Annotated in this window: 72 protein-coding genes and 3 pseudogenes (2 of these 75 only partly in view); 53 read left to right on the top strand and 22 right to left on the bottom strand. The window is 35.7% G+C overall.

Annotation, left to right across the window (positions count from 1 at the left end):
- The 3 genes from ACQKNR_RS03910 to ACQKNR_RS03900 form a co-directional block, all read right to left on the bottom strand.
- Positions 1 to 1,174: the 5' portion of an L-cystine transporter gene (locus ACQKNR_RS03910; protein WP_427315506.1), read on the bottom strand. 221 nt of this gene lie to the left of the window's left edge; only the first 1,174 of its 1,395 coding nucleotides appear in the window; its start codon is at positions 1,172 to 1,174; the stop codon falls past the left edge of the window.
- 107 nt (positions 1,175 to 1,281) lie between these two features.
- On the bottom strand, positions 1,282 to 1,524 hold the full coding sequence (locus ACQKNR_RS03905; protein WP_427315504.1) for a DUF2626 domain-containing protein: 243 nt from the start codon (positions 1,522 to 1,524) through the stop codon (positions 1,282 to 1,284).
- Between the two features lie 123 nt (positions 1,525 to 1,647).
- On the bottom strand, positions 1,648 to 2,343 hold the full coding sequence (locus tag ACQKNR_RS03900; RefSeq protein ID WP_427315503.1) for a helix-turn-helix transcriptional regulator: 696 nt from the start codon (positions 2,341 to 2,343) through the stop codon (positions 1,648 to 1,650).
- 206 nt (positions 2,344 to 2,549) lie between these two features.
- Here ACQKNR_RS03900 and comGA point away from each other — a divergent pair, with 206 nt between their 5' ends.
- The 10 genes from comGA (at position 2,550) to ACQKNR_RS03850 (ending at position 8,165) form a co-directional block, all read left to right on the top strand.
- Entirely contained in the window at positions 2,550 to 3,593 is a 1,044-nt protein-coding gene (gene comGA / locus ACQKNR_RS03895; RefSeq protein ID WP_427315501.1) for a competence type IV pilus ATPase ComGA, read from the top strand.
- Positions 3,586 to 4,617, top strand: coding sequence for a competence type IV pilus assembly protein ComGB (gene comGB / locus ACQKNR_RS03890; protein WP_427315499.1), 1,032 nt, complete (start codon positions 3,586 to 3,588; stop codon positions 4,615 to 4,617). The genes comGA and comGB overlap by 8 nt, the downstream gene beginning before the upstream one ends.
- Positions 4,618 to 4,628: 11 nt before the next feature.
- Complete coding sequence (comGC, locus tag ACQKNR_RS03885) at positions 4,629 to 4,928, top strand: competence type IV pilus major pilin ComGC (protein WP_427315497.1); 300 nt, start codon at positions 4,629 to 4,631, stop codon at positions 4,926 to 4,928.
- On the top strand, positions 4,925 to 5,380 hold the full coding sequence (gene comGD, locus ACQKNR_RS03880; RefSeq protein WP_427315495.1) for a competence type IV pilus minor pilin ComGD: 456 nt from the start codon (positions 4,925 to 4,927) through the stop codon (positions 5,378 to 5,380). The genes comGC and comGD overlap by 4 nt, the downstream gene beginning before the upstream one ends.
- A complete protein-coding gene (gene comGE / locus ACQKNR_RS03875) occupies positions 5,373 to 5,675 on the top strand; it encodes a competence type IV pilus minor pilin ComGE (protein ID WP_427315813.1) in 303 nt (100 codons plus the stop codon). Before comGD ends, comGE begins: the two co-directional genes overlap by 8 nt.
- Positions 5,645 to 6,115 (top strand): competence type IV pilus minor pilin ComGF, encoded by a 471-nt coding sequence (gene comGF / locus ACQKNR_RS03870; RefSeq protein ID WP_427315811.1) that lies wholly within the window; start codon positions 5,645 to 5,647, stop codon positions 6,113 to 6,115. Before comGE ends, comGF begins: the two co-directional genes overlap by 31 nt.
- Positions 6,112 to 6,483, top strand: coding sequence for a competence type IV pilus minor pilin ComGG (gene comGG, locus ACQKNR_RS03865; RefSeq protein ID WP_427315494.1), 372 nt, complete (start codon positions 6,112 to 6,114; stop codon positions 6,481 to 6,483). The genes comGF and comGG overlap by 4 nt, the downstream gene beginning before the upstream one ends.
- 174 nt (positions 6,484 to 6,657) lie before the next feature.
- Positions 6,658 to 7,308 (top strand): 2OG-Fe(II) oxygenase, encoded by a 651-nt coding sequence (locus ACQKNR_RS03860; RefSeq protein WP_427315493.1) that lies wholly within the window; start codon positions 6,658 to 6,660, stop codon positions 7,306 to 7,308.
- A gap of 120 nt (positions 7,309 to 7,428) precedes the next feature.
- Complete coding sequence (locus tag ACQKNR_RS03855) at positions 7,429 to 7,926, top strand: shikimate kinase (protein ID WP_427315491.1); 498 nt, start codon at positions 7,429 to 7,431, stop codon at positions 7,924 to 7,926.
- Between the two features lie 38 nt (positions 7,927 to 7,964).
- Positions 7,965 to 8,165: a YqzE family protein gene (locus ACQKNR_RS03850; protein ID WP_071747116.1), complete on the top strand. Its 201-nt coding sequence runs from the start codon at positions 7,965 to 7,967 to the stop codon at positions 8,163 to 8,165.
- A 65-nt stretch (positions 8,166 to 8,230) separates the two neighbouring features.
- Here ACQKNR_RS03850 and ACQKNR_RS03845 read toward each other — a convergent pair whose 3' ends face one another.
- Complete coding sequence (locus tag ACQKNR_RS03845) at positions 8,231 to 8,863, bottom strand: VC0807 family protein (protein WP_427315489.1); 633 nt, start codon at positions 8,861 to 8,863, stop codon at positions 8,231 to 8,233.
- A gap of 127 nt (positions 8,864 to 8,990) precedes the next feature.
- Positions 8,991 to 9,109: pseudogene (locus ACQKNR_RS03840) on the bottom strand (GTP pyrophosphokinase).
- 72 nt (positions 9,110 to 9,181) lie between these two features.
- Here ACQKNR_RS03840 and ACQKNR_RS03835 point away from each other — a divergent pair.
- The gene (locus tag ACQKNR_RS03835) at positions 9,182 to 9,409 is read left to right on the top strand and encodes a hypothetical protein (protein ID WP_000032698.1); all 228 of its coding nucleotides are present in this window, start codon (positions 9,182 to 9,184) and stop codon (positions 9,407 to 9,409) included.
- Between the two features lie 246 nt (positions 9,410 to 9,655).
- Positions 9,656 to 9,787 carry a hypothetical protein gene (locus ACQKNR_RS03830; protein WP_427315487.1) on the top strand — a complete coding sequence of 44 codons (132 nt, stop codon included), beginning with the start codon at positions 9,656 to 9,658 and terminating at the stop codon, positions 9,785 to 9,787.
- 50 nt (positions 9,788 to 9,837) lie between these two features.
- Here ACQKNR_RS03830 and ACQKNR_RS03825 read toward each other — a convergent pair whose 3' ends face one another.
- A complete protein-coding gene (locus ACQKNR_RS03825; protein WP_427315485.1) occupies positions 9,838 to 10,632 on the bottom strand; it encodes a YqhG family protein in 795 nt (264 codons plus the stop codon).
- Positions 10,619 to 12,301 (bottom strand): DEAD/DEAH box helicase, encoded by a 1,683-nt coding sequence (locus tag ACQKNR_RS03820; RefSeq protein WP_427315483.1) that lies wholly within the window; start codon positions 12,299 to 12,301, stop codon positions 10,619 to 10,621. Before ACQKNR_RS03820 ends, ACQKNR_RS03825 begins: the two co-directional genes overlap by 14 nt.
- Positions 12,302 to 12,690: 389 nt before the next feature.
- Here ACQKNR_RS03820 and gcvT point away from each other — a divergent pair, with 389 nt between their 5' ends.
- The 11 genes and pseudogenes from gcvT (at position 12,691) to ACQKNR_RS03765 (ending at position 20,872) form a co-directional block, all read left to right on the top strand.
- Positions 12,691 to 13,791 carry a glycine cleavage system aminomethyltransferase GcvT gene (gcvT, locus tag ACQKNR_RS03815; protein WP_193410322.1) on the top strand — a complete coding sequence of 367 codons (1,101 nt, stop codon included), beginning with the start codon at positions 12,691 to 12,693 and terminating at the stop codon, positions 13,789 to 13,791.
- A 20-nt stretch (positions 13,792 to 13,811) separates the two neighbouring features.
- Entirely contained in the window at positions 13,812 to 15,155 is a 1,344-nt protein-coding gene (gene gcvPA / locus ACQKNR_RS03810) for an aminomethyl-transferring glycine dehydrogenase subunit 1 (protein ID WP_427315481.1), read from the top strand.
- Positions 15,152 to 16,627, top strand: coding sequence for an aminomethyl-transferring glycine dehydrogenase subunit 2 (gene gcvPB / locus ACQKNR_RS03805; protein WP_427315479.1), 1,476 nt, complete (start codon positions 15,152 to 15,154; stop codon positions 16,625 to 16,627). The genes gcvPA and gcvPB overlap by 4 nt, the downstream gene beginning before the upstream one ends.
- A 276-nt stretch (positions 16,628 to 16,903) precedes the next feature.
- Positions 16,904 to 17,107, top strand: coding sequence for a DUF3929 family protein (locus ACQKNR_RS03800; protein ID WP_427315809.1), 204 nt, complete (start codon positions 16,904 to 16,906; stop codon positions 17,105 to 17,107).
- 70 nt (positions 17,108 to 17,177) lie between these two features.
- A complete protein-coding gene (locus tag ACQKNR_RS03795) occupies positions 17,178 to 17,369 on the top strand; it encodes a hypothetical protein (RefSeq protein ID WP_000535934.1) in 192 nt (63 codons plus the stop codon).
- Between the two features lie 116 nt (positions 17,370 to 17,485).
- Positions 17,486 to 17,860, top strand: a complete 375-nt coding sequence (locus tag ACQKNR_RS03790) for a GntR family transcriptional regulator (RefSeq protein ID WP_427315477.1) — start codon at positions 17,486 to 17,488, stop codon at positions 17,858 to 17,860.
- Positions 17,861 to 17,865: 5 nt separating this feature from the next.
- Positions 17,866 to 18,738 carry an ABC transporter ATP-binding protein gene (locus tag ACQKNR_RS03785; RefSeq protein ID WP_427315475.1) on the top strand — a complete coding sequence of 291 codons (873 nt, stop codon included), beginning with the start codon at positions 17,866 to 17,868 and terminating at the stop codon, positions 18,736 to 18,738.
- Positions 18,719 to 19,387 carry an ABC-2 transporter permease gene (locus ACQKNR_RS03780; RefSeq protein WP_427315473.1) on the top strand — a complete coding sequence of 223 codons (669 nt, stop codon included), beginning with the start codon at positions 18,719 to 18,721 and terminating at the stop codon, positions 19,385 to 19,387. The genes ACQKNR_RS03785 and ACQKNR_RS03780 overlap by 20 nt, the downstream gene beginning before the upstream one ends.
- A 14-nt stretch (positions 19,388 to 19,401) precedes the next feature.
- On the top strand, positions 19,402 to 20,034 hold the full coding sequence (locus ACQKNR_RS03775) for an ABC-2 transporter permease (protein WP_427315471.1): 633 nt from the start codon (positions 19,402 to 19,404) through the stop codon (positions 20,032 to 20,034).
- Positions 20,035 to 20,057: 23 nt separating this feature from the next.
- Positions 20,058 to 20,435: pseudogene (locus tag ACQKNR_RS03770) on the top strand (ABC-2 transporter permease); the annotation flags it as partial.
- A 251-nt stretch (positions 20,436 to 20,686) separates the two neighbouring features.
- The gene (locus tag ACQKNR_RS03765; RefSeq protein ID WP_427315470.1) at positions 20,687 to 20,872 is read left to right on the top strand and encodes a hypothetical protein; all 186 of its coding nucleotides are present in this window, start codon (positions 20,687 to 20,689) and stop codon (positions 20,870 to 20,872) included.
- A gap of 169 nt (positions 20,873 to 21,041) precedes the next feature.
- On the opposite strand, the gene ACQKNR_RS03760 is transcribed toward ACQKNR_RS03765, so the two are convergent.
- From ACQKNR_RS03760 to ACQKNR_RS03740, 5 genes are all read right to left on the bottom strand, one after another.
- The gene (locus ACQKNR_RS03760) at positions 21,042 to 21,299 is read right to left on the bottom strand and encodes a DUF3975 family protein (RefSeq protein WP_427315468.1); all 258 of its coding nucleotides are present in this window, start codon (positions 21,297 to 21,299) and stop codon (positions 21,042 to 21,044) included.
- A 15-nt stretch (positions 21,300 to 21,314) separates the two neighbouring features.
- On the bottom strand, positions 21,315 to 21,629 hold the full coding sequence (locus ACQKNR_RS03755) for a DMT family transporter (RefSeq protein ID WP_000312623.1): 315 nt from the start codon (positions 21,627 to 21,629) through the stop codon (positions 21,315 to 21,317).
- 1 nt (position 21,630) lies between these two features.
- Positions 21,631 to 21,963, bottom strand: coding sequence for a DMT family transporter (locus tag ACQKNR_RS03750; protein WP_193410310.1), 333 nt, complete (start codon positions 21,961 to 21,963; stop codon positions 21,631 to 21,633).
- A 71-nt stretch (positions 21,964 to 22,034) separates the two neighbouring features.
- Positions 22,035 to 22,616, bottom strand: coding sequence for a TetR/AcrR family transcriptional regulator (locus tag ACQKNR_RS03745; protein WP_427315466.1), 582 nt, complete (start codon positions 22,614 to 22,616; stop codon positions 22,035 to 22,037).
- A gap of 96 nt (positions 22,617 to 22,712) precedes the next feature.
- Positions 22,713 to 23,690: a LacI family DNA-binding transcriptional regulator gene (locus ACQKNR_RS03740; protein ID WP_427315464.1), complete on the bottom strand. Its 978-nt coding sequence runs from the start codon at positions 23,688 to 23,690 to the stop codon at positions 22,713 to 22,715.
- A gap of 293 nt (positions 23,691 to 23,983) precedes the next feature.
- On the opposite strand from ACQKNR_RS03740, the gene ACQKNR_RS03735 reads away from it, so the two are divergent.
- The gene (locus ACQKNR_RS03735; RefSeq protein ID WP_427315462.1) at positions 23,984 to 24,544 is read left to right on the top strand and encodes a DNA polymerase III subunit delta; all 561 of its coding nucleotides are present in this window, start codon (positions 23,984 to 23,986) and stop codon (positions 24,542 to 24,544) included.
- 37 nt (positions 24,545 to 24,581) lie between these two features.
- On the opposite strand, the gene ACQKNR_RS03730 is transcribed toward ACQKNR_RS03735, so the two are convergent.
- On the bottom strand, positions 24,582 to 24,965 hold the full coding sequence (locus ACQKNR_RS03730; protein WP_427315460.1) for a rhodanese-like domain-containing protein: 384 nt from the start codon (positions 24,963 to 24,965) through the stop codon (positions 24,582 to 24,584).
- A 170-nt stretch (positions 24,966 to 25,135) separates the two neighbouring features.
- On the opposite strand from ACQKNR_RS03730, the gene ACQKNR_RS03725 reads away from it, so the two are divergent.
- Complete coding sequence (locus tag ACQKNR_RS03725) at positions 25,136 to 25,972, top strand: lipoate--protein ligase family protein (RefSeq protein WP_427315458.1); 837 nt, start codon at positions 25,136 to 25,138, stop codon at positions 25,970 to 25,972.
- 28 nt (positions 25,973 to 26,000) lie between these two features.
- Here the strand turns inward: ACQKNR_RS03725 and ACQKNR_RS03720 are convergent, their stop codons facing one another.
- The 4 genes from ACQKNR_RS03720 to ACQKNR_RS03705 all read right to left on the bottom strand — a co-directional run bounded on the left by ACQKNR_RS03720 (position 26,001) and on the right by ACQKNR_RS03705 (position 28,729).
- Positions 26,001 to 26,843, bottom strand: a complete 843-nt coding sequence (locus ACQKNR_RS03720; protein ID WP_427315456.1) for a hypothetical protein — start codon at positions 26,841 to 26,843, stop codon at positions 26,001 to 26,003.
- A gap of 200 nt (positions 26,844 to 27,043) precedes the next feature.
- Entirely contained in the window at positions 27,044 to 27,712 is a 669-nt protein-coding gene (locus ACQKNR_RS03715) for a DUF1048 domain-containing protein (protein WP_427315454.1), read from the bottom strand.
- A 7-nt stretch (positions 27,713 to 27,719) separates the two neighbouring features.
- On the bottom strand, positions 27,720 to 28,406 hold the full coding sequence (locus tag ACQKNR_RS03710; protein WP_427315452.1) for a DUF1129 family protein: 687 nt from the start codon (positions 28,404 to 28,406) through the stop codon (positions 27,720 to 27,722).
- A 5-nt stretch (positions 28,407 to 28,411) separates the two neighbouring features.
- Entirely contained in the window at positions 28,412 to 28,729 is a 318-nt protein-coding gene (locus ACQKNR_RS03705) for a PadR family transcriptional regulator (RefSeq protein ID WP_427315450.1), read from the bottom strand.
- A 148-nt stretch (positions 28,730 to 28,877) separates the two neighbouring features.
- Here ACQKNR_RS03705 and ACQKNR_RS03700 point away from each other — a divergent pair.
- From ACQKNR_RS03700 to ACQKNR_RS03690, 3 genes and pseudogenes are all read left to right on the top strand, one after another.
- Positions 28,878 to 29,171: pseudogene (locus ACQKNR_RS03700) on the top strand (spore photoproduct lyase family protein); the annotation flags it as partial.
- Between the two features lie 145 nt (positions 29,172 to 29,316).
- On the top strand, positions 29,317 to 29,745 hold the full coding sequence (mntR, locus tag ACQKNR_RS03695; RefSeq protein ID WP_427315448.1) for a transcriptional regulator MntR: 429 nt from the start codon (positions 29,317 to 29,319) through the stop codon (positions 29,743 to 29,745).
- Positions 29,746 to 29,798: 53 nt separating this feature from the next.
- Positions 29,799 to 30,461, top strand: a complete 663-nt coding sequence (locus ACQKNR_RS03690; RefSeq protein ID WP_427315447.1) for an HAD family hydrolase — start codon at positions 29,799 to 29,801, stop codon at positions 30,459 to 30,461.
- Here ACQKNR_RS03690 and ACQKNR_RS03685 read toward each other — a convergent pair.
- Together ACQKNR_RS03685 and ACQKNR_RS03680 are read right to left on the bottom strand one after the other, a co-directional pair.
- On the bottom strand, positions 30,458 to 30,859 hold the full coding sequence (locus ACQKNR_RS03685) for an SA1362 family protein (protein WP_427315445.1): 402 nt from the start codon (positions 30,857 to 30,859) through the stop codon (positions 30,458 to 30,460). The two genes, ACQKNR_RS03690 and ACQKNR_RS03685, sit on opposite strands and share 4 nt — an antisense overlap.
- A 79-nt stretch (positions 30,860 to 30,938) precedes the next feature.
- The gene (locus tag ACQKNR_RS03680) at positions 30,939 to 31,859 is read right to left on the bottom strand and encodes a DUF1385 domain-containing protein (protein WP_427315443.1); all 921 of its coding nucleotides are present in this window, start codon (positions 31,857 to 31,859) and stop codon (positions 30,939 to 30,941) included.
- Between the two features lie 244 nt (positions 31,860 to 32,103).
- On the opposite strand from ACQKNR_RS03680, the gene ACQKNR_RS03675 reads away from it, so the two are divergent.
- Genes ACQKNR_RS03675 through efp form a run of 4 tightly spaced genes read left to right on the top strand, consistent with a single transcriptional unit; the run spans position 32,104 to position 34,730 of the window.
- Positions 32,104 to 32,592 (top strand): YqhR family membrane protein, encoded by a 489-nt coding sequence (locus tag ACQKNR_RS03675; protein WP_427315441.1) that lies wholly within the window; start codon positions 32,104 to 32,106, stop codon positions 32,590 to 32,592.
- 52 nt (positions 32,593 to 32,644) lie between these two features.
- Entirely contained in the window at positions 32,645 to 33,085 is a 441-nt protein-coding gene (gene aroQ, locus ACQKNR_RS03670; protein WP_427315439.1) for a type II 3-dehydroquinate dehydratase, read from the top strand.
- Between the two features lie 4 nt (positions 33,086 to 33,089).
- Positions 33,090 to 34,151: a Xaa-Pro dipeptidase gene (gene pepQ, locus ACQKNR_RS03665; RefSeq protein ID WP_427315437.1), complete on the top strand. Its 1,062-nt coding sequence runs from the start codon at positions 33,090 to 33,092 to the stop codon at positions 34,149 to 34,151.
- Between the two features lie 21 nt (positions 34,152 to 34,172).
- Positions 34,173 to 34,730 (top strand): elongation factor P, encoded by a 558-nt coding sequence (gene efp, locus ACQKNR_RS03660; RefSeq protein ID WP_427315435.1) that lies wholly within the window; start codon positions 34,173 to 34,175, stop codon positions 34,728 to 34,730.
- Positions 34,731 to 34,765: 35 nt separating this feature from the next.
- On the opposite strand, the gene ACQKNR_RS03655 is transcribed toward efp, so the two are convergent.
- Entirely contained in the window at positions 34,766 to 35,086 is a 321-nt protein-coding gene (locus tag ACQKNR_RS03655) for a hypothetical protein (RefSeq protein WP_427315433.1), read from the bottom strand.
- Positions 35,067 to 35,645, bottom strand: a complete 579-nt coding sequence (locus ACQKNR_RS03650; protein ID WP_427315431.1) for a GNAT family N-acetyltransferase — start codon at positions 35,643 to 35,645, stop codon at positions 35,067 to 35,069. The genes ACQKNR_RS03655 and ACQKNR_RS03650 overlap by 20 nt, the downstream gene beginning before the upstream one ends.
- A gap of 191 nt (positions 35,646 to 35,836) precedes the next feature.
- On the opposite strand from ACQKNR_RS03650, the gene ACQKNR_RS03645 reads away from it, so the two are divergent.
- Genes ACQKNR_RS03645 through ACQKNR_RS03605 form a run of 9 tightly spaced genes read left to right on the top strand, consistent with a single transcriptional unit; the run spans position 35,837 to position 41,361 of the window.
- Positions 35,837 to 36,118 carry a YqhV family protein gene (locus ACQKNR_RS03645; RefSeq protein WP_029443283.1) on the top strand — a complete coding sequence of 94 codons (282 nt, stop codon included), beginning with the start codon at positions 35,837 to 35,839 and terminating at the stop codon, positions 36,116 to 36,118.
- A gap of 27 nt (positions 36,119 to 36,145) precedes the next feature.
- The gene (spoIIIAA, locus tag ACQKNR_RS03640) at positions 36,146 to 37,072 is read left to right on the top strand and encodes a stage III sporulation protein AA (protein WP_427315428.1); all 927 of its coding nucleotides are present in this window, start codon (positions 36,146 to 36,148) and stop codon (positions 37,070 to 37,072) included.
- On the top strand, positions 37,066 to 37,581 hold the full coding sequence (gene spoIIIAB / locus ACQKNR_RS03635; protein WP_427315426.1) for a stage III sporulation protein SpoIIIAB: 516 nt from the start codon (positions 37,066 to 37,068) through the stop codon (positions 37,579 to 37,581). The genes spoIIIAA and spoIIIAB overlap by 7 nt, the downstream gene beginning before the upstream one ends.
- 14 nt (positions 37,582 to 37,595) lie before the next feature.
- Positions 37,596 to 37,799 (top strand): stage III sporulation protein AC, encoded by a 204-nt coding sequence (gene spoIIIAC, locus ACQKNR_RS03630; protein WP_000020914.1) that lies wholly within the window; start codon positions 37,596 to 37,598, stop codon positions 37,797 to 37,799.
- Between the two features lie 23 nt (positions 37,800 to 37,822).
- A complete protein-coding gene (gene spoIIIAD / locus ACQKNR_RS03625) occupies positions 37,823 to 38,206 on the top strand; it encodes a stage III sporulation protein AD (RefSeq protein ID WP_080743374.1) in 384 nt (127 codons plus the stop codon).
- A gap of 10 nt (positions 38,207 to 38,216) precedes the next feature.
- Positions 38,217 to 39,389, top strand: a complete 1,173-nt coding sequence (gene spoIIIAE / locus ACQKNR_RS03620) for a stage III sporulation protein AE (protein WP_427315425.1) — start codon at positions 38,217 to 38,219, stop codon at positions 39,387 to 39,389.
- 12 nt (positions 39,390 to 39,401) lie between these two features.
- Positions 39,402 to 40,034, top strand: coding sequence for a stage III sporulation protein AF (gene spoIIIAF / locus ACQKNR_RS03615; protein ID WP_427315424.1), 633 nt, complete (start codon positions 39,402 to 39,404; stop codon positions 40,032 to 40,034).
- Positions 40,024 to 40,686, top strand: coding sequence for a stage III sporulation protein AG (spoIIIAG, locus tag ACQKNR_RS03610; RefSeq protein ID WP_427315422.1), 663 nt, complete (start codon positions 40,024 to 40,026; stop codon positions 40,684 to 40,686). Before spoIIIAF ends, spoIIIAG begins: the two co-directional genes overlap by 11 nt.
- Positions 40,687 to 40,701: 15 nt before the next feature.
- The gene (locus ACQKNR_RS03605; RefSeq protein WP_427315420.1) at positions 40,702 to 41,361 is read left to right on the top strand and encodes a SpoIIIAH-like family protein; all 660 of its coding nucleotides are present in this window, start codon (positions 40,702 to 40,704) and stop codon (positions 41,359 to 41,361) included.
- A gap of 111 nt (positions 41,362 to 41,472) precedes the next feature.
- Here ACQKNR_RS03605 and ACQKNR_RS03600 read toward each other — a convergent pair whose 3' ends face one another.
- Entirely contained in the window at positions 41,473 to 41,670 is a 198-nt protein-coding gene (locus tag ACQKNR_RS03600) for a DNA recombination protein RecO (protein WP_427315419.1), read from the bottom strand.
- A gap of 470 nt (positions 41,671 to 42,140) precedes the next feature.
- Here ACQKNR_RS03600 and accB point away from each other — a divergent pair, with 470 nt between their 5' ends.
- The 12 genes from accB to recN all read left to right on the top strand — a co-directional run.
- Positions 42,141 to 42,629, top strand: a complete 489-nt coding sequence (gene accB, locus ACQKNR_RS03595; protein ID WP_427315417.1) for an acetyl-CoA carboxylase biotin carboxyl carrier protein — start codon at positions 42,141 to 42,143, stop codon at positions 42,627 to 42,629.
- Positions 42,630 to 42,645: 16 nt separating this feature from the next.
- Positions 42,646 to 43,998, top strand: a complete 1,353-nt coding sequence (gene accC, locus ACQKNR_RS03590) for an acetyl-CoA carboxylase biotin carboxylase subunit (protein ID WP_427315416.1) — start codon at positions 42,646 to 42,648, stop codon at positions 43,996 to 43,998.
- A 22-nt stretch (positions 43,999 to 44,020) separates the two neighbouring features.
- Positions 44,021 to 44,413 (top strand): Asp23/Gls24 family envelope stress response protein, encoded by a 393-nt coding sequence (locus ACQKNR_RS03585; protein WP_098341809.1) that lies wholly within the window; start codon positions 44,021 to 44,023, stop codon positions 44,411 to 44,413.
- Positions 44,414 to 44,760: 347 nt separating this feature from the next.
- Positions 44,761 to 45,153 (top strand): N utilization substance protein NusB, encoded by a 393-nt coding sequence (gene nusB / locus ACQKNR_RS03580; RefSeq protein WP_000830247.1) that lies wholly within the window; start codon positions 44,761 to 44,763, stop codon positions 45,151 to 45,153.
- Between the two features lie 23 nt (positions 45,154 to 45,176).
- Entirely contained in the window at positions 45,177 to 46,037 is an 861-nt protein-coding gene (gene folD / locus ACQKNR_RS03575) for a bifunctional methylenetetrahydrofolate dehydrogenase/methenyltetrahydrofolate cyclohydrolase FolD (protein WP_427315413.1), read from the top strand.
- Positions 46,038 to 46,063: 26 nt separating this feature from the next.
- The gene (xseA, locus tag ACQKNR_RS03570) at positions 46,064 to 47,422 is read left to right on the top strand and encodes an exodeoxyribonuclease VII large subunit (RefSeq protein WP_427315412.1); all 1,359 of its coding nucleotides are present in this window, start codon (positions 46,064 to 46,066) and stop codon (positions 47,420 to 47,422) included.
- Entirely contained in the window at positions 47,412 to 47,642 is a 231-nt protein-coding gene (gene xseB, locus ACQKNR_RS03565) for an exodeoxyribonuclease VII small subunit (protein WP_000428423.1), read from the top strand. Before xseA ends, xseB begins: the two co-directional genes overlap by 11 nt.
- Entirely contained in the window at positions 47,642 to 48,532 is an 891-nt protein-coding gene (gene ispA / locus ACQKNR_RS03560) for a (2E,6E)-farnesyl diphosphate synthase (protein WP_427315410.1), read from the top strand. The genes xseB and ispA overlap by 1 nt, the downstream gene beginning before the upstream one ends.
- A gap of 301 nt (positions 48,533 to 48,833) precedes the next feature.
- Positions 48,834 to 50,726 (top strand): 1-deoxy-D-xylulose-5-phosphate synthase, encoded by a 1,893-nt coding sequence (gene dxs, locus ACQKNR_RS03555; protein WP_427315408.1) that lies wholly within the window; start codon positions 48,834 to 48,836, stop codon positions 50,724 to 50,726.
- A 3-nt stretch (positions 50,727 to 50,729) separates the two neighbouring features.
- Positions 50,730 to 51,569, top strand: coding sequence for a TlyA family RNA methyltransferase (locus ACQKNR_RS03550; RefSeq protein WP_427315406.1), 840 nt, complete (start codon positions 50,730 to 50,732; stop codon positions 51,567 to 51,569).
- A 142-nt stretch (positions 51,570 to 51,711) separates the two neighbouring features.
- Positions 51,712 to 52,161, top strand: coding sequence for an arginine repressor ArgR (gene argR / locus ACQKNR_RS03545; protein ID WP_001032581.1), 450 nt, complete (start codon positions 51,712 to 51,714; stop codon positions 52,159 to 52,161).
- 264 nt (positions 52,162 to 52,425) lie between these two features.
- On the top strand, positions 52,426 to 54,055 hold the 5' portion of the coding sequence (recN, locus tag ACQKNR_RS03540) for a DNA repair protein RecN (RefSeq protein WP_427315404.1). Its footprint extends 110 nt past the window's final position; the window shows 1,630 of its 1,740 coding nt (coding positions 1-1,630); its start codon is at positions 52,426 to 52,428; the stop codon falls past the right edge of the window.

Below are 54,055 nucleotides of genomic sequence, written 5' to 3'. Positions count from 1 at the left end.
CGCCACCAACACCGGCAACACCGAATGAGCTAATAGCAACAACAGCGATTAAAGTTAAAATAAATTGTGGTTGTAATGGATCAATTCCTACAGTTGGAGCGACCATCATTGCAAGCATCGCTGGATAAATACCTGCGCAACCGTTTTGACCGATAGATACCCCGAATGAAGCTGCGAAGTTTGCAATCCCTTCAGAAATACCAAGTTTTTCTTTTTGGGCTTCAATATTTAATGGCATTGCACCAGCACTAGAACGAGATGTGAACGCAAATGTTAATACAGGGAACACCTTTTTTACATATTGAATTGGATTTAAACCAGAAAGTGCGATTAGTAATAAGTGAATAATAAACATTACGATAAGTGCAACGTAAGACGCTAACACGAAGTTACCAAGTTTTAAAATCGCGTTAATATCGCTACCAGCAACCGTTTTTGCCATAAGAGCTAATACACCGTATGGAGTAAGGCGTAAAATTAATGTTACCATACGCATTACGATTGCATATACAGCATCAAGCATCTTCTTAAATAGCTCTGCTTGTTCTGGATATTTTCGTTTTACACCTATAAAGGCAATACCGATAAAGGCTGCAAATATTACAACAGAAATTGTTGATGTTGGACGAGCACCTGTTAAATCAAGAAACGGATTTGTAGGCAGTAGTTCTAATAATTTGTCTGGAATTGTTGTCTTTTCAATAGAAGTAAATCTTTCTTCAACTAGCTTCAGACGAGCAGATTCTGCATCACCTTGTTGTAAGCCTGCTGCTGATACATCAAATCCTGCACTTGCAGCGATACCGACAGCTGCAGCAATTCCTGTAGTAAGAATTAAAATTCCGATGATAAGACCACTAATTTTACCAAGATTTTTTGTTAACTGTAATTTTGTAAATGCTGAAATAATAGATACTAAAATAAGTGGCATAACGATCATTTGAAGCAATTTCACATAACCGTTACCAATTAAGCCAAACCAGTTATTTGATTCAATAATTATCTTAGAAGTAGGCTCGTAAATAAATTGTAATATAAGACCAAATATAATTCCGACTCCTAAAGCAGTAAATACACGTTTATTAAAAGATACATGCTTACGTTGCATATAATATAATACGCTAACTAAAATGAGCATGACTGCAACGTTAATGCCGACAAGCAGTGTATTCATGTTGATTCCCCCTAATTCCAATCTGTTATATAGAATATAAGGTAATAAAACCTATAAGTCAACTAGGAAATTGCGGAATTAAAAAAAAGATGGCAAATTGCCATCTTTTAATGTCCAGCTCCAGGGACAAGTAAAAACGTCGTGTAGTATGTAAATCCTATGAAGAAAACAGTTAAGTACGCCCCGAATACGTATATATACATACGCTCTGTTAATTTTAAATAGCCTAAAAGTACGAAGAAACCTGTTTGTCCTAAAAATAGTAGTGCAGTCGAATGCATATCCCCTACGTAAAACATAACCGAGAAAATTCCAGTCCAAAAGCCGAGAACGCGAAACATGCGCTCCATGCCATCTCCCTCCTTTTCTAGAAAAAGTAAACCTCTCCTCATTATAGTGTATTTTTCTTACTATTGTAAATATTCGTTCATATAAAAGAAGCCAATTATAATTGGCTTCTTTTATAAGGGAAATTAAATTGTTAGTTTATAATTACAAGATTTACATCCATCTAGTAGACTATCATTTCGTGTTAATTCCATGTTAGGGAATAGGATTTCAAAAATCCCTTTCATCATATCTCCATGCATATTACAAATTTCAGTTGGGTGATGAACAGCAACTTCTTTAAATGGACAATTGTGTACATCATAGAAAATTTTTGTTCCATCTGCACTTAATTCAAATGCAGGTGATAAACCAGCTGTTGAGAATGCTTCTTTTGCAATTTGAACTTTTTGTTCTACTGTTAAATCATCTTTACTCACATTTAAGCGCTGCATATGCTGTTGCATTAATTCTGTTCCAAATTGTTTTCCTGTTTCATATAGCGCTTTTTCACCAGCAGCTCCAAGGCTAAGGAGAGAATTAAACGCTATTTTTGCTAATAATTGATAATCGCGAAATGGAAATTGCAATTGGATAACATCTTCAGATAATACATATAATCTGCTTGGTCTTCCGCCTTTTCCAGTTTTTTTTGTTTCTGATTTTAGCATATGAACATCTTCTAATTTAGATAAATGTAAACGTGCTACGTTTGGATGAATGTCAAACTCATCTGCAATTTCTTGTACAGTTACGTAACTATGTTTTTGAGAAATATATTTATAAATGTAATAACGAGTTGGATCAGATAATACACCTGTAATTTTTAAAGCTTGTTCCATGAGGATCTCCACCTTTATCACTTTATCCAAGATAATAACATTATAATACAGATAAACATACATATAGGTAATTTCAGACAATAATTCAGAAATTGTTCATAATTTCACAAACATATTTTTCCTTTTCTCTCTAATGAAAATACAAAAGTTCCAATTTTCCTTGCTTGTTTTTTCATGCTATATACATAGTGAGGAGGGAAAAAGTGATGAATGGGATCGAAAATTTTGCAAATACGATTTTGAAAGAAGCATGTAGGGTACAAGCGTCGGACTTACATATTGTGCCCCGGCAGAAGGACGTAGTGGTTCAACTGCGTATAGGAAAAGATTTAATTACGAGACAGTGTATTGAAAAGGAATTTGGAGAAAAGCTTGTTTCGCACTTTAAATTTTTAGCTTCAATGGATATAGGGGAGAAAAGGAAGCCGCAAAACGGTTCGTTATATTTACAAATTGATGGACAAGAAGCTTATTTACGCCTTTCAACACTTCCAACAGTATATCGAGAAAGTCTCGTTATTCGCCTTCATTTACAAGCATCTGTTCAACCATTATCTCATCTTTCGTTATTTCCAAGTACAGCGGAAAAACTACTCTCTTTTTTATACCATTCTCATGGATTACTTGTATTTACTGGGCCAACAGGTTCCGGTAAGACAACAACAATGTATGCATTATTAGAGGTAATTAGAAAAAGGAAAACACGCCGCATTGTTACACTTGAAGATCCAGTTGAAAAAAGAAAGGACGATTTATTACAAATTCAAATAAATGAAAAAGCAGGTATCACCTATGAGACGGGGTTAAAGGCTATTTTACGTCATGATCCAGATATTATTTTAGTCGGTGAAATCCGTGATGAAGAAACAGCAAAAATAGCTGTAAGAGCAAGTTTGACTGGACATTTAGTAATGACAACGCTGCATACTAATGATGCGAAAGGAGCAATCATACGATTTATGGATTATGGCGTAACGAGGCAAGAAATTGAACAGTCTTTACTGGCTGTAGCCGCACAGCGACTTGTTGAATTGAAATGTCCATTTTGCAGAGGGAAGTGCTCAACTTTATGCAAATCAATGAGGCAAGTAAGGCAAGCGAGCATTTATGAGTTGTTATATGGATATGAGTTAAAACAAGCGATTAAAGAAGCGAACGGAGAATGTGTTACTTATAAACATGAAACTTTAGAATCTTCAATACGAAAAGGATACGCTTTAGGATTTTTAGAAGAAGATGTTTATGTTTAAGAAAACATGGAGTTTAAGTGATCAAGTAGTATTGTTGAAACGATTAGGGGACCTATTAGAAAAAGGATACTCCCTCTTACAAGCATTAGAATTTTTGCGTTTTCAATTACCGTTAGAAAAGAAAGTACAATTGCAGCACATGATTGAAGGATTAAAAGATGGAAAAAGTCTACACGATTCTTTTCATCAATTAATGTTTCACCAGGAGATGTTAAGTTATTTATTTTATGCGGAGCGACACGGCGATATTTCTTTTGCGTTACAACGAGGGAGCGCACTTCTATATAAGAAAGATAAGTATAGGAAAGACATGATGAAAATAATGCAGTATCCTGTGTTTTTGGCATTCTTTTTAATGATTATGCTTACTGTTTTCAACCTCATCTTATTACCACAGGTTGAAATGGTGTATAGTTCGTTCGGTTCTACAGCCCCGCTACTTACAGAACAAATTTTAAGTGCAATTAAACGAATACCTTACATTATTTTTACCATTATTCTTATCGTTATTATTGGGTGTAGTTTATATATGTTTTATTTTCGGAAACTCCCACATATTCAACGGGTAAAAATCATACTTCGTATCCCCCTCATAAGAACATTTCTTCTTTTAAAGCATTCGCATTATTTTTCCACTCAATTGAGTGGTTTATTAAACGGCGGACTATCAGTATTTGAGGCCTTAACAATAATGATGGAGCAAAAATACCATCCGTTCTTTCAGTATGAAGCGGGCCGGATTGAACGACAATTAATTGCAGGAGAACCGTTACAATCTATCATTGCTAAAAGTGGTTATTATGAGAAAGAACTTTCTTATATTATTACGCATGGACAAGCAAACGGTAATTTAGCGATTGAGTTGGGTGACTATAGCGATCTTATTATGGAAAAGATGGAACAAAAAATTAAAAATATGTTAGTTATTATTCAACCGATTTTATTTACATGTATTGGAGGAATAGTTGTTCTTATGTATTTAGCGATGATTATGCCGATGTTTCAAATGATGAATTCTGTTTAGGAGGCACTTACATGCAGAATGAGGAAGGATTTACTCTTTTAGAAATGCTATTAGTTATGGTTGTCATAACTGTATTATTATTATTAATTATTCCAAATGTAGTCACACAGCGCTCATCGGTCCAAGGAAAAGGGTGTGCAGCATATGTGAAATCTGTAGAAGCGCAAATACAAGTATACCAATTACAACATAATAAAATCCCGTCATTAAAAGAACTAATAGATGAAAAATATATTGTAGCTGATAAGTGTCCGAATGGTGAAGCAATTTATATTTCAGATAATGGCACAGTATCAGTCGGGACACTGTGAAACAAAAAGGATTTACTCTTTTAGAAATGTTGCTCGTTCTATTTGCAATTTCTGTATTGAGTATGGTTACGTATTTTAACGTTCATTCATTATATGAAAAGCAAAAAGTTGAACAATTTTTGAGACAGTTTTCCAATGATATTTTGTATATGCAGCAATTAGCGATAAACCGTCAAACACATTATACGTTACGATGGTATAAAGAGAAGAATGTATACTACATTGGGGAATCAGGTACGAATCATTCTATTGTGAAGAGAGACTATGATAACGATATACAAATTGATTTGTATACTTTTCCAAATCCGATGACATATAATCCGAGCGGAAATATTAATAGAGGTGGCACGATTTTACTTTCGTATCGAAGTTATAAATATGAGATTGTATTTCAGCTTGGAAGAGGGAGATTTATGTATCGTGAAATGCCAAAAAGGGTCAGTAATGGCTGAAATGCTTGTGGCACTAAGTTTACTAATGATGGTGGTATCGTTACTACTGCCACAAACAGTATTGGTTATGCAAGAAAGAAAAAATATACAAATCCGCTATAAGGCATTCGTATTATTAAAAAAAGAAGCAGCCCTATATATGTATGAGAATGAGGAACAACGAGTGAAAGAAAAAGTCATAAACGGAATTGTGTATTACACATATTGGGGAGGAAATGAAGTTTGTGCTATGTGGAAAGATGTGAAGGAAAGAACGATGAAACAATGCTTTTATGCAGGCGAAAAAACAAATTAGAAGTTGGATTTACATTAATAGAAATGATCGTATGTTTGCTTCTGTTATCACTGTTCTTTTTACTCTTACCAAGATTTCATTTTATAGGAATGGAAAATAGGCAGGCAAAAGGGTTAAATGATTGGGAGTGGGATGTGTTTTTAGGACAAGTACAATTGGAGTTTCGTGAAGTATCATTCGTGGAAAATACAACCCTTGGAAATGGAGAGAATATTTTACGTTTTCGTCTGCGTAATGGGGAGGAAGTGACGTATGAAAAAGTAAATAATCATCTTATAAGAAAAGTGAATATGCGCGGAAGAGAAGTTTTATTGCAAAAGATTGAAATGGTTTCGTACAAACTAACACCTCATTTGCTCTTTATAAATGTGAAAGATACTAGCGGGAAAAGATATGAAGGTGTAACTGTACGATATAGCGAAATGGGAAGGTCCATATGAGAAAACAAGATGGATTTACAATGCCTGGAACAATCATTTTTCTTGTTTTATTAACTTCTTTTTTTGTATACGAAACGAATATGTTGCTTTCTGATAAAAATTTTTATATTGAAACAGAACAAAAATTTTTAATGGAGGAATTGATGAATCGAGTTATTGCAGATATAAAAAAAGACTTACAGAAAACAGAAAGAGATGGTACGTTTTTCTTTCAGTATGAAAAGGGAAAAGCGATTGGGAAGTACGGATTTGAAAATGATATGGTCCTCGTTTCTTTGCAGTGCGAGACAAAACAAAGAATTTCCTATACGGTGAGCTTCCGGTATAGAAAAAAGGATGAGAAAATATACGATTGGATAGAAGGATGATAGATAAAATATGCGGAGTAAAAATATGAATTTTCATTGTGAAGAGCGTCAATTTCTTTTGGGAAATGGATAAATATAACGATTAAAAGTTTAAATTTTCTCAAAAAAGAGAAAGGTAGAAAGAATATGATATATTCATGCTATCCAATCATTATTTTTAGGGAGAATAGGGAAATGACAAATAACAATCAAATAGGTGAAAATAAGGAACAAACTATTTTTGATCATAAAGGAAATGCGATTATGACAGAAGATAGGGAAATACAAATTATCTCAAAATTTGAAGAACCTCTTATTGTCGTATTAGCAAATGTATTAAGTGATGAAGAATGTGAAGAATTAATTGAATTGTCTAAAAATAAAATGAAGCGTTCTAAAATTGGTTCATCACGTGATGTAAATGATATTCGAACAAGTAGCGGTGCATTTTTGGAAGAGAATGAACTTACTTCGAAGATTGAAAAACGCATCTCGTCTATCATGAATGTTCCTGTAGCGCATGGAGAAGGATTGCACATTTTAAATTATGAAGTGGATCAAGAATATAAAGCTCACTATGATTATTTTGCGGAACATAGTAGGTCAGCTGCTAATAATCGTATCAGCACTCTTGTGATGTACTTAAATGATGTAGAAGAAGGCGGGGAAACATTCTTTCCGAAATTAAATCTTTCCGTACACCCTAGAAAGGGAATGGCAGTATATTTTGAGTATTTTTATCAAAACCAATCACTAAATGAACTTACGTTACATGGAGGGGCACCTGTAACGAAAGGTGAGAAATGGATTGCAACGCAGTGGGTGAGAAGAGGTACTTATAAGTAAAAGCGAATACGTAACGTTTTGTTCTTCAGTTTATAAGAAGAACAAAACGTTTTTTTATTAAATAAAGTAACATCTTTCGTTATAATAACAAATAATAAAGAACGATTGAGAGGAACGAACATGAAATCTATATACATAACCGGCTATATGGGAGCTGGGAAAACAACAATTGGAAAAGCGTTAAGTAAAGAACTTCAAATGGATGTTGTAGATACAGATCAAAAAATCGAAGAGAAGCAAGAGAAGGCGATTCGAAATATTTTTGCAGAAGAAGGCGAAATGACTTTTCGGGAATATGAAAGTGAGATGTTACGTTCACTACCAGTTCATAATGTAATCATTACAACTGGTGGAGGGATTATTGAGCGAGTGGAAAATCGAAAGTGGATGAAGGAAAATGGAACTGTCGTGTATTTATATTGCGATCCGCATGTAATTGCAGAAAGGCTTCGTGAAGATACGACACGTCCGCTATTTCAGAAGAAAGATATAGATGCATTTGTAACGAAATTTGAATCGCGCCGAGCTTATTATGAAGAGGCAGATATTCATATCGATACGACAAATAAGTCGGTAGAACAAATTATGAATGAACTAAAGGAAAAGATTAATGTATAAAAAAGTGGACATACTAATCAAGTAGAGGTGATGATAATATGTCTACTAATGATTATGTTCGCTTTGTGACGCAACAGTTTGTGTCGTATATGGATGCTCCAAAAGAAGATCGTAAACAAAAGAAAGAACAACGCCGTGCTGAAAAAGAACCATTTTTGAATAAATGGTTTGGTGTTATGCCGCTGAGCGCTGCTTTGTTTTATCGAAACGTAAAAAATAAAAGAAAAAAATCAAGTTAACTTTTAGTCATATGTCTAGCAAAATAAAGATCCCCTAGTAGCATTACATACTAGGGGATTTTCATTTACTGTACGGATTCTTTTTCCTCAGTAACCGCATGTATTTTATTGTTCACCCATACGAATCCTATTCCAATACAAATTGAAATGCCCCAGCCTACAGCAGTCATAATCGCTCTCATTTCACCGTAGCCATCTACACCGAAAACAGAGATGAAATAGATTTTTAAAAAGCTTTTTAATATAAATTGAAGCCCAAAAAATAGCGTTAAATATTGCAGTGCTGGATATATACGACTATCACGATAAAGCTCACGGCTTTTATCGCGGTCATGGCCTTGCAATGCTGCGATGTCCGCAGCAAAATATAACATGAGTGGTTTTTTTATAAAAATTGAACATATGACGATAATGCCGAGCGCGATATGATAATAAGCATCATTCCATAACATTCGTTCAGCCGATCCAGATAATAAATCTACCGTCGTATTAGCAATGAGTGTAATTAAAATAAAGAACCCTGTCACGTTAAACTGTTTTTCCTTTTTAAACGTATACAGTGTATAAATAATCCCAGGGGCAGATGAGATTAACATTGCGTAATAAGGATCGATATAAGGCTTTGCAAATTTCCAAATAAGGAATGGAAATACGAGATAAAAGACGATATCTAATATAGCTTTTTTATTTTGATTCATATAAGGCCTCCTTAAGTCATACATATATTTTATAATATAATTTCTGAAAATTGTATAAGGTTTAATGAAAAAAGGAAAAGCCTATGATTAGTAGATTAAAAAATTGCCCCTAGCGTAGTAAGTTTTTTTAGTATATAATAAAGGAAACGCTTTCATTTTTTGGGATTGTTCACAAAATGGACGAAAAATAACATATTTACTATCGATATGTTGCTTTATAATGAAACTAATTATATATACATGCATACAATATTGTGAAATAAATAACATAAATAATCTATATAAATGTAAACGTTATCAAAGAGAGAGGTGGAGACAATGAGTAAATTTTTCTTCAATCATAATCCAGCAACATTAGAGGATGGAAGGCTTGTTAAATATGCTGAAATTATTTATGGAGAAGGTGGCCGTTCTGTATTAGAAAATTTAATGGTGAAGGCATCTATCAGATTACGTGATCGTTATCCGAATAAATCTGACGAGCAGATCTCGAACCTCGTAAATCAAGGCATCCATGATATGTTTCAAAAATACGTGAATGAGTAAGAGCAGCTAATGGCTGCTCTTATTTTTTTTTGAATAAGGATTGTATCTCTAGCTGAAAATAAAGTGAAACTGTAATCAGTGGGGGCTATCCCCCACTGATTATTAGCCTTCACCAATCGGGCATTTACGGGCAATTATCTCCCGCCTAACTTCCTCGCACTCGCTGAATTTTGAGGTGGGAGTCTTACTGCCCGCAAATAGCGGGATAAACGTGTATTTTGAAAGACATAAAAAGGAGTGGAAAAGATGAGCAATGGAATTGGACGTTCAAAAGAAAATCTTCCAACTGATGCAAATCATGTGAGTGCAAAGGATCGTGCACATCAGAAACGTATGGCAGAGAAAAAACAGCAAGAGCGTAGTGGCGATAAAGAGTAGGATAGGAAATAACTAAAAAGAAAGCCCCTTCTAATACGGAGGGAGCTTTTTTAAGATAGAAAATGATTAGCGGTAACATAAAAAAGGCCACCGTTAATAATTTGCACTGTAATGCGTGGTTCATACTGTTCTTGTAAAGCTTGTTTTTCAATTTCGTAGCTTTCAGGAAGTTCATCACTATCTTCATAAAAACGATTTAAAAGATCTAAATCGTGATTCCAGCGTACCCTCGCTTCTTTCGCCCAAGTATGGTCATCTTCTGCAATTATATTTTTTAAAGTGTCCTCTATACGTTGTAAGCCGCTTTGTGGCTTAATGATAGGAGAGAGCGTAAAACAAAAGTCAGGTATTTTCGGTGTAAGTTTAATGGTAGTTAATGTTTCATGAAAGTTTGCAAGCATTGTTCCAGAGATGAGATGAATACCAATGGAGTGAAGGGTGTCTTTTTTTCGATCACATTGGTAAGACACTTTTATATTTACACCGAGCCAAGGATGGAGTGGGGTATGCGTTGCCCCGCTATGTTTTACTTCCTCATATAAGCGTATGTAAGAGCCTAATTCTTTCGTTGTTTGGAAAATTTGATGTAGACGTGGTGAACCATAGTGAATAAGCTCACCATCATTTTCCGCATTTTCTGCATTTGTAATAAGAGTAAGGCGCATCGGATTCGGTACGCCTCCTGTTTTTTCAAGGTAGTGCCAATAAAAAGGACGATTCATTAATAATTTATCCATTTCAATTGTTAGCTGCACGTCTAATAGATGAGAGGAACGTTGTAAAATTTCACAGTTATTCGCCTCAAAGAAATTGTATAAGTAATTATGGATTTCATCTTGCTGCATAGCCTTGCACCTCAGCTTCATTTCGTTTCGCAAAGTCGATAATAGATGTTAAGTTTTCCATTTTAATTCGAATTTCACCTTCGCTTTTTGATTGTGCGAAAATTTCTTGAATATGCGCATCGATGTTTTTCATATTAATTCTTGTTAAAATTTCATCGAGTTCACCGATAACACGCTCAAATAAGTTGATTTTTTCATATAACAGTTTCAAAATGTGTTCTTCAACAGTATGCTTTGTAGCTAAGTTATAAATATGAACATCATTTTTTTGACCAAGACGGTGGATACGTCCAATTCTTTGTTCAAGACGCATTGGGTTCCATGGCAAATCATAATTGATCATATGGCTACAAAACTGTAAGTTAATTCCTTCTCCGCCAGCTTCAGTTGCAATTAATACTTGCGCGTGGTTTTGGAAAAGTTCTTTCATCCAATCTTTCTTCCCGCGTTTAAATCCGCCGCGAAACGGAACGGAAGAAATGCCGTGCTGCTGTAAAAACCATTGTAAATACATTTGTGATGCTCTATATTCCGTGAAAATGACGACTTTATCGTCAATTTCTTTTATAAGCTCAAGAGCTTTATTTGCTTTTGAGTTGAAAGGAATATGATTAATTTTGTCCATTAGCACATCAATATGTGGATCTTTTATATAGTGCTCATTTTCTTTCAGTCGTTTTTCTACATGCTTTTTCAATGAATAGTACACAGCTTCCCGGCTACTACATGCCTCGCGTTTTAAAGTTAATGATGAGAAAGCAGATGTGAAGGCATCTTGTCCTCTCCAATTTTCAATTGCATTATATAAAGCTTGCTCTTCCTCATTAAACTCAACAAAAATTGTACGTACATGCCTCTTAGGCCAATCAATTCCGGTATTATGTCGTCTATTTCGAACCATTACTTTGTTAATAAGAGCTTTTAAATCTTCATCTGATTCGGCTGAACGATTTTTTGAAGCATAATATTCTTCAAAGTTGGATTGATTGCCTAAATGGCCTGGTTTTAGTAAAGAAACAAGGTTGAAAATTTCATCAATCTTATTTTGGACAGGGGTTGCGGTTAGTAATAAACAAAACTTCTTTTTTAATCGCTGTGCAAATTCATAGTTTTTTGTTTTATTATTTTTTAGCTTATGCGCTTCATCAATAATAATAAGGTCATATTCTAAATTCAAAACGATATCGCGATGTGGTGAACGTTTCGCAGTATCAATTGATGATACGATCACATCGGCTTGCTCCCACGAGTAGCTTTTCTTTTGGGCTACAGCTGGAATGAAAAACTTTGTATTCAGTTCGTATGCCCATTGTGATACGAGAGAGGCTGGGACGAGTATAAGTACTTTTTTCACAAGGCCGCGTACCATATATTCTTTTAAAATAAGTCCAGCTTCAATCGTTTTTCCAAGCCCTACTTCATCGGCTAGTATCGCTTTTCCATTCATTTGTTCAATAACATTTTGAGCGACTTCTAATTGATGAGGAAGCGGTGTGAAATGGGATAAATGTTTCGGTGCTTGCAGTCCATCGAAAGTAGGAACAAGTAACGATTTTTCTGTTTCATAAGCTAAATGATATAAATCCCAGTTTGTCCAAGGACCATCTTCGTCAATTCTATTTAAAAAATTGTTTTGCCACGTCCGATCTACGGAAATATCGACATTCATTACGACTCTCCCACCTTTTATAAACTAAAGTGATTGTTTTAAATGTATGATGATTCGCCTTGAAATAAGGCATGATTATCGTTACTAAAGGCTATACGATAGAAAATAATAAAGTATTAAATCTTAAAAGCTGTATTTTATAAGTTGAATCATAAAAAATTCTAAATTATTTTTTATGCTAGAATATTGATGAAATATAGCGAATAATGTTAGGATAATGGTGTGAAATGTGTGGAATCTTTCGTATTTTACCCAAGAAAGCAATTTTTTATTTACGCTTTCATAAAAAAATATAGTGAGATTCCGTATATCCTATCTTTTCAGAATGAAAATGTTTAGATAAGGGAAACAACTTTTATTGATTTGTCAGAGCATAAGGGGGAGAGAGCATGATTACATTACAACGTACACCGTTATTTGATGTATACGCGAAGTATGGTGGGAAAACAATTGACTTCGGTGGTTGGGAATTACCAGTTCAATTTTCAAGCATTAAAGAAGAACACGAAGCTGTACGTACAGCGGCAGGTTTGTTCGATGTGTCTCATATGGGAGAAGTTGAGGTAAAAGGTGTAGATAGTTTAGCATTTTTACAACGTGTTGTTACAAATGACGTATCTACCTTAAAGGTAGGGGGCGCACAATATACAGCTATGTGCTACGAAAACGGTGGTACAGTAGATGATTTATTAATCTACAAACGTGGTGAAGAAGACTATTTATTAGTAATCAATGCATCAAATATCGAGAAAGATTACGAATGGTTAGCAAGTCATGTAATTGGCGATGCAACAGTAGTCAATGTTTCTAGTGAAGTTGCACAGCTTGCAATTCAAGGACCAAAAGCAGAAGGCATTTTACAAAAAGTTGTGTCAGAAGATTTGAAAGAAATTAAGTTCTTTAAATTTAAAAACGATATTCTTGTAGATGGAACTCCTGCGCTTGTATCTCGTACAGGTTACACAGGTGAAGACGGATTCGAAATTTACTGTAAGAGTGAAGATGCTGCAAAACTTTGGGAGAAACTTCTTGAAGTTGGAGCAGAAGAGGGCTTAAAGCCATGTGGTTTAGGTGCTCGTGATACACTTCGCTTCGAAGCAACACTTCCGTTATACGGACAAGAATTATCAAAAGATATTACACCGATTGAAGCAGGAATTGGCTTTGCGGTAAAAACAAATAAAGAAGCAGATTTCTTCGGAAAAGAAACTTTAAAAGAGCAAAAAGAAAACGGTGCATCTCGTAAGTTAGTCGGCATCGAAGTAATCGAACGCGGTATTCCTCGTACGCATTACCCTGTATTTATTGGAGAAGAAAAGATCGGGGAAGTAACGAGCGGTACACAATCTCCAACGTTAAAGAAAAGCATTGGTTTAGCACTAATTGATGTAAAATACGCAGCAGTTGATACAGAAGTAGAGATTGAAATTCGTAATAAACGCGTCAAAGCAGTAGTTGTTCCAACACCATTTTATAAACGTTCAAAGTAACGGGGAGAGGGGTAGATTTCATGTTGCATCGTTATCTTCCAATGACAGAAGAAGACAAAAAAGAAATGTTACAAACGATCGGGGTTCAAACGATCGATGAATTATTCTCTGATATTCCAGAGAGTGTTCGTTTTAAAGGGGATTTAAAAATTAAAGAAGCAAAATCAGAGCCAGAGCTTTTAAAAGAGTTATCTCAAATGGCTAGCAAAAATGCGAACTTAAAAGAATATGCTTCTTTCTTAGGAGCGGGTGTATACGATCATTACGCTCCAGTAATAGTTGATCATGTTATTTCTCGTTCAGAATTTTATACAGCTTACACACCATACCAACCAGAAATTTCACAAGGGGAATTACAAGCGATTTTTGAATTCCAAACAATGATTTGTGAATTAACAGGAATGGATGTAGCAAACTCTTCTATGTATGATGGAGGTACAGCTTTAGCTGAAGCGGCAATGCTAGCAGCTGGCCATACTCGTAAAAAGAAAATTCTTGTATCTAGTGCAGTGCACCCAGAATCAAGAGCAGTACTTGAAACATATGCAAAAGGTCAACATCTTGAAGTTGTTGAAATTAATCATAAAGATGGTGTAACAGATTTAGATGTATTACAAAGTGAAGTAGACGATACAGTTGCTTGTGTAATTGTTCAATATCCAAACTTCTTTGGACAAGTTGAAAAATTAGCTGATATTGAAAAAATCGTTCATCAACAAAAATCATTATTTATCGTTTCTTCAAATCCATTATCATTAGGCGCATTAACACCACCAGGGAAATTTGGTGCTGATATTGTAATCGGTGATGCACAACCATTCGGTATTCCAACGCAGTTTGGTGGACCACACTGTGGTTACTTTGCAACAACGAAAGCATTTATGCGTAAAATTCCAGGACGTCTTGTGGGACAAACTGTAGATTCAGAGGGTAAACGTGGGTTTGTATTAACGCTACAAGCACGTGAACAGCATATTCGCCGAGATAAAGCGACATCTAACATTTGTTCAAACCAAGCGTTAAATGCACTAGCAGCATCTGTTGCAATGACAGCACTTGGAAAACAAGGTGTGAAAGAAATGGCACGTCAAAACATTTCTAAAGCACAATATGCAAAACGTCAATTCGAAGCGAAAGGCTTCACAGTAACATTTGCTGGACCATTCTTCAATGAGTTCGTTGTAGATTGCAAGCGTCCAGTAAAAGAAGTAAACGACGCATTACTACAAAAGAATATTATCGGTGGTTACGATTTAGGTCGTGACTATAAAGAATTTGATAATCAAATGCTTGTAGCAGTAACTGAGCTTCGTACAAAAGAGGAAATTGACACACTTGTAAACGAAATGGGGGCTATCCAATGAAGAACCAAGACCAAGCACTTATCTTTGAAGTGAGTAAAGAAGGACGCGTAGGATATAGCTTACCCAAATTAGATGTAGAAGAAGTGAAACTAGAAGATGTGTTTGAGAGCGATTATATTCGAGTAGAAGATGCAGAGCTACCAGAAGTATCTGAACTTGACATTATGCGCCACTATACAGCACTTTCAAACCGTAACCACGGCGTTGATTCTGGATTCTATCCACTTGGATCTTGTACGATGAAATATAATCCGAAAATTAATGAGAGTGTAGCTCGTTTCGCAGGATTTGCAAATATTCATCCACTTCAAGATGAAAAGACAGTGCAAGGTGCAATGGAATTAATGTACGACTTGCAAGAGCATTTAATTGAAATTACAGGTATGGATACTGTTACTTTACAACCAGCAGCTGGTGCACACGGAGAATGGACAGGTTTAATGTTAATTCGTGCATATCATGAAGCAAATGGTGACTTTAACCGTACGAAAGTAATTGTACCTGACTCTGCTCACGGAACGAATCCAGCATCAGCAACCGTAGCTGGTTTTGAAACAATTACAGTAAAATCAAATGAACATGGTCTTGTTGATTTAGAAGATTTAAAACGTGTTGTAAACGAAGAAACAGCAGCACTTATGTTAACAAATCCAAATACATTAGGCCTATTCGAAGAAAATATTTTAGAAATGGCAGAAATCGTCCATAATGCAGGTGGTAAATTATACTATGATGGTGCAAACTTAAATGCTGTATTAAGCCAAGCGCGACCAGGAGATATGGGATTTGATGTTGTGCATTTAAACCTTCATAAAACATTTACAGGACCGCACGGCGGCGGCGGCCCAGGTTCTGGTCCAGTAGGTGTGAAGGCTGATTTAATTCCGTACTTACCAAAACCAATTTTAGAGAAAACGGAAAATGGCTATCACTTCAACTATGATCGTCCAGAAGCAATTGGGCGTGTGAAACCATTCTATGGTAACTTCGGAATTAACGTTCGTGCATACACATATATTCGTTCTATGGGTCCAGATGGACTACGTGCAGTAACTGAGTATGCTGTATTAAATGCAAACTATATGATGAGAAGATTAGCACCGTTCTATGATCTTCCATTCGATAGACATTGTAAGCATGAATTTGTATTATCAGGTCGTCGTCAAAAGAAACTTGGTGTACGTACGTTAGATATTGCAAAACGTCTGCTTGATTTCGGCTACCATCCACCAACAATTTACTTCCCATTAAATGTGGAAGAATGTATTATGATTGAGCCAACAGAAACAGAATCAAAAGAAACGTTAGATGGTTTCATTGATAAGATGATTCAAATTGCTAAAGAAGTAGAAGAAAATCCAGAAGTTGTACAAGAAGCACCGCATACGACAGTCATTAAACGTTTAGACGAAACAATGGCTGCACGTAAACCTATTTTACGTTATGAAAAGCTAGCTCCTGTACAAGTTTGATTAGAATAAAAAAGAACTCGCTATATGCGGGTTCTTTTTTTGTGGGCAGGTAGGGTGAAAAAGTGTTGAAAATTATTATTTTTTGTTTCATATTGCTGTAAAGAAGCAGTTTCATAGGTGATTTTGTTGAAAAAGTCGGTTTGATAAAAGTATTTATTTTTGTTAGAATTTTATTGAAATTAAGAAGATGTGATGAGGCAAAAATTACTCATTTTTATGTATATGTGAAAAAACGAGCAAGGCGGGGGTGAAAGTGTGGGATATCGATGTTATAGAATGGTATACCATTTAGAAAATGGAGAAACAATTAAAGATGTAAAAGAATTTTGTTATCGAGACCAAGGAAAAGTGTTAGAAAGAGTAGCGCATCGTGTAATGGATAATAGAGAAGTGACGGCAATTGATAAACAAGGAACAATCATTTCAATAGCATGTGAGAACATCGTAAAGGTAGAACTTGATTACATAACAGAAAGTTAACCTTGAGTCATATCGAATTATTCGATAAAATATAATGTTGAATGATGTAGTGAGAAGAGAGGAGTTTATTATGGGTAGTACAAGACACTTTTATATGTTTATCTTAGCGTTTGTTCTTGTTGTAGCTTTAACGATTTATTTAATTGTTGACAGTAGCTGGTACAACACAGTTCATCCGGCATTCCTTCTGTTTATGTATGTAGGAATTGCGGTAGTTAGTTTCGGAATGAGAGACGAGATGTTAGATCGCTTTGAAAAGTGATACATATACGAAAGACCAACAGGAAAATGTTGGTCTTTTTTACTTGCCAAAAATAGGGTAGTGTGTATATACTGTATATATAAAGTATATACAGTATATACACACTGGAGGAAAACATGAATATTATTATTTCGAATTCTTCCCAAGACCCTATTTATGTGCAAATAAGGAAACAATTAAGCCAACTTATTTTAAATGGTGGTTTAAAAGGTGGAGACCAATTACCGTCTATTCGTAGCTTAGCGAAGGAATTACAAATTAGTGTAATTACAACGAAGCGTGCGTACGAGGAGCTTGAAAAAGAAGGATATATAGAAACTGTTGCTGGGAAGGGGACTTATGTTTCACGTAAAAATAATGAACTATTAAAAGAACAGCGCTTACGTCTGTTGGAAAGTAAGGCCGAAGAAATTGTGAAAGAAAGTAAATTGTTGCAGCTTTCACTTGAAGAATTACAGCAGATGATTGCGTTTTTATATGAGGGGGAATAGGGAAGATGTTGGAGCTAAAAAACGTTTGCAAAAGTTATCAAGATTTCTCAGTGAAAAATATAAGTTTTACATTACCACGTGGATATATTATGGGATTTGTCGGACCAAATGGAGCTGGAAAAAGCACGACGATCAAAATGATTATGAATTTGATCAGAAAAGATAGCGGCGATATAAAAATTTTTGGCAAGGACAATAAGAAAGCGGAAAAGGAAATAAAACAAAATATCGGTTTTGTATATGATGAAAATCATTACTACGAAGATTTAACGTGTGAACAAATGAAGCGTATTATTGCACCGTTATATAAAAGGTGGGATGAAAATCAATACCAATCGTATATGCAGAGATTACAAGTTCCAAAGTATAAAAAAATTAAAGAGCTATCCAAAGGGATGAAAATGAAATTTGCGATTGCAATCGCACTTTCACACCACGCAGAGTTTATCATTATGGATGAACCAACCGCAGGATTAGACCCGGTTGTTCGAAGCGAATTACTTGATATGTTACAAGAAATTGTAATGGAAGATGAAGTGTCTGTATTATTCTCAACGCACATTACAACAGATCTAGAACGTATTGCAGATTATATTACGTTCATTAATGATGGAGAAATTATATTTACTGGTGAGAAAGAAGACTTAATGGAGAACTACGTAATCGTAAAGGGAAGTAATGATTTATTAGATCGAGAAGGAAAAGAGTTATTTGTTGGATTACGAAAAAATAAATTTGGTTTTGAAGGTTTGGCAAAAGATAAACAAGCAATTATAGACTGGTTTGGAAATGAGGTTGTATTAGAAAAACCTAAATTAGATGATATTATCGTGTACACTGCGAAAGGGAGAGGTGCCTATGCGTCAGCTCATATATAAAGATTTATTCTTTTTTCGGGTAACTTGGTTAGTGAATCTTATTATGCCCCTGTTGTTCTTTATGTTAGAGCCAAGTGGTGAATTGTTATTTCCGATGAGTTGTCTATTTATAACCCTTTCCTCCGTTATGACGTTAATTGTTATGGATGAAAGGAATAAAAGTGACATTATTATAAATAGTTTACCGGTAAGTCGAAAGGATATCATAATTGCTAGATATATTTCCTGTGCAATATTTATTGTAGGCGGGATAGTTTCAACTATGTTAGTTGTTTTTCTTATAAGAGGTATCGCTGTTATTGGTGATATCGGTGCATACCATCCTAATTTGTATATTGAAATTCCATGGTATGTATTGATAAGTGGAGCGATTTATTCTTTAGTATTTGTGGCGACAGTTTTCCCTAGTTATTATGGTACAAAATCAAAGGCAGCAAGAAGTATAGTATCAACAGCATCAATGGGGATTGGTGTACTTCTTTGGATATTTATTAGTGACGGTCTGAACGAAGCAACACCATCATTTATAAATTGGATTATGAATCCATTACATCTTGGCATATTCATAGTTGGATTAATCACACTAGCTAGTGTATATATCGCCTCTATGTTTCTTACAATTAAAATTTATGGAACGCGTGATTTATAGAGAGGAGAATTAACATGCAACAATTGATTTTGAAAGAGTTTTTCTTACAAAGAAAAATGTTTCTTATCTATTTAATATTGCCAATATATGGTGCATTCCAAAACTCTATAGAACCATTTCAATTGGCTTATATTTGTTTTGCTTTATGCCTTTTAATGATTTCAATCTCTTTATCAGTTGAAGAAAAAAATCGCACAGAAAAGATATTAGTGAGTTTACCTTTTACTAGGAATGACATAGTTATTGCAAAATATATAACTACAGTATTTTTCATTACATTCAGTTTAATTGTTACATTCGTTTTCTTTATATTGCCTGTGTTTGTATTAAGAGATAATATAAATATTCCGTGGTATGCATTGTTTATAGGCATTTTCTTTTCTGCTATTTATGCTGTTATGGTTCTTCCCATTAAATATAGTGGGGATAAGCAAACTGTTATTATTCTTGGAGTGATTATATTTTTTCCTCTAATAGGTTTGTTAGGATTTATGTGCAATATATTTGCTGACAAAAGGCTTATGTTAATGTTTTTTCGATCTTCGGATGTGCTACTAGTTATAAGTGTGTTAAGTATAGTGGCGTGTTTAAGTTATTTTATCTCAATGCTTTTTTCGATTGCGATTTTTAAAGAGAAGGAGCTTTAATACTTATAATTTGACTAATATAAAAACAAATTGTATTTGCAAAGTATATAGTAGCAATTATTATTCTTTTTATAAGCGTAACGGTCGGTTGTTTCACGATGGAAATGAAGCATGGGGTTAACCTATTTGAATTTATTGAAACGACAATGGTTGCGAGTATTAGCTTTATTTTAGTATATTTAAGCTTTGTTTTACCGATATCATTTTGGCTAGCATATAAAAAAATAGTTTTTATTACGATATTAATATTCATGGCGCCGATTGTTATTTTGGAGACGTTCTTTCAAATCAATCTGGAACAAATTCAACTATATAATAGCTTATTGCTCGTTAGTTCAATATGCATGTTCATAGTATCGGTCTTCGTTTCAGTGAGATTATATGAAAAAAGAGAATTTTAAAAGGTGCCTCATAAAAGGCACCTTCTTCAATAACGACAATATGAAAGTAAGAGTTTATAAATAGAGAGGCTATTCGGTATAACATCTTTCGGAGTATGTAATATAAAGCTGAAAACGATGATGAGAGCGAGAAATAGGAAAAATAAAAATAGGATATGTTTATGTATAGAATTTTGCATATCATCCACTCCTTTTTTTAGGTAGTATGTCCAAAAGAAAGAAGGGTATGAGAAATTTTAGGAGGGAGAACGATGGGAAAACGAAAATTGTTATTTGGAATAGGGGTAATATTTTTTTCAATTGGTCTTATAGTATCAAATTTTTATTCGGATATACCACCGCTATTTCCTAATTTGCATAAAGGGATTGGTATGAGTGTTGTCATAGTTGGAGTACTTTGTCTTATCACATCAAACTTCTATAGAAAATCTGAATGAATATAAAGTGAAACTTTAATCAGTGGGGATTTTGTCCATTCCCCGCTGATTATTAGTTGAACCAATCGGGCGTTTACGGGCAGTTGATCCCCCACCTAACTTCTTCGTTCCAGCCGAATTTTGAGGTGGGAGTCTTACTGCCCGCAAATAGCGGGATAAAAAAGGACAGTTACTCTTTTTCAGAAGAACTGTCCTTTTTAAATAACTTATTCCATAGCTTGGCGATACTCCATATAATGACGATTGTAATGGAGGCAATAATTGACCAAACGATAGATGTAATTTCAAGTGCCATGTTAGGAAGGAATGTAAGAATGGATAATACTTTATGAAACAACCACTCTATTATATGAAAACTTATTTGCAATAGAATGGCGATCCCAAGTATGATCCATGCTAAAATTTGTTTTCCTTTTTCTTTCCACATGACATTCACCTCACGTTAGCTTAATAGTTTTAAGCCAACAGCGCCGCATAGAATGCAGCTTAAGAAGGCAAGTCGGCGCCAATCCGCTGATTCGCGGAAAATAAGAATGCCTAGAAGTGCACTTCCGGCAGTTCCGATTCCAGTCCAAATCGCGTAAGCAGTTCCCATTGGTAATGTGTTCATCGCAAGGGATAAAAAGAAGAAGCTTACGCCGAAGTTTGCGATTAAAATAACCTTTGGTGCCCAGCCTTTCTTTTCGGTGGCTACTTTCATAAAGAGTACACCAATAATTTCACAAATACCAGCTAGAATTAAAAATACCCAAGCCATTTTATGCAGCCTCCTTTGCTTCTTTTTCTTCTGTTACTCGTTTTAAGCCGATTACGCCGAAGAAGATTAAACCGATTAATAATACTTTTACAATAGAGAATGGCTCTCCAAAAACGAAAATCTCTGTAAGAACGATTCCGCCAGCTCCAATTCCAGTGAAGACTGCGTACACAGTACCAACAGGTAAATCTTTATAAGCTCTAAATAGTAATACGAAGCTAATTGCAATTAATAAAGCAACACCAGCCCACTCAAGTGGTGCCTCCGCGTGTTTTAGTCCAATTACCCAAAAGATTTCAATAATACCAGCTAAGATTACATAAATCCATGCCATATGTCATTTCTCCTTCCTACCAGTCGTTAGGTAAAGGGCTTAAAAACGACGCATTGCAAAGGAGCAATCCGTCAGTTTGAAAGGCCTCGCCAAAATACTTTCCAAGAGGCGTTTAAACGTGTCTCAAAACGATTTAAGCCTGCGTATAGTAGTTCAACCATAAGACCATCTAGTAAGCATAGATAAGCTTCTAAGGCGTCTTTTACTTCAATGTTATGCAGTTCCCCTTGGTCATTTGCTCTTTTAAATACAGGGTATAAAAGTTTTCTAATGTTTTCGATGTGTGTATTCGCCTTATCAATAATTTGTTCGCGAAATGCATCAGGCGGAAAATACGAAGTTCGTAACCAAAACATAGATTCTTCACTTTCACCAAATCGTTTTGCATATCCTTGTAACAGATTTAAGAGAAGTTCTTCTGTAGATGACGTTGAAAACTTTTCAATATCGTCTGTGAAGCTCTGTACATCTTTTTGAAGAGCGGATTCCAAGCATATAAAATATAGCTCTTCTTTTCCTTTAAAGTGTGCGTAAATCGATGGTTTTTTAATCCCGACTTCTTGAGCAATATTTGCTAATGAAGTTCCTTCGTAGCCATAGCGTGCGAAATGAGAAAGTGCTACAGCTTTAATGCGGTTTGCTGTCATTTTCATCCCCTACCTACCGTTCGTTAGGTTCATTATATGAGATGAACAATGCAAAGTCAATAGGTGAAGAACTGAAAAAGAGCGCTATAGTTAACGCTCTTTTTAAATTGTTTTCCGCTCAATTAAATGGAATGGAAGTTCTTCTGAGTTGCCGGTTATTTGTTCGTCTTGTATTTGTTTATGGAACAAGGTAAAGGCTCGTGATCCCATCGTGAGGCCAGGATGCTCAATAGTTGAAATTTCTAATGCCTTTGAAATTTCATGGTTATCGAATCCTAAAATAGCGAGATCTTCAGGGACGCGAATCCCATGTTTTCTTGCCTCTGTTAATAAACCGGCAGCTACTTGATCATTTGCTGTGAAAATAGCAGTTGGACGGTTTTCCATATTTAAAATACGATGGAGTATTTGTGCCCCGTCCTGCATCGTATAGCACTGATGAAAAATCCAATCAGGGTTCACTATCTTTCCTTCGTGGCGCAGCGTATCAGCAAAAGCTTTCTCACGCTCGATTGAATTTACACTTGTTTTTCTTGCTAAACAAATCCCGATTTTTTCATGACCTTTACTTAATAAATAAGCAGTACCGATACGGAAGCCTTCATAATGATCCACGTAAACAGACGATATGAGAGGATGCTTCATTTTTTCACATGAAATAATAGGGGCAAATTTTGCGAAAGGTTCAATTTGTTCCCATGAACTCGTTCGAGAGCAAATAATCATCCCATCGAATTGTTTCATTTTCATCATTTCAAGAACACGAATTTCTTCAATGCTATCGTAATTTGTTTGACATAAATTAATGTGATACCCAGCTGCTAACGCTTCGTTTCCGATTCCTTCAATAATAGTACTAAAGTATGGGAGATTAATGAAAGGGAGCATAACACCAATTGTATATGTTTTTCCCTTTATTAAATGAATAGCATTTATATTTTTTGCATAGTTCAATTCTTCAACGGCATCTAGAACACGCTTACGCTTTTCTTCTTTTACGTAAGGGTGATTATTAAGGACGCGAGAAACAGTTGATATAGATACACCAGCAGTTTTTGCAATTTGTTTTATATTGGCCATATGTATCACCTCTTTCCCTTATTATAAAGGGAAAATAATTAAGAAGGAAAAAATCTTGACCTGAAAAGCTTTTCACAATTTATGTTATAAATAAGGCTTCCTTTTATTCGCGTAACCTTATTATTTGGGCGTAAGAGTGATAGGGGTCTTTTTTGTTTGCGAAAAATGTTTTGTCATAATGTGTGAGAATAATGTGGAAAGTTTTCAAAGGAGGAGTTTGATAACGAGGCGAATATGAAGAGCATATAAACGCTTGATTTGTTAAGAGAGCGGTATGAAAGGACGGAAACAAATTGAAAAAAAGAATCATTTGTTTCGCGTTTTCTAGTCTAGTGCTTAGTTCGTGTTCGTTTCACCAAACGATGCAAGAAGAAAAAAACTTTGTGGGGACAACAGGTGGAGCTATGGATCACGTTACGGATCCTATTCCGCTAAAGGAACTTCCAAAATATTTTCCGGTGAAGTTTAAAGTTCCGACGTTTTTACCGTACGACATAACAAGTGATGTGAAGGGTGAGGTAAGAACAATCGGAAAGAAGAACGCTGTCTTAACGATTAAATATAAACAACAGGAGAAAGGTAGACATGAGTATATTGAGCTAAATGTTGCGAACTTTTCTTATAGTTTTCCGGATGTCGTGGAAGGGCAGCGATTTCAAGAACAAATGAAATTGAATAATGGAGCATCTGCGTATTTTAAAAATAAAGACGACTTCGAAAGAGGAGATGAATTTGCTACGCTTATATGGAAAGAGAAAGGGATTGAATATCAGCTGTTATATCGTAATGTAGAAGAAAGGGATGTAGACGCGATTAAAAAGAATTTATTTTACATTGCGAACAATATGAAATAAAGAACTAGCTGCATCGTGCAGCTAGTTCTTTTGTATGTTATTTCTTTTTAATTTTGCCTGACCAAGACTTAAATCCACCTTGTAATTGATAAAAATCTTTGTAGCCTTGTTTTTTTAAGTATTGAGCAGCACGACCTGTACGGAATCCGCTTTGGCAGTATAAGTAAACAGGTTGATCTTGACGAAGTTCTTTATGACGAAGGCGAATTTGTGATAACGGAATGTTACGTGCACCTAAAATGTGCCCTGCGTTATATTCGTCTGCTTCGCGAATATCGATAAGCTGTGCTTTACGGTAGCCAGCGCGAAATTCTTCTTCTGTAAGAGTTTTAATTAATTTTTTCTGATAGAAATACATCCATACAGTGTAGCCGATGAACGCTACGATTACGGCTAATAAAATAATCCAAGTTGTTGACACGATTCTATCGCTCCCTTTTTTCTTATCCTACTTTCAATATTATAATGCCCATATGTATTTATGCAACAGATTCATTTGTATATACAAAGAAATTTCGTATTCTTTCACAAATATTGTCGAATTTGGTAGACTAGAGAATGTGAAAAATAATTGGTTATATGAGGTGCAGGATGGGAAAAGAAAAATGGTGTTATATTAACTCTGGTCAATGTTCACCGGCATTTAATATGGCGTTAGATGAATGTTTATTAAATTGGCAAAGTGAAAAGAAAATGCCACCAACAATTCGTTTTTATGAATGGGAAGTACCAACATTAACAGTCGGGTATTTCCAGCGTGTTGAAAAAGATATTAATATGGATATAGTTAACGAAAAGAAATATGGATTCGTTCGTCGTCAAACAGGCGGTAGGGGTGTACTACATGATAAAGAATTAACGTACAGTGTTATTGTGTCTGAAGATCATCCAAATATGCCAAAAACAGTTACAGAAGCGTATCGCGTTATTTCACAAGGGTTATTAGACGGTTTTAAGGCGCTAGGATTAGACGCATATTATGCAGTTCCGAAAACAGAAGCAGATCGTGAAAATTTAAAAAATCCACGTTCGGGCGTATGTTTTGATGCACCATCTTGGTATGAAATTGTAGTAGAAGGAAGAAAAATCGCAGGTAGTGCGCAAACACGTCAAAAAGGTGTTATTTTACAGCACGGCTCGATTCCATTAGAAATAGATTTGGATGAACTATACGATCTATTTTTATTCCCAAATGAACGTGTAAAAGAGCGTATGAAGAGTATGTTTTCTTCTAAAGCGGTAGCAATTAATGAATTGACGGACCGTACATTTACGATTGAACAGTTAATTAAAGCGTTTGAAGTTGGGTTTGAAAAAGGATTGGACATAGAGCTTGTACCGTATGAATTAACAGAAGAACAGTTACATGAAGTTCAAACATTAGCGAAAGAAAAGTATGAAAGTGATGAATGGAATTATAAAAAATAAGAGATGGCGATTGCCACCTCTTATTTTTTTATAGTAAATTAAGTACTTTTTCTACTTTGATTCCTTTATCTTGTAAAGAACGAAGGCGATTTACAACGTCCATAATTTCTTTGTCGAATGTAACGCTAATACCTTGGCTTTGTAGTTCTTCTTTTAAGCTTTCAATAGAATCATCTATGTCGATGCCAAGCTCGTAATCTTGGCAAACTTCAATTGTTTTTTTCACAAGTTTAACATAATTTTCTTGTAGTTTTGAGTTTGTTTCAGTCAAAGCAGGCTGTTTCGGTTTTACAGGAGAAACCGGCGCTGTCTCTTGCTTTGTAACTGGAGTAGGTACTTCTTTTTTCACAGGTGCTGGAGTAGATAGTTCTACAGCCGCTTCTACACTTACTGGTTTCGGTGTTGGTACCGGAGTAGGCTTAGGTGCTACAGCAGGTGTTTCTAAACGCGTAACAGGCTTAGGAGCAGGTGTAACTGCTTTTGGACCTTCTACAACTACTTCTTTTTTCGGTGCCGCTTCTACAGGTGTCTCTTCTTGCTCAGCTGCTTCTTTATTTTCTTTACTCCACATAACGCGTTCAATTTCTAGAGAAACATTGTTTTTGTTCATAGCTGTTAATGTAACTTTACCAACTTCAGCGTTTCCAGTGAAATCAACAATTTTATAAATAACACTCTTGTTCCAATCCACGTTTCCGCTCAAAAATAATTCTTCGTTACATTTCGGCGTTAAGCCCTCGATTTTAATTTCTGCGTTTACACCGTTTTCACTATATACCATAATCAGCGAAGCATTTACATCTTCGTCTGCTAACATTAGTTCACGTACCATTTTGCCGGTGCGTACTTGCGTTTTCTTCTTAACTGACATTAAACTTCTCCTCTCAAAAATTCAGTAATAATAAAAAAATCGTATAACGAAAAATAATTGCTCACGAAGATTTATGATACCGATAATAAAAGCATCACGTCAACAATTAACTTTAATTATTTTGCATTTTTCTTTTTTTCTTTATGAAATTTTTCAATTTGTAAAATTAGACAGAAGAAAAACAGCCTTTTGAAAGGCTGTTAAAATTTAGATGTTTTATATAAAAATTTGTATAGAATATAAAAAGAAAGTGTCACAAGAGTACCTTGCCAAATAGATAAATTATAAAATAAGTACGGTTGTGTTTTAAAAAATACGTTTGAAAAAACAGATAAAACAAAAGGTATGAACACTGATAATAAGAGCAGTACTTTTTGTTTCCAAGATACGAGTATTGTAAAAGAAAAACGTCTGAATAACGAAAAAGTTATGAAAGCACCAAGTGTTAAAACGATAGCAGATAATATTGTTCCAGGAATACTAAATGGAATTCCTGAGTGATTTGTATTTGTAAATAGTTTTTGTATAAGAGTAGTGAATGTATCATATCCAATTTGAATAGTTAATAATAAACTAACTGCAAATCCAATAACGGCAGCTTGTTGGAAAGAATTTTGATGTTCTGAAGAGTTAATTAATTCATCACAGTAAGATTTTAAATCTTCTCCGAAAATATCATGTGCATTTTTACCATTTTCTTGAGCTTCTAAAAGATGGTCCAATATTTCTAATAGCAACTCTTCCATTTGCTTTTGCGGAACGCTAGTAAAGCGTAAGTAAATAAGCATATCACCATAAGCAGCTTCGTTTTCAGGTGTTAATAACTTTCTTTTTTTATTGTTTAACTTAACCATTTCTTTTTCGGTCATAACCTAGTTACTCCTTTTTAAAGTTAAAGTATTCTTTTTTGAAAAAAATTTTATATAGTACATAGCAAGAGATGGCAAGTAAAGCGCCAATCCAAGGTGAAATTTGCAAAGTAGTATAGGGCTTTTTTATAAATAAAAAGGGAATACCGATGAATAGTATCCAAGTGCTATGTCGTATAAAGAAATGTCCTATATGTTTCAAAATGTTTGTTGATTTATTAAATAAGTCGGTATTGATAAAGTCGAATATGAAACGTATGACAAGATGTATGGATATAGTAAATACGAATAGAAAGATGAAATCAATGTGTATAAATTTAAAACGTGCTTCATTCGAAAATAAGGGTAATACAAATGCAATTACGGACGAAATAGCAAAGTATATTGCTAACAGGTAACAAGTTATAAATAAAGGAATCGATAATTGTTCCCATAAACTTTGCTTTGGTAGGGCGGCAATGAGCTCGTCACAATACGCCTGTAAGTCGTCGCCAAAAATATCATAAGCACTTTTTTCTTCTTGTTGAGCTTCAATAAGGTGATCTAGAATTTCAATTAGCAGTTCTTCTGCTTGGTATTCTGGCACTTTAGCTAAGCGGATATATATTAATATGTCACTATATAAGGTTTCGTTTTCTGTAGTTAATAATTTACGCTTTTGGTTATTTAGTTCGATTAAATCTTTCGCATTCATCCCCATCACTCCCCCTGTAATAAGTTGTTCACCGTTGTAGAAACCATTCCCCAGCTCTTTTTAAACTCTTCAAGCTGGTCTAATCCTTTATCGGTTACGTGATAATATTTTCGCTTTGGACCGAGTGAGGAGGCTTTTAATGTTCCTTCAATCAGCTTTTCTTTTTGCATACGTAACAATAAAGGATATATGCTACCTTCGCTTACGAATGTAAAGCCGTGTTTATTTAATTTTGTACTTAGCTCATATCCGTACACTTCTTCTTGCGAAATGATGTATAGAATACAACCTTCGAGTACACCTTTTAACATTTGACTGTGCATGATTTCACCACCTTTTGTTCAGGTAACTTGTTGTGCAAGGTAGCTGGTATCCAAATTATAACATCCAGTAACTTGTAAGGCAAGGTACTGAGGTGGAAAACATTAATGTGTGTTAATTTTTCTTTACTTCTCATACTAACGAAAGGGGGGATACCGCGAATTATTTGAGCGACTGTACAATACGTTGGAAGATATGACGATACCAAATTTAACGTTTGAATTCATTTAACATCGTTTTACAAAACCAGCAAAAAAGGTTATTCAAGATCGTTATCAGAATACCAAACTTGAAATGGATGAAGAGAAGCGAAAATATAAATGGGGTCGATACGGCATTGGGAAATATGTATATCAAAAAGATGATGCAGACGTATTGGAAGAAACAATAAAAGGTTATATACATGAGTATTTTCCTGATGCAGAAATTCAATATTTTACTTAAGGGGAGTCTGTATGCGGATACAGATTCTTTTTTTGTTTTATATATTTAGGCTCGTTTCCACCTTGTCACGTTATTCTTTCTGGTGTATCATTTTATTGATTGCTTCGTACGGAATAAGCAAAATGAAATTGGATGGAGGAAACCGATGCCTACCCCTAGTATGGAAGATTATATTGAACAAATTTATTTGTTGATTGATGAAAAGGGTTATGCCCGCGTATCTGATATTGCTGAAGCGCTTAGTGTACATCCATCCTCTGTAACAAAAATGGTGCAAAAATTAGACAAAGACGAATATCTAATTTATGAAAAATATAGAGGGCTTGTATTAACATCAAAAGGTAAAAAAATCGGAGAACGTCTCGTATATCGTCATGACTTGCTAGAGCAATTTATGCGTATTATCGGTGTGGATGAAAGCAAGATTTACAATGATGTAGAGGGAATTGAACATCATTTAAGTTGGGAAGCAATTGACCGCATCGGTGATTTAGTACAATACTTTGAACAAGATAAAGTTCGAGTGGAAACACTACGTGGTGTTCAAAAAGCAAATGAAGAGAAAAGTAATTAAGGGGAACGTATGGCGTTTCCTTTTTTATTTCAATCGAAAAGGACGGGAGAATCATGAAAGCAATTATTTTTGATTTTGACGGATTAATTGTGGACACAGAAACAATATGGTTTCACTCTTTCAGAGACGCTGTTCGTGAGTACGGCGGAGAGTTACCTTTAGAGGAGTTTGCGAAATGTATTGGAACGACAGATGATGTGCTTTATGCATATTTAAATGAGCAATTAAAAGAGAAGTTTAATGAGCATGCACTAAAAGAAAAGGTGACGACTTTACATAAAGAAAAAATGAAAATGCCAAAAGCGCGTGACGGGGTAAAAGAATATTTAGAAGAAGCGAAAGGAATGGGATTGAAAATCGCATTAGCTTCTAGTTCATCTAGAGAATGGGTTATTCGTTTTTTAGAAGAACTACAGATTCGAGATTATTTTGAAGTAATTAAAACGAGAGAAGATGTTGAGAAGGTAAAACCAGATCCAGCACTTTACCGAGTTGCGATAGAGGAATTAGGAGTTGAGCCGTCTGAAGCTGTTGTATTTGAAGATTCATTAAATGGATTGAAAGCAGCGATTGCAGCAGGATTAAAATGCGTCGTTGTGCCTAATGATGTGACAAGAAATTTACCATTTGAAAATCATCATCTTCGAATTGAAAGTATGAGAGATAAAAGTTTGAAAGAAGTACTTCAAAGTATAAAAAAAGACCGTATTTCCTAAAAGGAAGCACGGTCTTTCTTTTTGCTTTTTTTACCTTCAATGACAGTTAAATGAGATTGTTTTCTTTTTCGCTTCAAAGTGGAAGAATTTCCTTTTTTACTCTTGTCATTAGAAGCGTTTGACTTAAAGAAAGAATTGCTTAGGGGTGCTACATTTTGTTTCCCATGTTTGCGGTTCGATTGTTTGGCAGCGCGCTTATATGAGCTTTGCGAATTTGCAGAACCACTGGAATTTGTAAACATCTTGTATAGCAAGTAAAAGATACCGACAACAAGTAACATGTACCCGATATTTCTTAATACACCCATTGGATTTGTAATTACAGATGAAACAAGGCCGAATATTGCTAATCCGATAATAAGCACAAATATAGCGAAAGTAAACGAACGACCGTTCATAAGGAACACCTCCTAAAAACATATATTAAAATTAGTATATTAACGATGAGGAGAGGAGTTGAACACCATTTTTAAATAATTATTGTTTATTTTCTAAACGTAATAATTCTTCAAACGATGCGATAGCGACTTCCACTTGATCATCTGTTGGTTCTTTCGTCGTTAATAGTTGCAGCCATAATCCAGGATATCCAAGTACGCGTAATACAGGAATATCTCGCAATCGATTCGTAAATTGTAACACTTCAAACGAAATGCCGAGAACAACCGGAATTAATAAAATTCGGTTTACTACCCTTGCCCAAAGCGGATCTGTAGGGACGAGGAAATAAACAAACATTCCAATAATGACTGTAAATATAATAAAGCTACTACCACATCTATAATGGAGGCGGGTTTGCTTTTGAACATTTTCTACAGTCATAGGAAGATTATTCTCATAAGCATTGATTACTTTATGCTCCGCACCGTGATACTGAAACACCCGTTTAATCAGTGGGGTTAAAGAAATAAAGTATATATAGCTCAATAATAGCATGAGCTTAATGACACTTTCGACAATGATTTGCCCAGTATGAGATGGGAAAATCGGTCTCGTTAGTTCAGCTAATAGTGCAGGAACTGCTGTGAAAATGACTTTACCGAATATGAAAGATAAAACGCCAACTGCTGCAACTCCTAATACCATCGTTAATTTTGATTGTTCTTCTTTTTTATTTGCGATTTGTTCATCTTCTTCTGGGTGGACATCAAATCGTTCTGAAGCGAAGTTTAAATGCTTTGCTCCATTCGCGCTTGCATCCACAATAGCGGCAATTCCTCGTAAAAATGGAATTTTTTTTAGGATAGATAATGCTTTATTACGAACGCGTGGTAACCGATAAAATTCAATCGACTTATCTTTACGACGAACCGCTGTAACAGTATATTCTCTACCACCAAACATAACTCCTTCTATGACCGCTTGCCCGCCATATATTTGTTTTGACTCTTCTGCCATGTTAACACCAACCTGTATTTGTTTCTCTCTTATGTAGAAAAAGAGGCAATTGTCATACTGGGTTCTGTCGTTTTGAAATAAGACAATCACCGAGTTTCCTTTATTTTATCGACAAATACAAGTAGATGACAAGGAAAAATATTACGAGAGTCGGACATTTCTTATTCTTTTTATAGACAAATTTCGCAGTATTTAAACATGCTTCAAAATAGTTTCGGGCATACTATTGAGCGGAGGTGTCGATGTGAGTCAAGAACAATTAGGAACAAGGAATTTTGTGCAGATCGGTTTATTTGGTGGAATCTTTTGGGGAGGGATATGGTATTTCCTTCATATTTTTTCATTCACGGAAGCGGGACCAAATTATTTGCTTTTACCATTTGCGTTTGGGAGTTGGAAAGAAGGGGTATGGGGCAATCTGTCAGGAATTGTTTGTATGGGACTTCTTTCAATTTTAATTGCCTTTTTATATAAAGCGTTTTTGGCGAGATTTGAAGGAATTGTTCCAGGGATTATTTATGGGCTATTTTGGTGGGTGTTACTGTTTTTTGGAATGGGTTTAATGGCACCTGTTATTAAAAGTGCGTTTCATTTGCCGAAAGGGACGATTGTGACGACAATATGTATTTTTATATTGTACGGTGTGTTTATTGCATACTCCGTTTCCTACGCAGTAAATAGCAATAAAGCCGAGCAAGAAGGGGGAGAGAAGACAAACTATTCAAATAAGTAACTCCTATGTTAAAATATTGTATAGATATTTAATAGTAAGGAGTTTTAAGAATATGAAAAAGTTACTCCTCGTAAACGGTCCTAACCTAAATCGCCTCGGTGTTCGTGAGGTAAATGTATATGGGAAGGGTACGCTAGCGACACTTGAAGCAGATATGAAGCAAGAAGCAGAAAAAATGGGAGTGGAGTTAGAATGTTTCCAATCAAATCATGAAGGTGCTCTTATTGACATCATTCATGAGGCTGAAGATATATATGAAGGAATCATTTTAAATCCTGGAGCATTTACGCATTATAGCTATGCGATTCGAGATGCAATTGCGAGCATTTCGATTCCTGTTATTGAAGTACATATTTCTAACATTCATCAGCGTGAATCGTTCCGTCACGAATCTGTGACGGCTGCTGTTTGTGCGGGACAAATTGTTGGATTTGGTTTTTATGGCTATAAGTTAGCGCTATTTGCATTAATGGAGAAATTGAGGGAGGCATAAAGTAATGGAGAAAATCGAAAGATTAAGAAGTGCCTTTGATGAGGCTGGTATTGACGGTATTTTGTTAACAAATGAACATAGTCGCAGATATATGGCTAATTTCACAGGAACAGCCGGTGTTGTACTTATTTCGAAAGAGCGTGCTCAATTTATTACGGATTTCCGTTACGTAGAGCAGGCTAGTAAACAAGCTGTTGGATATGAAATTGTACAGCACGCAGGATTAATCATTGATGAAGTTGCAAAGCAAGTAAAAGACCTTGGAATTCAAAAGCTTGGCTTTGAGCAAGATACTCTTACATATAGTTCTTATTCAGCGCATAAAGAAGCGATCGATGCTGAATTTATCCCAACTTCTGGACTTGTAGAAAAGTTACGCTTGATAAAGACTGATTCAGAGATTAAGATATTAAAGGAAGCTGCACAGATTGCAGATGCTGCCTTTGAACATATTCTATCATTCATTCGCCCGGGAGTATCTGAAATTGAAGTGTCAAATGAACTTGAATTTTTCATGAGAAAACAAGGAGCAACATCTTCTTCGTTTGATATTATCGTTGCTTCAGGTCTTCGTTCGGCATTACCGCACGGCGTGGCATCTGAAAAAGTGATAGAAAAAGGAGATTTCGTTACATTAGACTTCGGCGCTTATTACAAAGGATATTGTTCTGATATTACTCGTACGATTGCAGTCGGTGAACCATCTGATAAATTAAAAGAAATTTATCATATCGTTTTAGAAGCACAATTACGTGGTGTGAACGGTATTAAAGCTGGTTTAACAGGCCGTGAAGCGGATGCACTAACGCGTGATTACATAACGGAAAAAGGATACGGTGAATACTTCGGACATTCTACCGGTCATGGAATCGGTCTTGAAATCCATGAAGCACCAGGTTTAGCGTTCCGTTCTGATACAGTACTTGAACCAGGTATGGCTGTAACAGTAGAACCAGGTATTTATATTCCAGGTATTGGCGGCGTACGTATTGAAGATGATATCATTGTAACGAGTGAAGGTAATGAAGTAATCACGAAATCACCAAAAGAACTTATTATTTTGTAATACACAGGAGGATTTTTTTACATGATTTCAGTAAACGATTTTCGTACAGGTTTAACAATTTCAGTGGACAATGCCCTTTGGCAAGTACTTGATTTCCAACACGTAAAGCCAGGTAAAGGTGCTGCATTCGTTCGTTCTAAACTACGTAACCTTCGCACAGGATCTGTTCAGGAGAAAACATTCCGTGCGGGTGAGAAAGTAGAAAAAGCGCACATTGAAAACCGTCGTATGCAATACTTATACGCGAGCGGTGAGTCTCACGTATTTATGGATAACGGAACTTATGAGCAAATCGAACTTGGCGAAAACCAAATCGAGCGCGAACTTAAATTCCTAAAAGAGAACATGGAAGTAGCAATCATGACATACCAAGGTGAAGTACTTGGTGTTGAACTTCCAAATACTGTTGAATTACAAGTTACAGAAACAGAGCCTGGTATTAAAGGCGACACAGCTTCTAACGTAACAAAACCAGCTACATTAGAAACTGGTCTTGTTGTACAAGTACCGATCTTCATTAACGAAGGCGAAATGCTTATCATCAACACTGGTGAAGGTAAATACGTTTCTCGTGCATAGTAGAAAAGCACTCGTGATTATCACGAGTGCTTTTTTTATAGGAAATAAGGTAAATAGTAAATGGCAGTTATAACAAAACTAACTAAGACAAGTGAAAGAGTACCCGCTATGTATGGTGTGAAAACGATTTGAAATGGTTTTATTTCACCAGTCTCAACGCCAGTTAATGCCTTACTTACTGCGTGATCTGTAATGTTGTTTCTGTGGTTACTCATAATAATTAACCATGTAATTGCAAATATAGCTAAACTGCCAAGGAAAAAGCTCTCCATAAATGACCAACCAACCAATAATGAAAAAAGATAAATAAGAGCTAATTCTACTACAAAGGTTAAACTAATTTTCAATGCCTTCATATTTTTCCTCCTCACTCTGTAATTCCAACCAGTTTAAAAAATTTTCACGTGACACGACATGCAGAGAGCAAGGTGACTTTACTTCTTTCTCTAGTGCAGCGTGTTCGTCTGGAAACTTGTTTTCCACATGCAATGAAATATAAGGTAGTTTTTCTTGTGCTTTTAACGAGCGGATATTATTCGTTTTAGCACCAGCAAATACGTATGAAAGTTGTAAGTCTAAAAAGGCGATTTTAAAGATTTCTTTTTTAGCAGCTTCGTTATAGCCTTTTCCCCAGTACGGATAACCAAGCCAGCTGCCAATGTGGGATTGCTTCTTCTCATCATTAATATGTTTAAGCGTAGTTAGGCCAATTATTTCATTTGTTTCATTTATGATCACTCTAGATAGGGAGTGATTTTTTCGTTCCTCTTCTAGTGCAAATAGAATGAATGCTTTTGTATCTTCAAGCTTTTCTACTTTTATTCCTAGTGCATTTTTTACATGTGGATTACTTGATAGCTCGAAGATCACATTTGCATATCGTAAATCGAGTGGTAATAAAGTAACTCGTTGCATCGTCTATACTCCTTTTTTATTAAATGTACCATAAAATACCGCAATAGTAATAAGAATATTCAGATTTAATGAGAGTGGTAGAGAAAAATTATGTTTTTACTTCTGAAATAGACAACCTCTGCATATGGTTGTACAAATATATTCTTTTCTAGGATACGAAATTAGTAATCGTTACGGGAGAAGGTGGGAGAATGAAACAGTGGCTAGCGGCAATGGAAACATCCGTACTTGTTATGGGAGCACTTCGGTTATTTTCGGGTAGTGCGGAAATATTTGCTGCTTTGCTTATGCTTTATGTGAATGATGCGAAGAAAGCATTGTTTATAAATGGTATGTTAGCGTTTGTCGGACCAACCGTATTAATTTTAACAATGACAATTGGGATAGCGAGTGTAGCAAGTGAGATTTCTTTCTTGAAGCTCTTTTTTCTAGCCCTTGGAATTTTCTGTATTTTTATCGCATTACTGAAATAGTAAGTCGAGTATAGTGGGGAGAAGCTGATGAAAGAGGTATTAGAAGTTTTACCGAAAACGATGAAACTGTTAGTGGAAGGATGTAAGCAATACGATGCTTTAGAGGAAATTCGTGTTCGAATTGGGAGACCGCTAGAGTGTATTGCACATGGCGAGGTATTTTTTTATGACTATGTTACTACAGCAGAAGATGCTATTTACTTATTGAATAAGTTAAGCCAATTCTCAATTTATACGATGGAAGAGGAATTGAAACGTGGGTATGTGACACTCCGAGGGGGACATAGAATTGGCCTAGCGGGAAAAGTCATTACAGAAAAAAGTACAGTGAAAATGATTCGTGATGTCTCTTCATTTAATATCCGTATTGCTCGTCAAAAAATAGGGATTTCTGAGCCGCTTCTACCATATTTGTATGAGTCACGATGGTTGAACACGATGGTAATTGGTCCACCACAAACAGGAAAGACAACACTCCTAAGAGATGTAGCACGCTGCATGAGTCAAGGTGTAAGTGCTTCGAAAATTCCTTCTTGTAAAGTGGGGATTGTTGATGAACGTTCAGAAATTGCTGGCTGCGTGAAAGGAATCCCGCAATATGACTTTGGCACACGAGTAGATGTATTAGATGCTTGTCCAAAGGCTGAAGGCATGATGATGATGATTCGTTCTATGAGTCCTGATATTTTAATTGTCGATGAAATTGGACGTAAAGAAGATAGTGAAGCGATTATGGAGGCCGTGCATGCGGGGGTTCAGCTTTTTATCAGTGCACACGGCTTTTCGTATGAAGATGTTGTAAAACGTCCATCGCTAAAGGCGGTGCTGGAACTTGGCGTGTTTGATCGTTTTGTGGAGTTGTCAAAGGCGAGAGGGCCAGGAACGGTGATGCAAGTGAAAGATAGATACGGAAATTCGGTACTACCTCATAGAAAGGCGCAAGGCGTATGGTGAAAATAATCGGTGCAGTGTTAATAGTTGCTGTCAGCACCTTTTTCGGGTTTTCATACGCTAAAAGATACAGTGAGAGACCGCGGCAACTTAGATTGTTAAAATCAGCACTTCAATCATTAGAAGCAGAAATTATGTATGGGCATACCCCTTTATCTGAAGCTGCCGAGCGATTAGTTAAACAAATGCCGAAGCCGTTAAATTGGATATTTCAAAGTTTCGCTAGAAGACTAGAAAGCGGGGAACAAACAGTAAGAGAAGCTTGGATAGATAGTCTGAAAGAAAACTGGAAGTTAACAGCATTTCAACAAACCGAGTATGAAATTTTGCAGCAATTTGGTGAAACGCTCGGGCAACATGATCGTGAATCACAACAAAAACATATTCGCTTATGTATTACACATTTGGAGAGAGAAGAAGGAGAAGCGAAAGCATTACAACTGCAATACGAAAAAATGATCAAGAGCTTAGGAGTACTAGCGGGGCTACTTATCGTAATTTTACTGCTATAGGGGGGAGAAAGGCGATGTCCATTGATGTTGGATTAATATTTCAAATCGCCGGAATCGGCATTGTTTTAGCTTTCATTCATACCGTACTAAAAGAATTAAAGCGTGAGGATATTGCAAATTGGGTTATCCTTGTCGGTTTTGTCGTCATTTTATTTCATGTTGCATTTTTAATTAATACTCTATTCGACAAGATTAAAAGTGTCTTTCTCTTCCAGTAAAGGAGGCGGTTCGAATCGAAATTATACAAATTGTCGGATTAGGCCTCGTTGCTACGTTTTTAGCAGCTGTTTTGAACCAGCATAAATCTAGCATTACATCGTTATTTATTGTGTTCATAGGTAGTGTAATGTTTCTTCTTTTAATCGATCAAATTCACTCTATTTTACAAATGATTGAGAGAGTAGCGAGTGAAGCGAAAGTTAGCAACGTCTATGTAGAAACGTTACTGAAAATTATTGGGATTGCTTATATTGCTGAGTTTGGAGCGCAAATTACAAAAGACGCTGGTCAAGGTGCAATCGCCTCAAAAATTGAATTAGCTGGGAAAATCTTAATTCTTGTTATGGCAATTCCTATTTTGACGGTTGTAATTGAAACTATTCTCGGATTTTTACCGACGGGATAAGGGGGAGTGAATGTTGAGGAGGTTTGGAGCTAAGCTGCTATTTGCTTGCTTCCTTTTCTTTTCTTTACCAGTTGTTGTACAAGCTTCTCCTGTAGAAACAAACGTCGTTGATCAACAATTGGATAAGCTCGGAATTGAAGATGTGAAGCAGTTTTGGGACGGGCTTGTTACAAAGTATGGAGGCTATTTGCCAGAGAGTCAAAAAGGAAGTTTTATGGAGTTTGTAAAGGGAGAAAAAGAATTCTCCATAAAAGAGTGGATGATAGGGTTATTAAAATATTTATTTCACGAACTTGTTGCAAATGGAAAGTTACTTGGAACGCTCATTATGCTCACAATCTTTAGTGCATTGTTGCAATCACTGCAATCTGCTTTTTCAAAAAGTAGCATAAGTAAAATTGCTGATGCCGTTGTATATATGGTACTTATTATTTTCGCTTTAAATAGTTTTTATGTCGTCATGACGTATGCAAGAGAAACGATACAAACAATGGTAGATTTCATATTAGCACTATTGCCAATTTTACTAGCGCTTATAGCAACTGGGGGCGGTGTTGTATCTGTGTCGTTTTTTCATCCGATTATCATTTTCTTAATGAATACGAGTGGGCTTCTTATGAATTATATCGTTCTACCACTTTTATTACTTGCAACTATATTAAGTATTGTAAGTACGATGAGCGATCAATATAAAGTTACGAAATTGTCCAAGCTTCTGCAAAACGTTAGCGTTGGGGTTATCGGTATCTTCTTAACGATTTTTTTAGGGGTATTATCTGTACAGGGAACAGCGACAGCTGTTGCTGATGGAATAGCTGTGAAAACTGCTAAATTTGTAACAGGGAACTTTATTCCAGTAGTAGGAAGGATGTTTACAGAGGCGGCGGATACTGTAATTAGCGCATCAGGATTATTAAAAAACACAGTCGGAATTATCGGGCTCGTCATTTTATGTTTAATTGTCGCTTTTCCAGCGATTCAAATTTTCTGCATCGCGTTTATTTATAAATTCGCAGCAGCAGTATTGCAACCAGTTGGCGGCGGAGCAATTATTCAATGCTTAGATATCATTGGACGAAGCATTATTTATGTATTTGCTTGCTTAGCTATCGTATCGTTTATGTTCTTTTTAAGTATCACAATTATTATTGCTGCGGGGAACATTACACTTATGATGCGATAGGGGGTGAAGAGTATGCAATATGTTACAGAGTGGATTAGAAATATTATTGTTTTTTTACTCTTAGCGACAATGCTTCATCTTATTCTTCCAAATTCGAATTTGCAAAAATATGTTAAATTCGTTGTAAGTCTTTTATTAGTTGTATTAATTTTAACACCTCTTTTTAAACTATTACAAACAGATGTAAATGAAGTAATCGCAAATTTTAATGACGAAAAGTACGTAGCAGAAGGATCTGTAAAAAATTCAATAGATTCAAAGAAAAAAGAAATACAAGCTCTAACACGTGCATATAGTTTAGAAGAGATGGCTACCAAAATGAAAAAAGAAGTAGGGAAAGAGTTTGAGAAAAAGTATGGTATGACAGTCTCTGAAATACAAATAGTTGCAGCGGAAAGTGCAAAAGAAGTAAAGACAGCAAAAGATATTCAATCAGTTGTTGTGACGTTGAAGGAAAAAGAACGTAGTAAAAATGACGCAATCGAAACAGTAAAGCCAATTGAAATTAACACGAAAGAGCCTCCAAAAAAAGTAGAAGAAACGAATGTAGAAATGAAAGATTTCTTTTCAAGCAGGTGGCAACTAGAGGATAAACAAATCCAAGTTCAAATGGAAGGGAGGACAGGTAGAGTAAATGGACAATAAAGATAAAAATTCGAAGTTCTCATTTTTTCGAAACTTATTGAATGGGGATGAAAAAGAAAGCACTGAGAAGGGGAAAAAGGTAACACCTAAGTTTTTACTTGTCCTACTCATACTTGGGATTTTGCTTATGTTTTCTAGTAATTTCTTTTCAGGTAAAAAAGAAGAAGTACCTGTATTTAAAGAACAAAAAACTCAAAATCAAGAAAAAGACGTACCAACTTTTGGACAAAAAAGTAACGATAGTATGTCAAATGTAGAAAAATATGAAAAAGCGTATGAACAAGAATTAAAAGCAGCTCTAGAAGAAATAGCAGGAGTAAAAGACGTAACGATTAAAGTGAATCTAGATTCATCTGAGGAAAAAATATTAGAAAAAAATACAGTGAAACGTTCACAAAAAACAGGTGAAACAGATAAAACAGGCGGTAAGAGGGAAGTAGAGGATGAGTCTCTTGATGAAAAGACTGTCATTATACGTGAAGGTGATAAAGAAACTCCCGTTGTTTTACGAACAGAGAAACCGGAAGTACGAGGTGTTCTTGTCGTAGCAAAGGGAGTGGATAATATACAAGTTAAAGCAATGGTAAAAGAAGCTGTGATACGGCTGCTAGATGTACCAGCCTATCGCGTTTCAGTTTCACCGAAAAATTGATAGGGAGGAAATAAAGTGTTAAAAAAACAAACGGTTTGGCTATTAACGATGTTAAGTTTAGTTGTTGTACTATCTGTGTATTACGTAACAACTCCAGACAAAATGAATACAGCAGCACCAACAACAACAGGTGAAAAGATTGGACAAGAAAAACAAGGTACTGATAAAGCAGTAACAAACGAAACACCTAAAGAGACTCCAAAAAAAGAAAATACAAGCAAGGAAACATCAAATAAAGAAACAAATAAAGAAACAGACAAAAAAGAGAATGCTAAAAAAGAAACAAGTAAAAAAGAGGCTAATGTAACCGTTCAATCAAGTGATGAAAATTTCACAGCACTACGTATGCAAATGGAAGATCAGCGTAGTGAAGAGAAAGCAAGATTACAAGAAGTGATGAATTCTTCAAAATCTTCAGCGACAGAAAAGAGTAAAGCAAAAGATAATTTTGATGCAATCACTACAATGGAAACGAAGCAAGAATTACTTGAGACAGTAATTAAGTCTCAAGGAGGATATCAAGATGCCCTTGTAAGAGCTGATGGTACTGACATTAGAGTAACTGTTAAAGCGGCAAAGCATTCACAGAAAGAAGCGAATAAAATTATTCAGCTTGTAAGAAGTGAGGGTGGATCAAAAGATGTAGGTGTAAAATTTGATCCACCGGCAAAATAAGTAAAACTTTAATCCGCGGGGAATTCCCCCGCGGATTAATAGCTTTTAACAATCAAATGCCCTGCAAATAGCAAAATAGAGTACTTAAATAAAAATGTTAATAGAAAAAAGCTATCTTTTTCGATAGCTTTTTTCTATTTCGTCTTTGTAGTTGTCTTTACTATGTTCAACTCGGAACGGAGAAATACGTTGTGAGTAAAAGATTAGCGGTTCATGGTAATGATGATTACTTTTTCCGGATTTGACGTGGATGAAAAGAACGAATGCCCAGACCATTACGGCAGGTAAGAAGAGAATGAGCCATATCATATGTCCACACCTCAATACAATATATTTTCTACACTTTGAACATACTATTCTTATATGAAGGAATGATGAACGGCGTGTAAACAAAAAAATAATATTTGGTAAAAATATGTTATTGGTCATAGATGAGGTGAAGGGTGGAGAGGGAATGATGTGTTTTACTGTGTAACGTTTTGAAAAAGTAAAGAATGTTTTTTAGGAAGTGGTCTTGCCAATTTCGTGTGAAACTTGGTATTATTACTAGGTAATAAATTTTTAGTGGAATAATATTTTTACAGGAGTTTCGATTTATTATAAAGAAATATAAATTGGAATGTTTAAAAAATTTATCGTAAGATGGGAATAGTAAATATTTCTATTAGTAAATGAAGTGAATTTTCTAATAGAATACATCGTATTTTTACAGTCAATCTAGTTTTAGTGATGAGAATCTGTAAAAACGGGACAAACAAGAGTATGGGAGTGGATTTTACATGTTTAAAATTCAAGAAGTTCGTGAATTAATTAAATTAATTGATAGTTCTAATATTGATGAATTTGAATACAAAAAAGACGGAACAACAATCAAAATGAAAAAGCGTGGTAATGAAGTTGTTGCTGTGCAAGCACCTGTAGCGAAACAAGCCATGCAACCAGTAGTACCTGTGGAAGTTGAAACAACAGTAGCGGCAGCACAAGTAGAAGCACCAAAACAAGAAGAGAAAAAAGTTGTTCAAAATGAAAACCTACATAAAATTACATCACCGATGGTAGGTACATTCTATGCTTCATCTTCACCTGATACACCTCCATATGTAAGTGTTGGGGATAGAGTATCGAAAGATTCTATCGTATGTATTGTCGAGGCTATGAAGTTATTTAACGAAATTGACGCTGATGTAGAGGGCGAAATTGTTGAGATTCTTGTTAATAACGGACAGCTTGTTGAGTATGGACAACCGCTATTTCTTGTAAAAGCGTAATAAGGGAGTCTTTGTGATGATAAAAAAAGTATTAATAGCCAATCGTGGGGAAATTGCTGTACGAATTATTCGTGCTTGTAAAGAAATGGATATTGAAACAGTTGCAATTTATTCAGAAGCAGATAAAGAGTCACTTCACGTACAGATTGCAGATGAGGCGTATTGTGTAGGACCAACGATTTCGAAAGAAAGCTATTTAAATTTGACGAACATTATTAGCGTTGCGAAGTTAACGGGTTGCGATGCTATTCATCCGGGATACGGATTTTTAGCAGAGAATGCAGATTTTGCAGAGTTATGCCGTGAATGTAACTTAATTTTTATCGGTCCAAGTCCAGAAGCTATTTCAAAGATGGGCACAAAAGACGTTGCTCGTGATACAATGAAAGAAGCAGGGGTTCCGATTGTACCAGGTTCACAAGGGATTATTAAAAATACCGAAGAAGCGATCGAACTTGCTAATCAAATTGGATATCCAGTTATTATTAAAGCGACTGCAGGTGGCGGCGGAAAAGGTATTCGTGTTGCACGTCATGAAGAAGAGCTTGTAAAAGGAATTCAAATTACACAGCAAGAAGCTAGTACCGCTTTTGGGAACCCTGGTGTATACTTAGAAAAGTACGTTGAAGATTTCCGCCATGTTGAGATTCAAATAATGGCAGATACACACGGAAATGCCATTCATTTAGGAGAGCGTGATTGTACAATTCAGCGCCGTTTGCAAAAACTATTAGAAGAAAGTCCATCACCTGCACTTGATGAAAATATTCGCAAGCAGATGGGTGAAGCGGCAGTTAAAGCGGCGGTAGCGGTTGATTATACAGGTGCTGGTACGGTTGAGTTTATTTATGAATATAAAACGAAAAGCTTTTATTTCATGGAGATGAATACGAGAATTCAGGTTGAGCATCCAGTTACTGAAATGGTAACAGGGATGGACTTAATTAAAGAACAAATTCTTGTTGCTTCTGGAGAAAAGTTATCGTTACAGCAAGAAGAAGTACAATTTAATGGTTGGGCAATTGAATGTCGAATTAATGCGGAAAACCCTGCCAAAAAATTCATGCCATCTCCAGGTAAAGTAGAAATGTACTTACCACCAGGCGGATTTGGTATTCGCGTCGATTCAGCTGTATATCCGGGATATTCAATCCCACCTTTCTATGATTCGATGGTTGCTAAATTAATTGTTCACGGAAAAACACGTGACGAGGCAATTGCAAAAATGAAGCGAGCGCTTAGTGAATTTGTCATTGAAGGCGTACATACAACAATCCCGTTCCATTTGCAATTGTTAGATCATCCTGATTTTGTAAAAGGTGAGTTTAATACGAAATTTTTGGAAGAGCATGAACTTGTGACGCAGTGATACATTAAAGGAGGTTTTTTTCATGGCTGAACATATGTTAGATATGGGTCAAGATACAACTCTTGGTAAAGTAGAAATTGCACCAGAAGTAATTGAAGTAATTGCAGGTATTGCAGCTGCTGAGGTAGAAGGTGTAGCGGCAATGCGTGGTAATTTTGCTACAGATGTTGTTGAGAAGTTGGGTAAGAAAAATCATGGTAAAGGTGTAAAGGTTGAACTAGCAAGCGAAGATATTATCGTTGACCTTTATGTTGTAATGTATTTTGGCGTAGCAATTCCAGTTGTTGCACAAAAGATTCAAGACAATATTCGCCAAGCACTCTTTACAATGACAGGACTTGAGCCAAAAGAAGTGAATGTTCACATCGTTGGCGTAACATTCGAAACACAAAAAACAGAAATCGAACCAGTGTAAGAATGAAAAAGGTGCCTAGTAACATAGGCATCTTTTTTATCGTTTCATTTCTTCACAAATTAAAAGCCTCTAATTATTATACTATTTCAAAAAATGAGAAATAAAAAAGGAAATGTTTCGTTTTTCCAAAAAACGTACATTGTGATAAGATATGGAACTTGAAGTTAATCTTTTTATTATTTTTCAGCCTTGTAACCCGTGTATGAAACGATAAATTGTGTTATTATCATTGTATTATAAGGTTGGAAAATCAATGAAAACTGCAAGAGTAAGTGAATTGACGGCTTATAAATTATAATAATATAACAAAGCATAAGGAAAGACTTGAAGCATAAAGGAGAGTTACAATGAAACGTAGGACGGCTAGAGAAAGAGCTATGCAAGCATTATATCAAATGGATATTACAGGTGAATTAGAGCCGAAAGTAGCGGTGGAAAACACGCTTGATGAAGGTGAAGAAACAAATGAGTTTCTAGAATCACTTGTTGTAGGTTTTGTAGAAAATAAAGAAGCAATTGATGAAGCAATTCGTCAAAATTTAAAAAAGTGGAAGCTTGAGCGTATTAGTATTGTTGATCGCAGTATTTTACGTGTAGCTGTGTATGAAATGAAATACATGGAAGAAATTCCACACAATGTAACAATTAACGAGGCAATTGAAATTGCTAAAACATTTGGGGATGAGGAATCTCGTCGTTTTATTAACGGCGTTTTATCTAATATAAAAGATACACTGTAATTTCTTTAAGGGGGAATCTTAAAATGGTAGCAGTAATCATCAAAGGAAATGAAGTTGCGGAGAAAAAACGAGCACAATTAAAAGACGAAGTTGTGAAGTTGAAAGAGCAAGGGATTGTACCAGGATTAGCAGTTATTTTAGTTGGAGAAGATCCAGCATCTCGTTCTTACGTAAAAGGAAAAGAAAAAGGCTGTGAACAAGTAGGGATTTATTCAGAGCTAATTGAACTTCCTGAAACAATTACTGAGGACCGTTTGCTTGCTGAAATAGATCGCTTAAATGACGATGACCGCATTAATGGCATATTAGTACAATTACCTTTACCAAAACATATTGAAGAAAAAGCTATCATTGAAAGAATTTCACCAGAAAAGGATGTAGATGGATTTCACCCAATCAGCGTGGGACGTATGATGACGGGGCAAGATACATTCCTTCCATGTACACCGCATGGTATTGTAGAATTAGTAAAAGAAACGAATCTTGATATTTCGGGAAAACATGTTGTAGTAATTGGAAGAAGTAATATTGTTGGCAAACCAGTGGGGCAATTGTTCTTAAATGAAAATGCAACTGTCACATATTGTCATTCTAAGACGCAAAATATTAAAGAGTTATCGAAGTTAGCTGATATTTTAATCGTAGCTGTTGGACGACCTAAAATGGTAACAGCTGATTATATTAAAGAAGGAGCGGTTGTAATTGACGTTGGCGTGAACCGTTTAGAAACAGGCAAGCTTTGTGGTGATGTTGACTTTGACAACGTGTTAGATGTTGCAGGTTACATTACACCTGTGCCAAAAGGTGTTGGTCCAATGACGATTACAATGCTTCTTCATAATACTGTTGAATCTGCCAAGCGTGCAGGCGTCGTTTGTAAATAATTTGAGTCGGCTATGAGGAGAGAGAAATGGAGAAACAATATTTAACCGTTACAGCATTAACACGCTATATAAAAACAAAAATAGAATATGACCCGCATTTACAGTCTGTTTGGTTAAAAGGTGAAATTTCCAATTTTAAAAGTCATAGCCGTGGCCATATGTATTTTACATTGAAAGATGAAAATGCGAGAATCGCAGCGGTTATGTTTGCGGGTCATAATCGTAATATTAAATTCAGACCTGAAAATGGGATGAAGGTACTTGTGAAAGGGAAAATCTCCGTTTACGAGGCAAGTGGTTCTTATCAAATTTATATTCAAGACATGCAGCCTGACGGAATCGGAAACTTGCATTTAGCTTACGAACAGTTAAAAGTTCGTTTAGAGGAAGAAGGATTGTTTTCTCAAGTTTATAAAAAAACAATCCCTCCTTATGCGAAAACAATAGGTGTGATTACGTCGCCAACAGGAGCAGCGATTCGTGATATTATAACAACGATTAAACGCCGTTATCCAATTGGAAATATTATTGTATTTCCAGTACTTGTACAGGGGGAGTCAGCAGCTCCCTCGATTGTACAAGCAATTCGTACAGCGAATGAAATGGAAGATATAGATGTACTAATCGTTGGACGTGGTGGAGGTTCTATTGAGGAATTATGGGCTTTCAATGAGGAAATGGTTGCAAGAGCAATCTTTAAGAGTCAAATCCCTATTATTTCGGCAGTAGGCCATGAAACGGATTTTACAATCGCCGATTTTGTTGCCGATTTACGTGCGCCGACACCGACTGCAGCAGCTGAGCTGGCGGCACCGAACATTATAGAATTACAAGAAAAGGTATTGCAAAGAACTCTGAGATTGCAAAGGGCAATGAGAGAGTTGGTACATAAAAAAGAAGAAAAACTACAAGTATTGCAAAAATCTTATGCGTTCCGTTACCCAAGGCAAGTATATGAACAAAAGGAAGAACAATTAGATAGAGCATTAGAACAGCTTGTTTTAGCGAAAGAGCGCTATATTGATAAAAAAGTGAATCAGTTAAAACAGCTTTCATTTTATTTAGAGAAGCACCACCCGTCTCAAAAAATTATACAAACGAAGGTAGCGATTGAAACGTTACAAAAGCAATTGCAACGTGAAATGCAAACGTTACTTCAAACGAAAGAATTTGCCTTTGTAAGAGCTGCTCAAAAACTTGAAGCGTTAAGTCCGCTTAAAGTAATGATGAGAGGGTACGGGCTTGTATATGATGAAGAGAAGCAAGTGTTAAAAAGTGTGAAAGATGTCAGCCTTGGAGATGCTGTTTCAGTTCAATTACAAGATGGAATATTAGATTGTAGCGTATCAGGCATAGAGGAGCGTGAATTGAATAATGGAAAATAAATTAAGCTTTGAAGAGGCAATTTCGCAACTTGAGCATCTCGTCTCTAAGCTAGAGCAAGGTGACGTACCTTTAGAAGAAGCAATCTCTTATTTTAAAGAAGGTATGGAATTATCTAAGCTTTGTGATGAGAAGTTGAAGAATGTACAAGAACAAATGGCAGTTATCCTTGGGGAAGATGGAGAGCTTGAACCGTTTACTGCTTTAGGAGATGAAGCATAGTGACGATCGCTTTTGATACTTTTTTGAAAGAAAGTAAAACTTTCGTAGAAGAGAAACTTGTAAGCTATGCAAATGAATTACAAAGTCCAAATGTACTTCGTGAAGCAATGGCATATTCTTTGGAAGCGGGTGGAAAACGTCTCCGCCCGTTACTTTTATTTGCAACATTACAAGCGTTTGGGAAAGAAAGAAATCTTGGATTAGGTGCAGCTTGTGCTCTTGAAATGATCCATACATACTCGTTAATTCATGATGATTTACCTTGTATGGATGATGATGATTTAAGAAGAGGAAAGCCCACAAATCATAAAGTATTTGGTGAAGCGATGGCAGTTTTAGCAGGAGATGGTTTATTGACATATGCTTTTCAAGTGATTATGGCATATGAGCAAAAAGAAATCTCTGCTGAAAAAAAAGTAAGACTTGTACTTGAGCTTGCAAAAGCAGCAGGACCAGAAGGAATGGTTGGCGGACAAGTGGCAGATATGGAAGCTGAAGGGAAGCGGCTTACAATTGACGAATTGGAGTACATCCATAAGCATAAGACGGGGAAACTTCTTGAGTTTGCTGTACTCGCAGGTGCGATACTTTCTGATGCCACAGAAGAGCAAGAAGAAAAGTTACTTGTGTTTGCAAAAAATATCGGTCTAGCTTTCCAAATTCGAGATGATATTTTAGATGTAGAAGGAACCGAAGAAGAGATTGGAAAACCGATTGGTAGTGATGTTTCTAACGAAAAGAGCACATATACGACGTTATTCACTGTAGATAGGGCAAAAGATATTTTAGAAGAAACAATTGCAAAAGCAAAAGATGCTATTAGCTCTCTGCAATTACAAGATGAATATTTACTATCTATTTGCGATTTAATTGCAAAGCGTAATAACTAATATAACAGCGTTTTCATTTGTTGAGTCGTTCATCATTTTATGATATAAATGTAGGAAAAGGTTTTTCTTTTCTTGTTATTGGCAAAAATATATGTGGATTACATTGCCGTTATCACTTCGTGTTAGCGGCTATTTTTTTCATCGCCTAAAGAAATATGGTTTATAATAAGAATAAGGCACAATAGACTGGTTAATAGCAGGACAAGATAAAAGATAGAAAAGAGAATGTCTTGTGTTGTGTAAATGTGTCTTATAATATTTGACATGTTGACAGATTATGAAATGAAAGTGAGTGATCCATGTGGATCTAACGCAAATTCAAAACCCTAGTTTTTTGAAAGATATGTCTATCAGTGAACTAGAGGGATTGAGTGAGGATATTCGTAAGTTTTTAATTGAAGAGCTCTCTCAAACAGGTGGACATATTGCACCTAATTTAGGTGTAGTAGAACTCACAATTGCTCTGCATAAAGTATTTGATAGTCCGAAAGATAAATTTTTATGGGACGTAGGACATCAATCCTATGTACATAAAATTTTAACAGGGCGTGCGAAAGAATTCGGTACATTAAGGCAATATCAAGGCCTATGTGGTTTCCCAAAACGTTGCGAGAGTGAGCACGATGTATGGGAAACTGGTCATAGCTCGACATCACTATCTGCTGCAATGGGAATGGCTTTAGCACGTGATTTAAAGAAAACGAAAGAATATGTTATACCAATCATTGGAGATGGTGCTTTAACAGGCGGAATGGCTTTAGAGGCATTAAACCATATTGGACATGAAAAAACAGACATGATTGTTATTTTAAATGATAATGAAATGTCAATTGCACCAAACGTTGGTGCGCTTCATAATGTACTTGGTCGCTTACGTACTGCAGGAAAATACCACTGGGTAAAAGATGAACTAGAGTATATATTAAAGAAAATCCCAGCAGTTGGTGGGAAAGTGGCTGCGACAGCAGAGAAAATAAAAGATAGTCTTAAATATCTACTAGTATCAGGCGTCTTTTTCGAAGAGTTAGGCTTTACATATTTAGGTCCAGTCGATGGGCATGACTATGAGAAGTTATTTGAAACGTTGCAATATGCAAAGAAAACAAAAGGCCCAGTACTTGTTCATGTTATTACGAAAAAAGGAAAAGGTTATAAACCAGCTGAGAGTGACGTTATTGGAACTTGGCATGGAACAGGACCGTATAAAATTGAGTCGGGTGACTTCGTTAAACCGAAGGAAGTTGCACCAGCGTGGAGTGCTGTTGTTAGTGAAACTGTACTTAAGCTAGCGAGAGAGGATGAGCGTATCGTTGCAATTACTCCTGCAATGCCTGTTGGGTCGAAACTTGAGAAATTCCAAAAAGAATTCCCAGATCGTATGATCGATGTAGGTATTGCAGAACAGCATGCTACAACAATGGCAGCAGGTATGGCAACGCAAGGGATGAAGCCATTCTTAGCAATTTATTCAACATTTTTACAAAGAGCATATGATCAGGTTGTTCATGATATATGCCGTCAAAATTTAAATGTTTTCATTGGAATAGATCGCTCTGGATTAGTAGGAGCAGACGGTGAAACACATCAAGGTGTATTTGACATCTCGTTTTTACGTCACTTACCGAATATTGTACTAATGATGCCGAAAGATGAAAATGAAGGGCAACATTTAGTATATACGGCGATGCAATACGAAGATGGACCCATCGCTTTACGTTATGCACGCGGTAATGGACTTGGCGTTCATATGGATGAAGAATTAAAGGCAATTCCAATTGGCTCATGGGAAACGTTAAAAGAAGGTACACAAGCAGCTATTTTAACATTTGGTACGACAATTCCAATGGCAATGGAAGCGGCTGAGCGTCTTGAAAAGGCTGGAGTTTCAGTGAAAGTAGTGAACGCTCGCTTTATTAAACCAATGGACGAAGCATATTTACATGATCTCTTAGGAAAAAATATACCGATTTTAACGATTGAAGAAGCTTGTTTAATCGGTGGTTTTGGAACGGGAGTAGTTGAATTTTCATCTGAGAACGGATACCATAGTGCATTAATTGAACGAATGGGTATTCCAGATCGTTTCATAGAGCACGGTAGTGTAACAAAATTATTGGAAGAAATCGGTTTAACAACAGATGCTGTTGTAGACCGTATTCATACAATGATTCCATCAAAACAAAAAAGGGCGTAACAAATGAGTGTAAAAAAAGAAAGAGTAGATGTACTATTAGTAGAGCGAGGACTTATAGAAACACGCGAGAAAGCAAAACGCGCTATTATGGCTGGACTCGTATATGCGAATGAGATGAGACTTGATAAGCCAGGAGAGAAAATCCCACAAGATACAGAGATTACGGTGAAGGGACAAGTTATGCCGTATGTAAGCCGTGGTGGTTATAAACTTGAAAAGGCATTAGAGACATTTCATCTTGATTTACAAGATAAAGTTATGATAGATATTGGTTCATCAACTGGTGGATTTACAGATTGTGCACTTCAAAATGGAGCGAAGTTATCTTATGCATTAGATGTAGGATATAATCAACTTGCTTGGAAATTGCGTCAAGATGAGCGTGTTGTCGTAATGGAACGCACAAATTTCCGTTACGTAACACCAGCAGATTTAGAGCGTGGTTTACCGCAATTTGCTAGTATCGATGTTTCATTTATATCATTAAAACTTATACTGCCAGTTTTAAAAACAATGCTTATGCAAAATGGAGATGTAGCAGCGTTAATTAAACCGCAGTTTGAAGCTGGAAGAGAGCAAGTTGGGAAAAAAGGCATCGTTCGTGATAGAAAAGTACATGAAGCTGTCGTAGAAATGATTGTCGAATTTGCTTTAAAAGAAGGCTATGATGTGGAAGGTTTAACTTTCTCACCGATTACGGGTGGAGATGGTAATATTGAATTTTTAATTCATTTAAAATGGCATGGGGAACGTGAGAATGGCAAAAATCATTCTCCAATTTCTATTGAGCAAGTTGTTACAGAAGCGCATGAAGTGTTAAAACAAAAAGGAAAAGGGGAATAACATATGTTGTTCCTCTTTTTGTTTTAATTGTATAATGATTGTAAAAACAATTGTGTACAAGTAACGAATTATAAGTTAACATAAATAAGTGAAGTATACCAATGTTTAAACTATGGTAAGAGATAGTGTGAGGTGCAAATGTATGAATAAAGGTCAGCGCCATATTAAAATCAGGGAAATTATTGCGAACAAAGAAATTGAAACACAAGATGAATTAGTTGATATTTTACGTAATGAGGGATTTAATGTAACGCAAGCGACAGTATCGCGCGATATTAAAGAACTGCACTTAGTGAAGGTGCCATTACATGATGGTCGCTATAAATATAGCTTGCCAGCAGATCAACGATTTAACCCGTTACAAAAATTAAAACGAAATCTAGTGGATTCATTTGTGAAATTAGACACGGCAGGACATATGCTTGTGCTAAAAACATTGCCTGGTAACGCTCATTCACTTGGAGCACTTATTGATCATTTAGAGTGGGATGAGATCATCGGAACCATCTGTGGTGATGATACTTGCTTAATTATTTGCCGTACACCTGAGGATACAGGTGTTGTCTCTGATCGTTTCTTAAATATGTTGTAACAAAAAATCTTGTTTGCTTTCCTCTGTAGAGTGGAAAGTAAACAGGATATTTTTATTGGTTAAAAATATGAATTTTTAATTGCAATATAATATTTTGTTTGAATAAAGTTAGAAAATAGGTGGATTGACCCGTAAAACAAATGTTTGGTACAATGGAGCGGGTTAGAAGAGTATATACATACAAACATATAGTATGACTATTTGAATGAAGAACTGAGAAAAGCCCTTAATAGGGGATTAGTTTATAACGAGGTGAATGGGGCATTGTTATCGGAATTATCGATTAGAAACTTTGCTATTATTGAGGCATTAAATATTTCTTTTCAAAAAGGATTAACGGTTTTAAGTGGTGAAACAGGCGCCGGAAAATCGATTATTATTGATGCGATAAGTTTGCTTGTTGGTGGCCGTGGTTCAGCAGAATTTGTACGATACGGAACAGAAAAAGCTGAGATAGAGGGTCTATTTTATGTAGAAGATGATAAGCATCCATGTATTGAAAAGGCAGAGGAGTTAGATATAGAAATAGAAGACGGCATGATTATTTTGAAGCGGGATATCGCTGCAAACGGGAAGAGTGTATGTCGTGTTAATGGGAAACTTGTTACGCTTAGCATATTAAAAGAGATTGGGAAAACGCTTGTTGATATTCATGGACAGCATGAAACACAAGATTTAATGAATGAAGAACGTCATCTGTTTATGCTGGATCACTTTGATGGAGATCGTATTGTTAAACAATTAGATATATATCAAAATGTATACGCTGACTATGAGAAATTAAAAAAACAACTGAAATCTTTAAGTGAGAATGAACAGCAAATGGCCCATCGCTTAGATTTAATTCAATTCCAACATGAAGAAATCCGTAAGGCGGATTTAAAGATGGACGAAGAACATGAATTAACTGAGGAACGATTAAAAATCTCTAATTTTGAAAAGATTTATAAAGCGTTAGGTGATGCATATCGTTCATTAAGTGCTGATGGACAAGGTCTAGATCATGTAAGAAACGCAATGGGACAAATGGAGAGTATTACGCACTTAGATGAAGCGTATCAAGAGAGTCATGATTCAATTGCGAATAGCTATTACTTATTAGAAGAAGTTGCGTATCAACTTAGAGAAAAGCTTGATATGATGGAATATGATCCAAATCGTCTAGATGAAATTGAAACACGTTTAAATGAAATCCGTATGTTAAAGAGAAAGTATGGAAATACTGTAGAAGAGATTTTAGCGTATGCTGATAAAATTGAACAAGAAATTTTTACAATTGAAAATAAAGATGTGCATATTGAAACGACGAAGAAACAATTAAGGGAATTAGAAGGTGTAATTTTAAAAGAAGCAATGTTGCTAAGTAATATGCGCTATGAGCTTGCAGATCGTCTTACAAGCGCGATCCATCAGGAATTAAAAGAACTATATATGGAAAAAACAAAATTTGAAGTGAGAATCATGAAGAGGGCAGGAAGTGCAGAAGAACCTCTTGTGGAAGGGATACCGGTGAAACTTACGGCAGATGGCTACGATCATGTGGAGTTTTATATTTCAACAAACCCAGGTGAACCGTTAAAGCCACTTTCAAAGGTCGCTTCTGGCGGAGAGCTATCTCGTATTATCTTAGCTTTAAAAAGCATTTTTTCTAAACATCAAGGTGTTGCCTCTGTTATTTTTGATGAAGTAGATACGGGTGTGAGTGGTCGGGTTGCACAGGCTATTGCTGAAAAAATTTATCGTGTATCAGTAAACTCGCAAGTACTTTGTATTACGCACTTACCTCAAGTAGCTTCAATGGCGGACTCACATTTATTTATTCGAAAACAAGTGGCGAATGATCGGACAATAACATCTGTTACTGTGTTAAGTACGGATGATAAAGTAACGGAAA

Origin of the sequence: Bacillus sp. NPDC094077 (genome assembly GCF_050279465.1) — a bacterium.
In the GTDB taxonomy this organism is placed as follows: Bacteria; Bacillota; Bacilli; order Bacillales; family Bacillaceae_G; genus Bacillus_A.
The sequence above is the reverse complement of the archived record's forward strand: the minus strand, read 5'-3'. Positions and strand labels throughout refer to the sequence as shown.

Bases quoted from the DNA above. Each gene is read 5' to 3' on its own strand.
- ACQKNR_RS03645 (WP_029443283.1), top strand. From the start codon at position 35,837: ATGAAACAGTGGCTAGCGGCAATGGAAACATCCGTACTTGTTATGGGA.
- comGG (WP_427315494.1), top strand. From the start codon at position 6,112: ATGAGAAAACAAGATGGATTTACAATGCCTGGAACAATCATTTTTCTT.
- ACQKNR_RS03775 (WP_427315471.1), top strand. From the start codon at position 19,402: ATGCAACAATTGATTTTGAAAGAGTTTTTCTTACAAAGAAAAATGTTT.
- folD (WP_427315413.1), top strand. From the start codon at position 45,177: ATGGTAGCAGTAATCATCAAAGGAAATGAAGTTGCGGAGAAAAAACGA.
- ACQKNR_RS03715 (WP_427315454.1), bottom strand. From the start codon at position 27,712: ATGACCGAAAAAGAAATGGTTAAGTTAAACAATAAAAAAAGAAAGTTA.
- ACQKNR_RS03705 (WP_427315450.1), bottom strand. From the start codon at position 28,729: ATGCACAGTCAAATGTTAAAAGGTGTACTCGAAGGTTGTATTCTATAC.
- ACQKNR_RS03755 (WP_000312623.1), bottom strand. From the start codon at position 21,629: ATGGCTTGGGTATTTTTAATTCTAGCTGGTATTTGTGAAATTATTGGT.
- argR (WP_001032581.1), top strand. From the start codon at position 51,712: ATGAATAAAGGTCAGCGCCATATTAAAATCAGGGAAATTATTGCGAAC.
- ACQKNR_RS03785 (WP_427315475.1), top strand. From the start codon at position 17,866: ATGTTGGAGCTAAAAAACGTTTGCAAAAGTTATCAAGATTTCTCAGTG.
- efp (WP_427315435.1), top strand. From the start codon at position 34,173: ATGATTTCAGTAAACGATTTTCGTACAGGTTTAACAATTTCAGTGGAC.
- ACQKNR_RS03690 (WP_427315447.1), top strand. From the start codon at position 29,799: ATGAAAGCAATTATTTTTGATTTTGACGGATTAATTGTGGACACAGAA.
- ACQKNR_RS03740 (WP_427315464.1), bottom strand. From the start codon at position 23,690: ATGGCCAATATAAAACAAATTGCAAAAACTGCTGGTGTATCTATATCA.
- comGA (WP_427315501.1), top strand. From the start codon at position 2,550: ATGAATGGGATCGAAAATTTTGCAAATACGATTTTGAAAGAAGCATGT.
- gcvPA (WP_427315481.1), top strand. From the start codon at position 13,812: ATGTTGCATCGTTATCTTCCAATGACAGAAGAAGACAAAAAAGAAATG.
- ACQKNR_RS03905 (WP_427315504.1), bottom strand. From the start codon at position 1,524: ATGGAGCGCATGTTTCGCGTTCTCGGCTTTTGGACTGGAATTTTCTCG.
- spoIIIAA (WP_427315428.1), top strand. From the start codon at position 36,146: ATGAAAGAGGTATTAGAAGTTTTACCGAAAACGATGAAACTGTTAGTG.
- spoIIIAG (WP_427315422.1), top strand. From the start codon at position 40,024: ATGGACAATAAAGATAAAAATTCGAAGTTCTCATTTTTTCGAAACTTA.
- gcvPB (WP_427315479.1), top strand. From the start codon at position 15,152: ATGAAGAACCAAGACCAAGCACTTATCTTTGAAGTGAGTAAAGAAGGA.
- ACQKNR_RS03750 (WP_193410310.1), bottom strand. From the start codon at position 21,963: ATGGCATGGATTTATGTAATCTTAGCTGGTATTATTGAAATCTTTTGG.
- ACQKNR_RS03760 (WP_427315468.1), bottom strand. From the start codon at position 21,299: ATGTGGAAAGAAAAAGGAAAACAAATTTTAGCATGGATCATACTTGGG.
- ACQKNR_RS03835 (WP_000032698.1), top strand. From the start codon at position 9,182: ATGAGTAAATTTTTCTTCAATCATAATCCAGCAACATTAGAGGATGGA.
- accC (WP_427315416.1), top strand. From the start codon at position 42,646: ATGATAAAAAAAGTATTAATAGCCAATCGTGGGGAAATTGCTGTACGA.
- ACQKNR_RS03790 (WP_427315477.1), top strand. From the start codon at position 17,486: ATGAATATTATTATTTCGAATTCTTCCCAAGACCCTATTTATGTGCAA.
- xseB (WP_000428423.1), top strand. From the start codon at position 47,412: ATGGAAAATAAATTAAGCTTTGAAGAGGCAATTTCGCAACTTGAGCAT.
- ACQKNR_RS03800 (WP_427315809.1), top strand. From the start codon at position 16,904: ATGGTATACCATTTAGAAAATGGAGAAACAATTAAAGATGTAAAAGAA.
- ACQKNR_RS03765 (WP_427315470.1), top strand. From the start codon at position 20,687: ATGGGAAAACGAAAATTGTTATTTGGAATAGGGGTAATATTTTTTTCA.
- ACQKNR_RS03680 (WP_427315443.1), bottom strand. From the start codon at position 31,859: ATGGCAGAAGAGTCAAAACAAATATATGGCGGGCAAGCGGTCATAGAA.
- spoIIIAF (WP_427315424.1), top strand. From the start codon at position 39,402: ATGCAATATGTTACAGAGTGGATTAGAAATATTATTGTTTTTTTACTC.
- mntR (WP_427315448.1), top strand. From the start codon at position 29,317: ATGCCTACCCCTAGTATGGAAGATTATATTGAACAAATTTATTTGTTG.
- gcvT (WP_193410322.1), top strand. From the start codon at position 12,691: ATGATTACATTACAACGTACACCGTTATTTGATGTATACGCGAAGTAT.
- ACQKNR_RS03855 (WP_427315491.1), top strand. From the start codon at position 7,429: ATGAAATCTATATACATAACCGGCTATATGGGAGCTGGGAAAACAACA.
- ACQKNR_RS03795 (WP_000535934.1), top strand. From the start codon at position 17,178: ATGGGTAGTACAAGACACTTTTATATGTTTATCTTAGCGTTTGTTCTT.
- spoIIIAC (WP_000020914.1), top strand. From the start codon at position 37,596: ATGTCCATTGATGTTGGATTAATATTTCAAATCGCCGGAATCGGCATT.
- ACQKNR_RS03745 (WP_427315466.1), bottom strand. From the start codon at position 22,616: ATGAAAATGACAGCAAACCGCATTAAAGCTGTAGCACTTTCTCATTTC.
- ACQKNR_RS03720 (WP_427315456.1), bottom strand. From the start codon at position 26,843: ATGTCAGTTAAGAAGAAAACGCAAGTACGCACCGGCAAAATGGTACGT.
- comGF (WP_427315811.1), top strand. From the start codon at position 5,645: ATGCTTTTATGCAGGCGAAAAAACAAATTAGAAGTTGGATTTACATTA.
- ACQKNR_RS03830 (WP_427315487.1), top strand. From the start codon at position 9,656: ATGAGCAATGGAATTGGACGTTCAAAAGAAAATCTTCCAACTGATGCA.
- ACQKNR_RS03655 (WP_427315433.1), bottom strand. From the start codon at position 35,086: ATGAAGGCATTGAAAATTAGTTTAACCTTTGTAGTAGAATTAGCTCTT.
- ACQKNR_RS03685 (WP_427315445.1), bottom strand. From the start codon at position 30,859: ATGAACGGTCGTTCGTTTACTTTCGCTATATTTGTGCTTATTATCGGA.
- ACQKNR_RS03850 (WP_071747116.1), top strand. From the start codon at position 7,965: ATGTCTACTAATGATTATGTTCGCTTTGTGACGCAACAGTTTGTGTCG.
- ACQKNR_RS03845 (WP_427315489.1), bottom strand. From the start codon at position 8,863: ATGAATCAAAATAAAAAAGCTATATTAGATATCGTCTTTTATCTCGTA.
- ACQKNR_RS03780 (WP_427315473.1), top strand. From the start codon at position 18,719: ATGCGTCAGCTCATATATAAAGATTTATTCTTTTTTCGGGTAACTTGG.
- ACQKNR_RS03725 (WP_427315458.1), top strand. From the start codon at position 25,136: ATGGGAAAAGAAAAATGGTGTTATATTAACTCTGGTCAATGTTCACCG.
- ACQKNR_RS03900 (WP_427315503.1), bottom strand. From the start codon at position 2,343: ATGGAACAAGCTTTAAAAATTACAGGTGTATTATCTGATCCAACTCGT.
- ACQKNR_RS03650 (WP_427315431.1), bottom strand. From the start codon at position 35,645: ATGCAACGAGTTACTTTATTACCACTCGATTTACGATATGCAAATGTG.
- ACQKNR_RS03585 (WP_098341809.1), top strand. From the start codon at position 44,021: ATGGCTGAACATATGTTAGATATGGGTCAAGATACAACTCTTGGTAAA.
- xseA (WP_427315412.1), top strand. From the start codon at position 46,064: ATGGAGAAACAATATTTAACCGTTACAGCATTAACACGCTATATAAAA.
- ACQKNR_RS03600 (WP_427315419.1), bottom strand. From the start codon at position 41,670: ATGATATGGCTCATTCTCTTCTTACCTGCCGTAATGGTCTGGGCATTC.
- spoIIIAB (WP_427315426.1), top strand. From the start codon at position 37,066: ATGGTGAAAATAATCGGTGCAGTGTTAATAGTTGCTGTCAGCACCTTT.
- ACQKNR_RS03820 (WP_427315483.1), bottom strand. From the start codon at position 12,301: ATGAATGTCGATATTTCCGTAGATCGGACGTGGCAAAACAATTTTTTA.
- comGC (WP_427315497.1), top strand. From the start codon at position 4,629: ATGCAGAATGAGGAAGGATTTACTCTTTTAGAAATGCTATTAGTTATG.
- ACQKNR_RS03860 (WP_427315493.1), top strand. From the start codon at position 6,658: ATGACAAATAACAATCAAATAGGTGAAAATAAGGAACAAACTATTTTT.
- nusB (WP_000830247.1), top strand. From the start codon at position 44,761: ATGAAACGTAGGACGGCTAGAGAAAGAGCTATGCAAGCATTATATCAA.
- ACQKNR_RS03550 (WP_427315406.1), top strand. From the start codon at position 50,730: ATGAGTGTAAAAAAAGAAAGAGTAGATGTACTATTAGTAGAGCGAGGA.
- accB (WP_427315417.1), top strand. From the start codon at position 42,141: ATGTTTAAAATTCAAGAAGTTCGTGAATTAATTAAATTAATTGATAGT.
- comGE (WP_427315813.1), top strand. From the start codon at position 5,373: ATGGCTGAAATGCTTGTGGCACTAAGTTTACTAATGATGGTGGTATCG.
- aroQ (WP_427315439.1), top strand. From the start codon at position 32,645: ATGAAAAAGTTACTCCTCGTAAACGGTCCTAACCTAAATCGCCTCGGT.
- pepQ (WP_427315437.1), top strand. From the start codon at position 33,090: ATGGAGAAAATCGAAAGATTAAGAAGTGCCTTTGATGAGGCTGGTATT.
- ACQKNR_RS03710 (WP_427315452.1), bottom strand. From the start codon at position 28,406: ATGAATGCGAAAGATTTAATCGAACTAAATAACCAAAAGCGTAAATTA.
- comGB (WP_427315499.1), top strand. From the start codon at position 3,586: ATGTTTAAGAAAACATGGAGTTTAAGTGATCAAGTAGTATTGTTGAAA.
- spoIIIAE (WP_427315425.1), top strand. From the start codon at position 38,217: ATGTTGAGGAGGTTTGGAGCTAAGCTGCTATTTGCTTGCTTCCTTTTC.
- ACQKNR_RS03825 (WP_427315485.1), bottom strand. From the start codon at position 10,632: ATGCAGCAAGATGAAATCCATAATTACTTATACAATTTCTTTGAGGCG.